Origin of the sequence: Kribbella sp. NPDC000426, from assembly GCF_040300265.1 — a bacterium.
Lineage (GTDB): Bacteria > Actinomycetota > Actinomycetes > Propionibacteriales > Kribbellaceae > Kribbella.
In genome coordinates this window covers 618,763-674,437 of record NZ_JBEPDK010000001.1, presented here as the reverse complement: position 1 = coordinate 674,437, position 55,675 = coordinate 618,763, and the positions used below count along the sequence as shown (strand labels likewise).

Below are 55,675 nucleotides of genomic sequence, written 5' to 3'. Positions count from 1 at the left end.
GCGGCCTTGCCGAGGCGTGAATGGCCGAGCGCGATCGCGCCGTCAATGGTCACGCCAGGGACGTCGGCGGCGATGTCGAGGCACCGTGACAGACCCCAGGCCCAGGCTGCGACTGCGCCCCACGGTTCGCCGGCGGGGAAGAGCGCGCGTACGCGACTTGCGTTGGGGTCGTCGGGCTCTATTTGCTGGTAGTCGACGGTGAGTACCGCGTACCCGGCGGCCATCACCTTCGCGTACGGCCAATCTTCGAGCGTCTCGTCGTTGCCGGCGAAGTTGAGCGCGACGACGACCGGGGCGGGGCGTGCGTCCGCAGGAATATGCAGGAGGGTGTTGAGCTCGAGATCGCCGAGTGGGCAGCTGATCGTCGCCCGATGCCGGAGCCGATCACCGGCGCCGCCGAAGACGCCCTCGTCGCGCGACTGCAGCACCACCTCACCCAGCCGTGCACCGGGAGGCGTCCGCCCGTAGATCACCCGCGCGAACTCTTCCACAAACTCGCCGCTGAGCGCCGGCAGATCCGGCAGCTCAGCATCCCGCCACGCCTCGGGGAGATCCGTCGTCATGAACCCATCCTTGCCGAAATGGCGTTGACCGGGACGTTGTGGAGTGTCAGGGTCCGGGGCGTGGATCGGGTTGCGAAGTTGCATGACGACGAGGTCGAGATCGACACGTCCCTAGTGGAGCGGCTTGTCGCCGAGCAGTTCCCGCAGTGGGCGGGGTTGCCGGCGCGCGTGGTGGAGGGCTCTGGGACCGACAACGTGACGTTCCGGCTGGGGGACGAGCTCTCGGCGCGACTGCCCCGGACCGAGTCGACCCAGGGGCAGGTGGAAAAGGACCTGCTGTGGATGCCGCGGCTGGCGCCGCACCTGCCCGTCGCGATCCCGGAGCCGCTGCAGCTTGGCGAGCCGGGACAGGGATATCCCTTCAGTTGGGGCGTCTACCGATGGCTGCCTGGCAGGCCGTTCGATGCCACGTCGGACGACGCGGTCGCGCTGGCACCGCAGGTGGCCGAGTTCGTGCGGTCGCTCCGGGAGGTCGACACCACCGGAGCGCCGGTGCCGTCGGACAACCCGTTCGACCGGGGTACGCCGTTGGCGCCGCGGGACGCGATGTTCCGCGAGGCACTCGACGAGCTCCGCGAGTACTTCGACACCGGCCTGCTGCTGGCAGCCTGGGAGGAGTCGCTGGCTGCGGACACCTGGGACGGCACGCCGGCCTGGATCCACGGCGATCTGATGTCCGGCAACGTTTTGGTTGCTGACGGCAAGCTTTCCGCCGTGATCGACTTCGGTACGGCGCGGGCCGCCGACCCCGCCGGTGACGTGCTGGCGGCGTGGTTCCTGTTCGAGGGTGAGTCCCGGCGGGCCTATCGCGCGGCGCTCGAGGTGGACGACGACACGTGGCTCCGGGCGCGCGGCTGGGCGCTCTCGCTGATCGCGATCCCGTACTACCGGCACCGGAACCCGGACGCCATCAGCGGCGGTCAGGAGTACATCGCCGACGTGCTCAGCGACTTCGCCGGGCGGTAGTCACCAGAGTTTGTCGATACTTCCGGGGTAGAGGGCGATGCGGGCGTTGTCGAAGGCGGCGGCCGCTTGCTGGGCGGCGGGGGTGAAGAACGCTGCCAGGGTGACTTTGTCGAAGCCTGGCTGGTCGCTGGGGAACGGGTCGTCGGGGGTGCCGCCGATGAGGGTTGTGCCGGGGAGGAGCTGGAAGCCGGCGCGCTCGTAGAACGGTTGTAGCGGGCGGTCGCAGGTGAAGAGGGCCAGGTCCAGGTCTGTCATTGCCGCGCGGGCGGCGGTGACGAGTCGGAGGCCGTAGCCGTGGCCGCGGAGGTCCGTGCGGGTGACGACGGTGCTGAGCCCGCCGGCGCGGAACGTGTTGCCGGCGTGGTCGAGGTCCTTGTGGAGGATGTCGAGGGCGGCCACGACGGTTCCGTCGTCGATGAGGAGAAACGACAGCGGGCGGAGGCTCGGGTCGTGAACCTGGGCATCGGCGGGCGAGTCGACCGGGGTGGCGGGCCAGGCTTCGTTCTGCAGCGTGTGGACCTGGCGGCGGAGGTCGGCGGGGACGGCCACCTCGGGGTAGGACTCGATGTGCATCAGGTGGACTTGAGGGTGTGAAGGCCCTGCCAGAGCAGGTCTTGCAGGGTGCGGGCTACCTTCTCGGGGCTGGGCGGGGTGGTCGAGCGGGTGCGCCAGATCGCCAGGCGTTCGGTGGCGCCTGAGATGCTCTGGGCAACGATCTGGACCTCGTCCTCGTCGACCGGGCGGCCTGCGGGGAGGTTCATCCGGACCATCGTGGCGATCAGTTCGATGAAGGCCGCACGTACCTCGTCGGTCGCTTCCGCGGCCGGGCCGGCGCTGAGCATGCCTTCGTCGACGAGGACCGACCAGGCCTGCGGGTGGTCGTCAAGGAACTGGAACCAGGCGACGAACCCGGCGTACAGCGCGTCCTCGGCGTCCGGCGCCGCCAGCACCGCATCGGACACCGTGTCCAGCAGTTGACCGCGGAGGCGGGCGAGGCAGGCGAGGAACAGGCCGTCCTTCGAACCGTAGTACTGGTAGATCAGCGGTTTCGAGACGCCGACCTGCGCGGCGACGTCGTCCATCGACGTGCCCTGGTACCCGCGCTCGCCGAAGATCCGCTCGGCCGCCTCGAGGATCTCCCGTTCCCGGGCGGCCCGGTCGCGGCGGCGCTTCGGGGCGGCAACGACCGGGTCAGCGGCCGGGTCAGTGGTCGAGGTCACTTGCGCAGTCTAACTGACTCCGAGTAACTTACTGGGAGTAAGTTCCAGCCGAGCGGGAGGCCAGGGATGACTGAGCAGCATCGGATCGTGGTGATCGGCACCGGGTTCGCCGGGATCGGAATGGCGGTCCGGCTGAAGCAGGCCGGGTACGACGACTTCGTCGTACTGGAGCGTGCCGAGGATGTCGGCGGGACCTGGCGTGACAACACGTATCCGGGCTGCCGGTGTGATGTGCCGTCGCATCTGTACTCGTTCTCGTTCGCGCCGAATCCGGACTGGTCGTCGACGTTCTCGCCGCAGCCCGAGATCGAGGACTATCTCCGCAAGGTCACCGACGCTTTCGGTGTCCGCCCGCACATCCGCTTCGGTCACGCGGTCGAGTCGGCGAACTGGGAGGACGGCCGCTGGCGGATCACGACCAGTGCGGGGGAGTTCACGGCCGACATCGTCCTGTCCGGGATGGGTCCGCTCGCTGAACCGTCGTACCCGAAACTGCCTGGGATCGAGGACTTCGAAGGCGAGGTCTTCCACTCCGCCCGCTGGAACCACGACCTGAACCTCAGCGGTCGCAAGGTCGCCGTGATCGGGACCGGCGCGTCGGCGATCCAGTTCGTGCCGGCGATCCAGCCCGAGGTCGAGGAGCTGCACCTTTTCCAGCGCACGCCGCCGTGGGTGATGCCGCGTCCGGACCGTAAGATCACCGCGGCCGAGAAAATGGTATACCGGCGGTTTCCCCTTGTGCAGAAGGCGATCCGGGCCGGAATCTACTGGGGCCGTGAGTCGATGGTGCTCGGGTTCGCCAAGCTGCCGGCGATCATGAAGCAGGCGCAGAAGGTCGCCGAGAAGCATCTCGCGCACCAGGTCCGCGACCCGCTGCTGCGCGCCAAGCTGACGCCGGACTTCACCCTCGGCTGCAAGCGCGTGCTGATCTCCGACGACTACTACCCGGCGGTCGCGCGGCCCAACGTCGAGGTGGTCACCGACGGGATCGCCGAGGTCACGCCGACCGGTATCGTCACCGACGACGGCGTGAAGCACGAGGTCGACACGATCATCTACGGCACCGGCTTCAAGGTGACCGACCTGCCGGTGATGGACATGGTGCACGGCCGCGACGGCGTCTCGCTGCGCGAGGCGTGGGCCGACGGTATGGAGGCCCACCTCGGTACGGCGATCGCCGGCTTCCCGAACTTCTTCATGCTGATCGGCCCGAACACCGGCCTCGGTCACAGCTCGATGGTGTTCATGATCGAGTCCCAGATCGCCTACATCCTGGATGCGCTGAAGACGATGGATGCCCGCGGCCTGCGGGAGGTCGAGGTACGGCGGGACGTGCAGCGCGCGTTCGTCGACGGGGTCCGGGCGTCGATGCGGAACACGATCTGGACCCGCGGCGGCTGCACGAGCTGGTACCTGGACTCGGAGGGCCGCAACACCACGCTCTGGCCGTCGTTCACGTTCCGGTTCCGGCGGCTGACCAGGCACTTCGACCCCGGCGAGTATCAGACCCTCGCTATGTGACATCGAGCGTGTTACATTCGATCGGTCGGATGCTGAGGTGGTCTGGAAGCGTGGGCTGATCGGAGGACGCGGTGCTGGAGTTGCTGCTCCCGCTCCACGGCATCGGCGGTCGAGGGGACCTGCCGGTGCCGATGTGGCTGGCGATCTACTCCGCCGGCGCCGCGGTCGCGGTCTCGTTCTTCGCGCTCGCGGCGTTCTGGTCGCGGCCCCGGTTCGAGCGGATCACCGGCCGGCCGCTCGGCGTTCTGACGCGGATCGTCGACAACCGTGCGACCCGGGTCGTGCTGAAGGTTGCCGGTGTCGCGGCGCTGGGGTTGCTGCTCGGCGCCGCGTGGATCGGCGATCCCGAGCCGTCGCGGAACCCGGCACCGACCTGGCTGTACGTGTGGATCTGGGTCGGCATCATCCCGCTCTCGCTGCTCTGCGGCCCGATCTGGCGGCTCGCGAATCCGTTGCGGACGATCGCAGGCCTGGTACGGCGTACGTCGTACCGGCGGCTGCCCGAGCGGATCGCCTACTGGCCGGCCGTGGCGGCACTGGCGGGCTTCCTCTGGCTGGAGTTGGTATACCCCGACGGGTCCGAGCCGCTCGTCGTGGCCGTTGCCATCAGCATCTACGCGATCGTGAATGTTGCTGCAGGCATCGTTTACGGCCCGGTTTGGTATACCACCGGCGACAGCTTCGAGGTGTACGCCGAAGTCCTCGCGCGCCTCAGTCCGATCGGACGCGGTGCCGACGGTCAGCTGGTGCTGCGGAACCCGTTGGCCGGCCTGGCGACGATGCCGCAACGCCCGGGGATCGTCGGCCTGCTGTGTCTGCTGCTCGGGTCGACGGCCTTCGACGGCATCTCGCGCTGGTCGGCGTGGACCCGGCGTACGGGCGAGCTGAGCCGTCCGCAACATCTCGTGGTCTACACGCTCGGGCTCATCGTCGCGGTCGCGATCGTGACCGGCCTGTTCCTGCTGGCCGCCCGGACGACCGGAGCGGCGCAGATCAGGCCCGGCGGGATCGGGGCGGCCGGATTGCCCGGCGCGTTCGCGCACTCACTCGTGCCGATCGCGATCGGGTACGCCGTCGCGCACTACTTCTCGTTCGCGATGTTCCAGGGGCAGGAGGGCTGGTTGCTCGCGACCGACCCGTTCGCGCGCGGATGGGACCTACTCGGGACGGGCGGGACGCGGATCGACTACGCGTTTCTGAGTACCAGTTTCATCGCGGGGGTCCAGATCGGTGCGATCGTGCTCGGACACGTACTCGGGGTCGTGTCCGCCCACGATCGCGCTGCCGACCTGTTCCGGCGCCGGCAGCTGCGGCGAGCGCAGTACCCGATGCTGGCTGCCATGGTCGCCTTCACGGCCGGCGGTATCGCGCTGGTGACGGCGTCATGATCGCGTTGCACATGGGTGGTATCCCCGAGACCGCCATGGTCCTCGGCCCGATCCTGCTGATCGTCGCCTTCATCCGCATCGCGCGCCGCAACGAGGCCAACCTGCCGGACGAGGACGACTGGGACGCCGATCTCGGCGACCTGCCGGAGCAGCAGCGCGACCCGGCCCATCGCACCTGAACAAAGTGAGGCCCGGAGAACCCCCTGCGGTTCGCCGGGCCTCGCCCCGTATTTCCCCGTGGTCTATGCGGCCAGAGCCGGTTCGTAGTACCCGCTGAGGCGGGCGGGGGATGCGAGCGTGACGAGCTTGGCGAGCTCGGAGCAGCCGGCGGTCAGCGCGGCCTCGAGCGTGGGCCACTGGTCGACGCACCAGTACGGGTCGTCGGGCTGACGGTCGTTGTCGTCGTCGATGTCGGCGCACCAGCCGCCGGAGCGGACGTGGTGGACGTGCAGTCGAAGCTTCATGGCGGTTCAGCTCTCGGGTTCAGCTCGGGTTCGGCTCTGGGTTCAGCTCTGGGTTCAGAACGGCAGCGGACGGCCGGACGGGGTCCGGAGGTCAAGGGTCTGAGTCTGGGTCTGGGTCTGGCGGCGAGTCGTGGTGCGTGGTCGCCGACGGATCTGGATCTGGCGCATCGCCGTTCTCCTGCCTGGTCTGTTCTGGTAGCTATACGGTCGCGCGTGAGTGGTGGTTCACACATGCGGAGGATTACCTATCTGTCTCCCGAGGAATCCCTGGTGCGCGGTAAGGGAGGATCTAGGGGTGGACGGTCTACTGAGGCGCTGGGGGCTTCAGGGATACGACGTGCGTGCGCTGACCGCGGGCACGAACAACGCCGGGTACTACGTCGGCGACGACTTCGTCCTAAGGATCCACCGCAACCCGGTCGCGCCGTACGAGCACGCCGTACTGCGGGCGCTCGGGGGACTGTCATTCGCCGTACCAGTGCCGGTGCCGGCCGACGACGGGTCGACGGTGGTCCGCGGCGAACTCCAGGGCGAGGTGGTGAGCGCGAGTCTGAGCCGGCGGATCCCGGGGGAGCACCCTGTCCGGGGCGATGCAGTCCGCGCGAGGGCCGCAGGCGCGGCGCTAGCCGAGTTGGACGACGTACTCGGGCGGCTGGATCCGGCTGGTCTGCCGCCCGGCGCGATGTGGGACGGCGACCTGACCACGATCCACCCTAGGGTGCCGAGCCTCGGTCCCCTGATCGACGGGATACCCGCGGATCGCCGGGCCGAGGTCGCCCGGATCCTGACCGGCATCCGGCCCCGTAAGGACCTCCCGCGGCAGATCATCCACGGCGACTTCGCGCCGACCAACGTCCTGATGGTCGGCGACCGGGTGACAGCGATCCTGGACTTCGAGACCTGCGGACCCGGCTACCGGGCGATGGATCTGGCCGTCGGCAGCTACTTCTTCGGCAACTTCGGGCAGCCGACCGCCGCGAGCGAGGCGTTCAGGCGCGGTTACCTCTCCAGGTATCCGTTGACCGACGCCGAACTGAATGCTCTACCGGACCTGGAGCTGATGCGAGAGGCAACGAGCCTCGTCCACTGGCACGGCCGCTACCTCGACGGCCTCACCACCGAGCAGGACATTGCTGACCGGGTGGAGCGGTTGCTGACGGTCGCGGCGCATACGGGAAGAATGGTTCCACCTGTGGGGTAGAAGGGTGGATTGATGAGCCTGAACATCAAGAACGAGCAGACGCACGAGCTCGTGCGAGAACTGGCACAGCTGACCGGTGAGTCCCAGACGGCGGCGGTCGACATTGCTGTCCGGGAACGGTTGACCCGCGTTCGGCGCCTTCGTGGAGCCGGGCTTGCGGACCGGCTGCTGGCAATCGGCGCTGACACCGCGCATCGGCTGCCGGACGGTCTGCGAACCGCCGACCACAGCGACCTGTTGTACGACGACGGGCTGCCCCGGTGATCCTCGACACCTCCGCATTGAACGCGATCCTGCGAGCCGAGCCCGATGCGGCTGACTTCGCCGAGGCGATCGAGGCGGCCGCCTCACGGCGCATGTCCGCTGCCAACTGTCTGGAAGCTGCAGTCGTTATCGACAGCGCCCGCGATCCAGTGGTGAGCCGTCGGTTCGATGAGCTGTGTGCTGCCGCAGAGATCCAGATCGAGCCGGTGACCGAGGCGCAGGCCAGGATCGCGCGGGACGCGTACCGCGACTCGGGAAAGGCAGTGGCCATCCGGCAGGGCTTACCTTCGGCGACTGCTTCGCCTATGCGTTGGCGAAGGACACCGGGGAACCATTGCTGTTCAAAGGCAAGGATTTCATCCACACCGACCTGGCTCCTGTGCTCCCCCTCTCAGCCGGTTGACGGGAGGGCCTTCGGGTCGAGGCCTAGTTCTTCGTAGGCGACTTGTTCGATCTCGCGGGCCATGGCTTCGCGGAAGGCCGCGACCAGGGCCTGGCCGGCCAGCGGGATGATGCCTTCGAGCGTTCGCTGGATCTCGGGCCAGCCGTCGGCGGGCATGCCGGCGTTGGTGAAGTCGCGCCAGACGGTGGAGCGGAAGAGTTCGACGTAGGTCTTGGCGACCGCGTCGGCCTGCGCGAACAGCTTGGGCAGCATCTCGAAGATCGCTTCCATCGGGACGCCGAGTTTGATCACCTCGAGGCCGGTGCGGAGGAGGTCCGAGTTCGGGATGCGGAGCCGGCCGTCCTCGAGCCGCTCCGCGATGCTGAGCTCGACCAGCCGCTCGATCACGGCCGGGTCGTACGGCACGCCGGCTCGGTCGGCGAGCTGCTCGGCGTCGAGCACCTCCGGCTCCGACGGCGTCCACGGATTGACGAGGGTCTCGAAGACGCCGAGCGCGAGCGCGCCGTCGGGCAGCTCGCCCAGCATCCGCTCGACCGCGGCCAGCGTGTAGCCCTTGTCGAGCAGCTCGCGGACCAGCGTCAGCCGGGCCACGTGATCGTTGCCGTAGTAGCCGGTCCGGCCGACCAGACGCGGCGGCGGGATCAGCCCGCGGCCGGCGTACGCGCGCACGTTGCGGACCGTCATCCCGACCTTGGCGGCCAGCTGGTCGACAGTGAGCTCCTCTTCCACCCTTGACAGTCTTCCAGACTCCACGTTACATAGTAGATGTAACATCAAGCATGGCGCATGTCTGATGTAAGGAGTCTCGATGGCGATCCCGCTGGCGACGACCGGTACGGCGAGCTTCGACCAGATCGCGATCGTCACCGGTGTCGTGGGTTTGGTATACCTCGCACTCGCCGTGCTGCTGTGGCGGGAACGGACCGGACGCGTCACGCTGGTAGGTAGGTTTGCGGACACCATCGGGAGACTGGACGGAGTCCCCCGATGGGCCGCGCTGACGCCGTACCTGCATGCGGTCTCGCTGCTCGCCTGCGCGTTCGGGGTGTGGTGGGACATCGCGATCCACATCGACCGCGGCCGTGACACCGGCCCGTTCGGTACGGCGGCGCACTACCCGATCTTCTTCGGGATCCTCGGCGTGATCATCTCGGGCGTGTTGCCGATCGCGCTCGCGGGCAAGCCGCTGCCGGCCCGCACGATCAAGCTGACCAGGGGCTGGCGGATTCCGTGCAGTGCCGCGCTGGTGACGGTCTGCGGCACGTTCGCGCTGGTCGGGTTCCCGCTCGACGACGTGTGGCACCGGCTGTTCGGTGAGGACGTCACGCTCTGGGGACCGACCCACCTGCTGATGATCGGCGGGGTGGTGTTCTCGATCTTCGCGCGGCTGCTGGCGATCGCCGAGGTCGAGCAGTTGGTCGGGCCGAACAAGCGCCGGCTGTTCCAGGAGATCGTGTCGGTCGGTGCCCTGCTGATCGCGTGGGACCTGTTCAGCACCGAGTTCAACTACGGCGTACCGCAGTTTCCCCTTGTTCTGCAGCCGATCCTGATCGTCTTCGGCGCGGCGCTGGGATTCACGATCCTGCGCGCGCGGCGCGGTCCCGGGACCACGTTCGCGGCGCTGGCGGTATACCTGATCATCCGCGGCGGGATCGCCTGGGCGGTCGCGGAGCCGCTGGGCCAGATCGTCGGGCACTTCCCGTTGCTGATCGTCGAGGCCGTGCTGGTCGAGCTGGTCGCATTTGCCTTCGGCAACAAGAATCGGTTCCGCCTCGGTGCGGTCGCCGGTGGATTGATCGGGACCGTCGGCGTGGTCGCGGAGTACGCCTGGAGTCAGGTCTGGATGCCGATCGCGTGGCCGTCGTCGATGCTGCCGTCCGCCCTCGGGTACGGCCTGATCGTCGGTGTCGGAGCCGGTCTGGTCGGGGCCTGGCTCGCGACCCGGTACGCCGAGGTCGCCGGCGAGGAGCGGGCCGTCGGAATCAAGCACATCCGGCCGGTCGCGGTCCGGCGTACGCATCAGCTCGGCGCGGTCGGGCTGGTTGCCGTGGTGGCGACGGTGTTCTTCTGTGTGCCGCGGTCGGCGGGTCCGGGCGTGTCGGGTGTGGTGTCGTTGGAGCGGGTGGCCACGGGGGCCGAGCCGACGGCGTACGTCACGATCACGATGTCGCCGGCGGACGCTGCCGATGGTGCGCGGTGGTTCGAGGCGCTCGCCTGGCAGGGCGGCGGTTTGGTATACCAGCCGATGGAGAAGGTTGCCGACGGCACGTACCGGTCGGCGGGCGCGGTACCGATGTACGGGAAGTGGAAGTCGATGGTCCGGCTGCACCAGGGGCAGCGGGACATGGTGGCGGCCTGGGTGTATGCGCCGGAGGACGCCGCGATCGAGAAACCTGCGGTCCAGGTGTCGAACGGGCAGACCGTCGAGTTCGTCAACGAGCAACAGATCCTGCGGCGCGAGGAGAAGACCGACGTGCCACGATGGATGTGGAACGCCGGTTACGCGCTGCTCGCGGTGGTCGGACTGCTCGAGATCATCGGGATCGCCTGGCTGGTCGGGCGCGGTGCCCGCGGCGGGCGGGCGCGGGCGGCTCATCTGGCTACCGGCGAACGGGAACGGGAGATTGCGTGACGATCCAGTTGGAGCGGTCCGGGGTCACTGCTCGCGACGGAGTACGGCTGAACGTCGAGGTCACAGGGCCGGCTGATGCGCCCGCGACGGTGCTGCTCGTGCACGGGTGGACCTGTTCGACGCGGTCGTGGCACAACCAGGTCGAGAAGCTGCCGGAGATCCTCGGCGCGGACGGCGTGCGGGTCGTCACCTACGACCACCGCGGGCATGGCCGGTCGGAGGCCGCGCCCGCCGGGTCGATGCGGCTCGATCAGCTCGCCGACGACTTGGTGACGGTGATGGACGAGGTCGTCGGGGACGGTCCGGTGGTGTACGCCGGGCACTCGATGGGCGGAATGACGTTGATGGCTGCCGCGGATCAGTACCCGGAGCTGTTCGGCTCACGCATCCGCGCGGCGGCCCTCGTCAGCACGACTTCGGGGCATCTCACCGAAGGCGCACTTGGTATACCACCACGCTTCGATCCAGCTGCGGCCCGAGTCGCTCCTCGCATCCTGAACGCGGTCGGCACCAGAGCCGACAAACGAGCCGCCCACCGAGCCGCAGCAGCCGCAGCGGCAGCAGCCGGAGAGGCGGCCGCCGCTGGAGCCGCAGCAGCGGCCCGGTTGGTGGCTGCTCGGCGTCGGGCTGCCGTGCTGGCCACCAGCTTGCAGGCGCCGGCTTTGCGGCGGGTGGTGTTCGGGAAGCATGCGGATGCGGCGGAGATCGAGTTGTTCCTGCAGGATCTGGCGATGGTGCCAGGCCCGTCGTACCTCGGGTTCTTCGAGACGATGATGGAGCACGATCGCGGTGACGCGCTGAAGGTGCTCGGCGAGCTGCCGGTGGAGATCATGCATGGGACGCGGGACCGGCTGTTGCCGCCGCGGCACGCGAACCGGATGGCGGAGCAACTTCCGAGCGCACGCCTGTGGATCTACCCCGGCGCCGGCCACATGCTGATGCAGGAACGGCCCCGCGACGTGACCCACCGCCTCGCGTCGCTGGCGCGCAAGGTGTCCGCCTGAGAGTCGTGTCACGGCCCGCGGCGGCGTACTCGCCTACGCTCGAGGAGTGAATCTCCTGTCCGACGTCGTAGTCGTGGACCTGACCCGTGCGCTCGCGGGACCGCACGCGGCGATGATGCTCGGGGACCTCGGCGCCCGCGTGATCAAGGTCGAGACCCCGGACGGCGGCGACGACAGCCGCGGCTGGGGTCCGCCGTTCGTCGAGGGCGAGTCGACGTACTACCTGTCGGCGAACCGGAACAAGGAGTCCGTGACCGCCGACCTCAAGTCGGCCGAGGGCAAGGAGTTCCTGACCAAGCTGGTCCGCAAGGCCGACGTCCTGATCGAGAACTTCCGCCCGGGCGTGCTCGACCGGCTCGGGTTCGACACCGAGCACCTGCACGAGCTCAACCCCGGCCTCGTGATCCTGTCGATCACCGGCTTCGGGCACGACGGGCCGGACGGCGGGCGCGCCGGGTACGACCAGATCGCGCAAGGCGAAGGCGGTCTGATGAGCATCACCGGCGCGGTCGAACCGACCAAGGTCGGCGCCCCGATCGCGGACCTGCTGGCCGGCATGTACGGCGCTTACGGCGCGCTCGCCGCACTGCACGAGCGATCGATCACCGGCAAGGGCCGCGTCGTACGGACGAGCCTGCTCGCGTCGGTGATCGGCGTCCACGCGTTCCACGGGACCAAGTGGACGGTCGCGCATCAGCTGCCCGAGCGGGTCGGCAACCATCACGCGCAGATCGCGCCGTACGGCATGTACCGCACCGCCGACACCAGCATCCAGGTCGCGGTGGGTAGCGAGGGTCAGTGGCGGACGTTCGCGCCGATCGTCGGGCTCGATCCGAACGATGAACGCTTCGCCGTCAACTCCCAACGAGTCGCACACCGAGACGAGCTGACGGCCGCGATCGAGTCGGCGTTCGCGCAAGATCCGGCCGATGTATGGCTGAAACGCCTTGCCGACAAGGGGATTCCGGCCGGAAAGGTCCGCGACTTCCAGCAGGTGTACGAGTGGGAGCAGACGCTGTCCCAGGGTCTGCTGATCGACGTCGATCACCCGACCCTCGGCACCATCCAGCTCCCCGGCCCGCCCCTCCGTTTCGACGACAACCCGTACGCCGGCGCCCGCGAAACCAACCTCCCGCCGCCGCGCCTGGGCGAGCACAATGAATCCGTCAGAGCCTGGCTGGAGTCTGAGTAGACGCCCGGACGACGAGTTCCGGGCGGATCAACGTCTTGCGGGGCCGCTCGGAGCTTGACCGGAGACGCTGCATCAGCAGCTCGACCGCGGTCGAGCCGACCTCGGCCGCGGGCAGTCGGATCGTGGTGAGCGGTGTCTGCAGGTACGCCGCATACGGGTGGTCGCCGTACCCGGTGATCGCGACATCACCCGGTACGTCGAGGCCGCGCTCGGCGAGCAGTCGCAGTACGCCGAGCGCGAAGTAGTCGTTCCCGGTGACGATGCCGTCGGGATGGCTGCCGCCCAACAGCGTCTGTGCGAAGCGGTACGCCTCCTCCGGCTGCCAGGGCAGCGCCAGCGAGTCGTAACGCTTCGTCGGCACCGCCCGGATCGACTCGTCGGACACCTCGAGACCGGCGTCCGCCATGGCGTGCCGGAAGCCGGTGACCCGATCCGCGGTGGTGGTGATCGGCAGGTCTTCCTCGAGGACGAGCAGCCGGCGCGCGCCGCCCGAGATCAGGTGGCTGGTCGCCTCGTACGCGCCGCGTTCGTTGTCCACGCCAACCATGTCGCAGTCGAGCTCGGGTACGTCGCGATTCACGAACACCAACGGGATCCCAGCGTCGCGGACCCGGCGCCAGTGGTCCCACTCGGCCTGGACCGGGACGACCACGGCGCCGTCGACCGCGGACCGCAGCAACGCCTCGGTGGCGCGCTGCTCGTTCTCCGCGCTCTCGTCGGTGACGAGCAGGAGCAACGAGTACCCCTGCGCGCGGGCCTTGAGCTCGATCGTGCTGATCAGCTGCGCGTAGAACGGGTTGGAGGGGTTGGTGATGACGAGGCCGAGCGTCATCGCCGAGCCGAGCACGAGCGAGCGGGCCAGCGTGTTCGGCACGTACCCGATCCGGGCTGCCTCGGCCTGCACGGCGGCGCGCGTCTTCGCGCTGACGCTGTCCTTGTCGCCGAGCGCGCGCGACACGGTGTTCACCGACAGCCCGAGAGCCGTCGCGATATCCCGCAACGTCGCGCGCCGCGCCTCCGTCATCCTGAACCCCCTCAAGCAGCTTAGGCCTTCACGGCCAGGTGGATGCGTACCTGGACCGAGCCCTCGACCTTAGCGCGCAGCCGCAGCCAATGGCCGAACCCGGTGACCGGCCAGCTGACCAGCTTTCCCGGCTCCGCCACATGCTCGACGTCGTCGAGGTCGCACCAGGTGATCCCGTCCGGGGAGACCTGGGTGATGTACGTCGCCGTACCGTCGCCGCCGACGTGCTGGACGAACCAGCGGGCCTCGCCGGCCCAGGCGACCTCGTACGGCTCGGTGGCGAAGCGGGTGTCGAAGGTGGTGTCGCGTTCGAGCACCGCCGTCATGGACTGTCGCATGGGCCTACCAATCAACCGAGATGAGGACGGAGTCGAGGAAGAGGAAGTTGCGCACCGAGCTGTGGGTGCGGACGGAGAAGTAGAAGTTCAGCAGGTTCTCCAGCGTCTCGTACCGTTCCTCGTACGGCGGGACCGGGACGTCGCGCATGTCCATCACGCGATCGTTGACCTGGAGCTCCACGTTTCGGCGCTTGTCGGTGTCGATCAGCCAGCGCAGGTAGTGCCAGTTCACCTTGGTCGGGACCTCGTTGTAGCAGAGCTCCTGCGGCTCGCCGAACGCCTGCCAGTCCTCCGGGTTCGGCGCGGTGAAGTCGGCGGCGTACTCCAGCTTCACCTTGCCCTCGAAGTGCTCGCGCGGCGTCGGCTCGGGGACGGTCGGTGCCATCCAGCGCCGGGTGAAGCGGTTGTCGAGATCGGTGTTCTGGTACCGCGCGACGGTGTGGTAGCGCAGGCCGCCGTCGCCGCAGAGGTCGGTCGCGACCGTGAACGCGCCGAACTGCGCCTCCGACGGATGCGTGTTGCCGTCCCACTGCACGTCGCCGAAGGTGTCCAGCTCCGAGCCGCCGCCGAGCGTGGCCTCGGACTTGAAGGCGAAGTACGTCTCGAGCTGGACGAGTCCGCGGCCGCTCATCGTCAGCCGGCGGATCGCGACCGCGGTGTGGCCCTTGTACGGGCGGGTGGCGAGCTTCAGCGCGTACGTGCCGCTGAGCGCTCCGTGCGTGCCGATGTCGAAGAAGTTGCAGGCCGACAGCTGCGGCGGCCGGAAGTCGCGCATGTGGTCGTCGACGGTGCTGAGGTCGCCGCGGCCGTTGTAGTTGCCGAGCAGTTCGGTCCAGCCGTGGGTCCCGCTGTCGAACTCGTCGAAGGCCAGGATCCGCGGCAGCGGCGAGAACTTCGACAGCCGAGGATCTGCGGACAAGAGGGCGGTGCGGAGATCGGAGGTCGTCACGCGATGAAAGTTAACGTTAACGGGAAATTGCCGTCAACGGGCTGTTCCGCGCTCTGCAACGGCGGTCTATTGACACGTAAATCACACGATCCTACGGTGCATTAACGCTACCGTTAACGTTCACGGAATCGAGCTGCATATGCAATCGCTGAGCCGTGCCCTCACCGTGCTGGCGGAACTGAACCGCGAGGATCGTGCGTACGGCGTGACCGAGCTCGCGGTCGCCGTCGGCCTGCACAAGAGCACCGTCCACCGGATCCTCGCGACGTTCTGCGAGCACGGCCTGGCCGACCGCGTCGACGACCACCGCTACACCGCCCGCGACGGTCTCGCCGCACTTCGCACCACCCACCGCCGGGCCGGCCCGGAGCACGCTCTGGCGGACCTCGGCGATCGCCTCGGCCGGCTCGTCGTACTCGCGAAGCCGCTGCCGAAGGCTGCCGGCATGGTGCTGCAGGTTGCCGCTGTCGCGGGCGGACCGCGGAGTGCGGAGCCGCGTGCCGGCGGCGCTGTGCGGAATGGGGAGGAGGGCGGGCTCTGCCCGCTGCCGGTGCGGCCCGGGCATGCTGTGTCGCTGCATCGCAGCGCGCTCGGGCGTGCCTACCTCTCGGCTCTGCCGCTGGAGGAGGTGGCCGGCGCGCCTGACCTGCTGGATGCGCTGCAGCGCATCCGGGTGACCGGGTTCGCGCACAACGCGCGGCCGGTCGCGTCGTTGCCGCGGATGGTCGCCGTACCTGTGCGTTCGAGTGATGGCTCGTGTGCGGGTGCGCTCGGTGCGGAGCTGATCCAGCCGGGGTCGGCGGACGAGGTACGGCGCGTGGTGTCGGTTCTGCGGAGCGGCGTCTGATGGGGGCGTACGTCGTCCGGCGGCTGTTCTTCTCGCTCTTCGTCCTGTGGGGCGCCGTCACGATCATCTTCGTCGTACTGCGGCTCGTCCCCGGCGATCCGGCGTACATCATGCTCGGGCCTGATGCGGACCAGGCGCAGGTGGCCGCGCTGCGGGCGCAGTTGGGCCTCGACCACTCGCTGATCCAGCAGTACGCGACGTACCTGGCGAACGTCGTGCACCTGGACTTCGGGCAGTCGTTCCGGCTGAACGCGGACTCGATGAGCCTTGTCCTGCAACGGGTTCCGGCCACGATCCAGCTGGCTTCGGCCGCGCTGCTGCTGTCGTTGCTGATCGGCCTGCCGCTCGGCGTGATGGCGGCGCTACGGGCGCACAGCTGGGTCGACCGGACGATCTCTGTGTTCTCGCTGATGGGCCAGTCGACGCCGTCGTTCTGGTTGGGGATCGTGCTGATCCTCGTGTTCGCCCGCGGACTGAAGGTGCTGCCGAGCGCCGGCTCGGGGACCTGGTCGCATCTGGTCCTGCCGACGATCACGCTCGCACTGCCGTTCCTCGCGATCCTGGTGCGCCTCACGCGCAGCGGGCTGCTCGAGGTGGTGCACGAGGGGTACGTGCAGACCGCCCGGGCGAAAGGGCTCGGCGAGGGCGTCGTCGTCCTCGTGCATGCGCTGCGGAACGCGCTGATCCCGATCGTGACCGTGGTCGGGCTGCAGTTCGGGGCGCTGCTCGGCGGCACGGTGATCGTCGAGACCGTGTTCGCCTGGCCCGGGGTCGGGCGGTTGCTGATCGACTCGATCGGGCGCCGCGACTACGGCGTCGTCCAGGCCTCGATCTTGCTGGTGGCAACGATCTTCGTGGTGATCAATCTGCTCGTGGACCTGCTCTACGGCTTCCTGGACCCGCGGGTCCGTCTGGCTGGTGACTGACGATGACTGCTGAGATCTCGCTTGCCGAACCCCGGGTCGCGGTACGACGCCGTACCAGGGCCGGATCGGCGCGGATCCGGTTCGGGCTGGCGGTGATCGCGGTGTACGTCGTGGCCGCGGTGATCGGGCCGTGGCTGGTCCGGTACAACCCGGTCGACACCCGCACCGCGGACCGGCTGAAGCCGCCGTTCACCCGGCTGTCCGACGGGTCGTACGCGATCTTCGGCACCGACCAGGTCGGTCAGGACCTGTTCGCGCAGATGTTGCAGGGGGCAAGGATCTCGATCGCGGTCGGGCTGGCGACGCTGGTGCTGGCCGGGACCATCGGGGTGACGATCGGGCTTGCGGCCGGGTACTTCGGCGGCTGGCTGGACGGCGTACTGATGCGGCTCGCGGACATCCAGTTGGCGTTCCCTTCGATCTTGCTGGCGATCTTCATCGCGGCGCTGCTGGGTCCGTCGGTGGTCAACGTCGTGATCGTGCTGGCGGTGGCGAACTGGGTGACGTTCGCCCGGGTCGCACGCGGGCAGGCGCTGGCGACGCGGCGACGGGAGTTCGTGGACGCGTCGCGGACGTTGGGCGCGGGGACCTGGCGGTTGATCACGCGGTGCGTGCTGCCGGCCTGTGTGGCGCCCGTACTCGTGGTCGCGACGGTCGAGATCGGGCACGTGATCCTGGCCGAGGCGTCGTTGAGCTTTCTCGGTCTCGGTACGCCGGCTTCGACCCCCAGTTGGGGCGTGACGATCGCGAACGGGCGGAACTATCTCGCCGACGCGTGGTGGATCTCGACCATTCCGGGCATCGCGCTGGCGTTCCTGGTGATCTCGCTCGGCGTGCTGGGCGACGCGCTCCGGGACCGGTACGACCCGCGGCTGAGGAGTCTGTAATGGGTTTGCTGAGTGTGCGCGACCTCCGCGTCGAGTTCAGCACTTCTGGTGGAGTGGTGACCGCTGTCGACGGGGCGTCGTTCGACGTCGGCGCCGGTGAAACCGTTGCGCTGCTCGGGGAATCGGGCAGCGGCAAGAGCGTGACCGCGCAAGCTGTGATGGGCATCGTGCCGAAGCCGGCCGGTCGGGTGCGCGGCGGGACGATCATCTACGACGGCCGCGATCTGCTGGCACCCGGTGTCGCGAAGGGCATGCGGGGGCGGGAGATTGCGATGGTCTTCCAGGATCCGTTGAGCTCGCTCAACCCGGTGTTCCGGGTGGGTGCGCAGATCGGGGAGATGTTCCGCCGGCATCGCGGAGCGTCGCGGCGGGAGGCCCGCGCGGCCGCGCTGGAGCTGATGAAACGGGTCGGGATCCCGGCCGCGTCGAAGCGGCTGGACGACTACCCGCACCAGTTCTCCGGCGGGATGCGGCAACGGGTGATGATCGCGATGGCGCTCGCGCTGTCGCCACGGTTGCTGATCGCGGACGAGCCGACGACTGCGCTCGACGTCACCGTCCAGGCCCAGATCATGGACCTGCTCCGACGGCTGCGGGACGAGGACGGGATGTCGCTCGTCCTCATCACCCACGATCTCGGCGTCGTCGCCGATGCGGCCGACCGGGTCGTCCTCATGTACGCCGGGCGCGTGGTCGAGACCGGCCCCCTCCGCGAGGTCTACGAACACAGCGCCCACCCGTACACGTCCGGCCTGATGGCCTCGGTCCCGATCCTCGACGCACCTCGCACCCGCCTCACCCCCATCCAAGGCTCCCCACCCGACCTCCTCTCCCTCCCCACCGGCTGCTCCTTCCACCCCCGCTGCCCACACGCTGACTCGTTGTGCACCACGGACGAGCCCACTCTCCTTCAGGTGTCCACTCGCCCAGCCGGACACCTGACCGCCTGTCACCACCCCGAAGGAGTGCTGAGTCATGTCTGAACCGCTCCTCTCGGTCCGTGATCTGCAGACGTCGTTTCCGTTGCGGTCGTCCGTGCTTCGACGGACTGTCGGAGAGATCCAAGCGGTGGCCGGCGTCTCGTTCGACGTACCGGCTGGTGGGACGCTCGGGCTGGTGGGGGAGTCCGGGTCGGGGAAGTCGACCGTCGCGCGGACGATCGTGGGGCTGGAGAAGGCCCGGGCCGGGAGCATCACCTTCGACGGGGAAGAGCTGACTTCGTTGCCCAAGGCATCTATGCGGCGGGTGCGGCGGCAGCTGCAGATGATCTTCCAGGATCCGTATGCGTCGCTGAATCCGCGTGCGACCGTCGAGCAGATCGTCGCCGAGGCGTGGGAGATCCACCCGGACGTCGTACCGCGGAACCGGCATCGTGCCGAGGTCCGCGAGCTGCTCGAGCGGGTCGGGCTCAACCCGGATCACGCGCAGCGGTATCCGCATCAGTTCTCCGGTGGGCAGCGGCAGCGGATCGGGATCGCGCGGGCGCTCGCGCTGAAACCGAAGCTGGTGATCTGTGACGAGGCGGTCTCGGCGCTCGACGTGTCCGTGCAGGCGCAGGTGCTGAACCTGCTGGACGATCTGCGGCGCGACCTCGGGCTCGCGTACCTGTTCATCGCGCACGACCTGTCCGTCGTACGGCACATCTCGGACCGGATCGCGGTGATGTACCTCGGGCGGATCGTCGAGACCGCGTCCCAGGACGAGCTGTTCGCGCGGCGGCTGCACCCGTACACGCAGGCGCTGTTGTCCGCAGTACCGGATCCGAAGCCGTGGGACAAACCTGCGCGCGAGCAGATCATCATCGGCGGCGACGTGCCGTCACCCGCGGATCCGCCGTCCGGCTGCCGCTTCCGTACCCGCTGCTGGAAGGCCGAGGACCGCTGCGCACACGACGATCCCGAGCTGACGACCCGCCTCGACCTGCACCCGGCCGCGTGCCACTTCGCCACCGAACTGACCGGAGCCGCCCGATGACCGAGCTCGTCCTCCTCCGCCATGGCGAGTCGATCTGGAACGCCGAAGACCGCTACCAGGGCCAGCAAGGCACCGGCCTCAGCCCGCTCGGCCGCCAGCAGGCCAAGGAAGCTGCCAACTATCTGCAGTCCTTGGAGATCGACGCGATCGTCGCGAGCGATCTCCAACGGGTGACCGAGACGTTGCAGCCGTACGTCGACAGCCGTGACCACCTCCCCGTCCGCATCGACAAGCGGTGGCGTGAGATCGACGTCGGGACGTGGGGCGGACGGACGTTCGCGGACGTGTACGCCGACGAGCCGGATGTCGTGAACGCCTTCAAACGTGGAGAAGACGTGGCACGCGGAGGCGGCGAGACCTTCAAGCAACTGCGAGCCCGCGTGTGGGAGGCAGTCCGTGAGATCGCCGGCGCATCGGACGACCGGTTGGCCGCAAGCGCCGGCACAGACACCGGCGCGAGGACGAGTCCCGCCGGGCGGCGGGTGCTGGTGGTGACGCACGGCGGGCCGATTCGGGTGGCTGCTGCGGAGGCGCTGCGGTTGCCGCCTGGTGGCGAAGTACTGCTCGATCCGCCCGCGAACTGTTCGCTCACCACCCTCCACCTCGACGGACTCACGTCGTACAACGCGCCTACCTGGATGGACCGATGACTTTCACCTTCGTGGCGATGACCTACAACCTGTGGGCGGACTTCCACCTCGACCAGCGACGGGACGCGATCGAGAGCCTGTTCACGATTCGCCCGCCGGACTTGCTCGCCGTACAGGAGCTGCGGCCGGTCACGCGCAAGCTCCTGGACGACGTACTGCCTGAGCACGACCGCATCGACGGCACCGCCGGTTGGGAGACGCAGAGCAACCTGTGGTGGCGGCGGGACTTGTTCACCTGTCTCGAACACGGCGCGGAGGACGTCGGCATCCTGTCGCCGGACGCCAAGCTCTTCTGGGTCAAGCTTCGGACCACTACCGGCACCGATCTGATCTTCAGTACGGCGCACCTCACCTGGCCCGGCCATCCGAACGAACGCATTGACCACGTCAACCGCCGGATCGCGCAGGCCCGCGCGATCGGGGAAGCACTCGAACGCCTGGCAGGCAAGGGAGCCTGTCTGTTCACCGTCGACATCAACGACATCGGCCCACCGCAATGGGAGCTCGGCAACGCCGGGTTCCTGGACAGTTTCACGGCCCTCGGCCGGCACTCACCGGTGACCCACCCGGTCGTGCCGACGGTCGCCACCGGTCCGATCGGGACCCGGTTGTCGCCGCTCGCCTCACCACCCAAGGCGATCGACTGGATCTTCGCCCGCGGCCCGCTCGCCGCCCGGTCCAGTGAGGTCGTCGACTTCTTCCACGACGGCCGCGCCCCCTCCGACCACCACCCGGTCGTCGCCACCTACACGCTGCACCCCTGAGGAGACCCCTGTGTTGAGGAAGCGATTCACGGCGGCCGTCGCGGTCGTCGCACTGGCGGCGCTGAGCGCCTGCTCGCCCGCGAGCGAACCGAGCAGCAGTGGCGGTGACCAGGTCCTGCGGTACGCGCCGGCCATGTTCCCGGTGTCGCTGGACACCTACAAGTACGCCGGTGAGGAGAGCGTCCAGACCACGATCCAGCAGATCATGGAACCGCTGGTCCGGGTCGACGACGGCAAGATCGTTCCGGTACTGGCGACCTCGTGGCAGAACCCCGACCCGAACACGTGGATCTTCAAGCTCCGCTCCGGCGTGAAGTTCTCCGACGGTACGCCGTTCAGCGCGAAGGACGTGGTCGCGTCGTACCAGCGGCACCAGAAGCTCGACGGTCCGCTCGTGCCGCTGTACTCGACGGTGACGTCGTTCACCGCGACCGACGACCAGACCGTGACGGTGAAGACCAGCAAGCCGCTCGGCACGTTGCTCAGTTCGTTGACGCTGCTGTTCATCGGGCCGGCGGACAAGCTCAACACCGACGGGTTCTTCAACAAGCCGATCGGGACCGGGCCGTTCACGGTCACGTCGTTCCAGCCGGACGAGAAGCTCGAGCTGGCCGCGAACCCGACGTACTGGGACGGGGCGCCGAAGCTGACCAAGCTCGAGTTCGTCAACATCCCCGAGGTGGCCGGGCGGATCACCGCGCTGGAGAACGGCGAGGTCGACGTACTGACGCAGATCCCGCCGGACCAGGTCGGATCGGTCAAGGGCAGCGACGCGATCAGCTACTCCACCACGCCGAGCTGGACGTACTACTTCGACTGGTTCAACTCCAACCGGAAGCCGTTCAACGACAAGCGGGTCCGGCAGGCGATGTGGCACGCGCTCAACCTGGACGGGACGGTCAAGGACCTGTTCGGTGACCTCGCGTCGGTCGCGCAGGCACCGTTGGCCCAGGGCGTGATCGGTGCGCCGAAGCTGTCGCCGTACAGCTACGACCCGGCGAAGGCGAAGCAGTTGCTGGCCGAGGCCGGGTACCCGAACGGGTTCACCACCTCGATGCAGTGGCCGCTCGAGGGTGGGCCGAACATCCGTGCGCTGGCGCAGGCGATGATCTCGGACTGGGCCAAGATCGGCGTCACGGTCAAGCCGCTGGAGAAGGAACGGGCCCAGTGGCTGGAGGACTTCGGCAAGCTCAATTGGGATATGAACCTGCAGACCAACGTCACCGGCACCGGCGACGCGGACTACACACTGGCCCGGCTGTACGTCTGCTCCGCCAAACGGAATGGCTACTGCAACCCGGCGCTGGACAAGCTGCTGCTCGACGCCCGCTCCACCGTCGACCAGTCGCAACGCCCGCAGCTCTACCAGCAGGCCGGCCAGATCCTGTGGGACGACGCCGTCGGGATCTTCCCCGCCGACCTCGCCTCCAACGCTGCTGTCCGCTCCCGGGTGCAGAACTTCGTGATGCCGCCGAGCGGTCGCCCGCTGTTCGCGAAAGTGAGCGTGTCAGGCAGTTAGCGGGCCGCCCGGACCCCTGTCGTGGACTTTACGTACGTAACCTCGGGGCATTACCAGTGGCGTGAGAGGATCACCCGCGTGACTGCCTTGCCGAGTGTTTCGTACTCCATCACCGTTCGCCTCGAGGTGCCCGCGGGTGGCTCGACGGTGAGCAAGCTGACGACCGCGGTCGAGCAGGCCGGGGGTCTGGTCACCGCGCTCGACGTGACGGCCTCCGGCCACGAGCGGCTGCGCATCGACGTGACCTGTGCCGCGGCCGACACCGAGCACGCCGGCCGGCTGGTCGAGGCGATGCGGGCCGTGCCGGGCGTCGAGATCGGCCGGGTCTCGGACCGGACGTTCCTGATGCACCTCGGCGGCAAGATCTCGATGGAGGCCAAGCACCCGATCCGCAACCGTGACGACCTGTCGATGATCTACACGCCGGGTGTCGCGCGGGTCTGCCTGGCGATCGCGGCCAACCCCGACGACGCGCGCCGGTTGACGATCAAGCGCAACAGCGTCGCGGTCGTCACCGACGGTTCCGCGGTCCTGGGGCTCGGCAACATCGGCCCGAAGGCCGCGCTGCCGGTGATGGAGGGCAAGGCCGCGCTGTTCAAGCGGTTCGCCGGGATCGACGCCTGGCCGCTGTGCCTGGACACCCAGGACCCGGATGCGATCGTCCAGATCGTGAAGGCGATCGCGCCCGGGTTCGCCGGCATCAACCTGGAGGACATCTCCGCGCCGCGCTGCTTCGAGATCGAGGCGCGACTGCGCGAGGAGCTCGACATCCCGGTCTTCCACGACGACCAGCACGGTACGGCGGTCGTCGTACTGGCTGCTCTGTACAACGCGTTGCGCGTGGTCGGCAAGGACATCACGAACGTGCGCGTGGTGCTGTCCGGCGCCGGCGCGGCCGGTACGGCGATCCTCAAGCTGCTGCTCGCGGCGGGCGTGAAGGACACCTGCGTCGCCGATATCGACGGCGTCATCCACACCGAGCGCGACGGCCTGTCGCCGGAGCTGCGCTGGATCGCGGAGAACACCAACGCGGCGAAGTACAGCGGTGATCTGAAGGGTGCACTGGCCGGCGCCGACGTGTTCATCGGGGTCTCGGCGCCGAACGTGATCACCGGCGCGGACGTTGCGACGATGAACGAGGACTCGATCGTGTTCGCGCTGGCGAACCCGGTGCCCGAGGTCGACCCGGCCGAGGCCGGTGAGCACGCGGCGGTCGTCGCGACCGGCCGCAGCGACTACCCGAACCAGATCAACAACGTGCTGGTGTTCCCGGGCGTGTTCCGCGGTCTGCTCGACGCGCAGTCGTCGAAGGTCTCGGTCGACATGGAGCTGGCGGCCGCGAAGGCGCTCGCCGGCGTCGTCACGGACGAGGAGCTGAACGCGACGTACATCGTGCCGAGCGTCTTCCACCCGGAGGTGCACACGCGCGTCGCCCACGCCGTCCGCGACGCGGCCGGCGGCAAGGCCCCGGCGCACGAGAACTATCCGGACGACACTCCGGCGTGACCGTGCAGGTAGCGGACGAGACGAAGACGCGACGGACGGTCTGGCTCTGGCGGATCGCGTTCGTCGCTGCGGTGGCCCTGCAGCTGTACGGCGTCTACTCGCCGCGGGAGGCGGGTCCGCACGTCGGGATCCCGCAGATCGACAAGATCGCGCACTGCTTCCTGTTCGCGGCGGTGGCGTTCACCGGGCTGAAGGTCGGCGTACCGGCGCGATGGTTGCTCGGAGCACTGGCCGCGAACGCGATCGTCAGCGAACTGGTGCAGCACTGGCTGCTGCCGCAGCGCGACGGCGACCCGCTGGACGCGCTGGCCGACCTGGCCGGAGTCGCACTCGGTGCTTGGCTGGGGTTCAGAGCGAGCCGTCGTACGCCATGATGGAGGTATGACGGTCTCGACCCTGACCGGATCGCTGCTGGTGGCGACCCCGTTGCTCGACGAACCGCCCTTTCGCCGGTCGGTGATCCTGTTGCTGGACCACGACGACGACGGTGCACTGGGGGTGGTGGTGAACCGTGCCGCCGACCTCGCGGTGAACCAGGTGCTGCCGGACTGGTCGACCGCCGTCGACGAGCCCGGTGTGCTGTTCATGGGCGGGCCGGTCGGGACCGACAGCGCGCTCGCGGTCGCCGAGGTGGTCGAGTCCGCGGACCCGCCCGGCTGGCGCGAGTGCTTCGGCCGGATCGGGCTGGTCGACCTCGACGTACCCCCGGTGCTGCTCGAGGGCGCGATCACCCGGATGCGGATCTTCGCCGGGTACGCCGGCTGGTCCAGCGGTCAGCTCGAGGGCGAGATCGCCGAGGGCGCCTGGTACGTCGTCGAGTCGGTCACCGAGGACGTGTTCGGCCACGAGCCGGACACGCTGTGGCGCCGGGTGCTGCGCCGCCAGAACGACCAGATGGCCTACCTGGCGACGTACCCCGACGACCCGTCGATGAACTAGCCGCCGGGCCGACCGATGAGCTGACCTGTGACTTGACCTGTGACTCGACGCGGCCTACTCGCCGTCGTCGCCGCCCTTGTCGTCGCCCGGGTTCAGCGAGTCCCAGATCTCCTTGCACTCCGGGCAGACCGGGAAGCGCTCCGGGTCGCGGCTCGGCACCCACACCTTGCCGCACAGGGCCACCACCGGGGTGCCCATCACCATCGCCTCGGTCAGCTTGTCCTTCGGCACGTAGTGCGAGAACCGCTCGTGGTCGCCGGGCTCGGCCGGCGCCGGCTGGGTCCGCTCGTCGACAACCGTCTCCGCGCCGGGGGTCAGCTGAGTACTCATACCCCCGAGTGTAGGACGTCCCGCCAGGCGATCCGGGAACTTTATCCACAGACTGCCCGTACCCCGACATGCCGTACGACGGTTGTCACGTCCGTCGGGTAACGTTCCTGCACGGCCGACAGTCGACTATCGGGGGAGTATGCCGTCCGTGGATTCGCATCTGCCCGCTGCGCCAGCCGTCCTTCCCCCGGCGTATCCGGAGCGTGCGGCGTGGGGTACCGCGAGCAAGCTGCGTGCGTGGCAGTCCGAGGCGCTGAAGCTGTATCTCGACGCCAACCCGCGGGACTTCCTCGCGGTGGCGACGCCGGGCGCCGGTAAGACCACGTTCGCGCTGACCGTGGCCGCCGAGCTGCTGCACCGGCGGGTGATCGAGCGGATCACCGTGGTCACGCCGACCGAGCACCTCAAGGTCCAGTGGGCCGAGGCGGCGGACCGGGCCGGGATCGCGATCGACCCTGCGTTCGCCGGGCGGCGCGGCAAGACCAACAAGGACTTCCAGGGCGTCGCGGTGACGTATGCCGGGGTCGCGGTCAACCCGCTGGCGTTCCGGGTTCGCACCGAGCGGTTCAAGACTCTGGTGATCCTCGACGAGGTGCACCACGGCGGTGACGCGCTCAGCTGGGGCGAGGGTGTCCGGGAGGCGTTCGAGCCCGCGGCACGCCGCCTCTGCCTGACCGGTACGCCGTTCCGCAGCGACGACAACCCGATCCCGTTCGTCACCTACGAGACGGCGCACGACGGGGTCGCCCGCAGCAAGGCGGACTACACCTACGGGTACGGTCATGCGCTGCGCGATCACGTCGTCCGCCCGGTGATCTTCATGTCGTACTCCGGCGAGATGCGCTGGCGGACCAAGGCCGGTGACGAGGTCGCTGCGCGACTGGGCGAGCCGCTGACCAAGGACCTGACCGCGCAGGCGTTGCGGACCGCACTGGACCCGACCGGCGAGTGGATGCCGGCCGTCCTGGCCGCCGCGGACAAGCGGCTGACCGAGGTGCGGCGGCACATGCCGGACGCCGGTGCGCTGGTGATCTCGGGCGACCAGAACACGGCCCGTGCGTACGCGAAGACGCTGCGGGAGTTGACCGGCGAGGCGCCGACCGTCGTGCTGTCCGACGAGAAGGCGGCGAGCAAGAAGATCCAGAAGTTCTCCGAGGGCGAATCGCGCTGGATGGTCGCCGTGCGGATGGTGTCCGAAGGTGTCGACGTGCCGCGGCTGGCGGTCGGCGTCTACGCGACGCCGACCTCGACGCCGCTGTTCTTCGCGCAGGCGGTCGGCCGGTTCGTGCGGGCGCGGAAGCGGGGTGAGACGGCGTCGGTGTTCGTGCCGTCGGTGACCCGGCTGCTCGGGTTCGCGGCCGAGATGGAGGTCGAGCGCGACCACGTCCTGGGCCGGAAGAACAGCAACGAGGACGGGGACATCTTCGCGCTCGAGGACGACCTGCTGAAGCAGGCGAACCAGACCGAGGGCGCCAGCGACGACCTCGAGGGGACCTTCGAGGCGCTCGGGTCGGACGCGAGCTTCGACCGGGTGGTGTTCGACGGCGGCGACTACGGGACCGGCGGTGACCAGGCGTCGGACGAGGAGCTGGACTTCCTCGGTCTGCCCGGTCTGCTGGAGCCGGACCAGGTGCGCGAGCTCCTGCACAAGCGCCAGCAGAAGTCGCTGGCGGCGCAGAAACGTGGTCAACGCGGCTCCGGTGTGCCGGAGCGTGAGGACCCGACGCCCGTCGAGCTCGCCACCCACGAGCAGATCGCCCTGCTGCGCCGCGAGCTGAACGGCTTGGTCGCCGCCTGGCACCACCGCACCGGCCAGCCCCACGGCGTCATCCACAACGACCTGAGACGCAAACTCGGCGGCCCCGCGGCCGCCCACGCCTCCTCCATCCAGCTGAAGGAACGGATCGAACTGATCCGCGACTGGGCCACCCAACGCCGAGCCTGACCCGGCCAGAACCGAGCTGAACCGGCCAGCGCCGAGGCGGAGCCGGCCAGCGCCGAGGCGGAGCCGGCCGGGATCGCGAGCGTCGGTCCCCGAGGCCCCGCACGCCTTCCGGGTGCGGGGCCTCAGCTCGGGTTACTCCGGGCGGTAGACCCGGACGTAGTCGAGTTGCATCGACTGCTCGGTGACGGTCGGCGGGATCTTGCCGTAGACGAACAGGTCGAGGATCAGCGCGTCGCCGGTGCCGGAGTACGCGCCCTGGCGGCAGACTTCCTTGCCGTCGACATACCAAACCGTATGGTCTGGTCCGACCTGCTCGGCGATCGTGTGCCAGTCGGCGGTGAGGTCGGTCGGCGACTGGTACGTGCAGGCGCCGCCGGGGGACTGGTGGTTGGTGAGGTACAGCGCGTTGTGGTTGTCGCTGTAGAACTCGTACGTATCCTGCTCGTTCGACCCGTTGCCGTTCCACGTCCAGGTCGACGGCCAGAAACCCTTGTCCGCCGGGAGTTTCAGCCGCGTCTCGATGTAGTCGCCGGGCTGTACGGCGAACGACTGTGCCGGCTCGTGCCCGCAGGCCTGCCCGGTCGTGATCAGCGCGCCGGACCACTCATACCCGGGCGCCGGGTTGTTCTTCCGGGCCGTCATCGTCAGCTTCCCGTCGCCGACCGACAGCGCGTCCCAGGTATGCCACTCGAGCTGCTGGTTGCCCTTGTTGCCGAGGCATTGGTCGGCTTCCGCGTTCGAGTGGATCGCCCACTTCGTCCGGTCGATCGCCGAACCGTCGAACTCGTCGGCGAACACCAGCTTCCCCGGCGCGGCCTCGGCCGCGCGGATCGGTACGGCGAGCAGGCCGAGCACCACCAGAGCAGTAAGTAACTTACGCATCAGCTGGACCTCTCCGTCGGAAACCAACGGATCAAACAGTCGCTTGATCAGGATCGGGTTGTCAACTCCTGCATCCCGATCACGTCCAGCAGCCGGATCGCCTGGTCGGACTCCGATCCGGGCTCGGCCGTGTACAGCACGACCCGCTGATCGCGCTCGGGGACCACGAGGACCTCGCAGATCACGTCGATCCGGCCGACCTGCGGATGGAAGATCGTCTGGCACAGCGACTGCTGCCGCCCGACCTCGTGCCTGGCCCAGATCCCTGCGAACTCCGGACTGCCGTCGAGCAGGTCGCGCACCAGCCGCGCGAGCTCCGGATCGTCCGGGTACGTCGAGGTCGCGGCCCGCAGATCGGCCGCGACCTCGCGGGCGAACTCCCGCGTCGCCTCCTCGCCGAACAGCCGGGCCTGCCGATCGGTCAGGAACCGCAGCCGCAGCAGGTTCCGTTCCCGCGGCGGCAACGCGGAGAAGTCCGTGATCAACGCCGCGGCCAACGGGTTCCACGCGAGGACGTCGTACTTCGCGTCCAGCACCAGCCCTGGTACGTCGAGCCGCGCGAGCATCCGCAGTACGCCGGAACGTACGTCGGCCGGCGGTCCCGGCGGCGGACCGGGCTGCTCACCGGCCAGCCGGAACAGGTGAGCGCGCTCGTCGTCGGACAGTCGCAGCGCGCGGGCCAGCCCGGTCAGGACAGGGCGTGACGGACGCGGGCCGCGACCCTGCTCGAGGCGGGTGTAGTAGTCCGTCGACATGGTCGCGAGGCTCGCCACCTCCTCCCGCCGCAGACCCGGCGTACGGCGGCGTAGGCCCGCGGGCAGGCCCACATCGGCCGGTTGCAGCGCTTCCCGGCGTACCCGAAGGAACTCGGCCAGTCCGTTCCGATCCACGATCCCAGGATCGCAGTCGTGGCTCACGCCTAACCAGGGACTGCCGATCCCAGGGTCGGCCCGCTCTGCCTGGACAGCCCGATCCGCCGGAGCGTGGATTGCATGAACACCAACAAGATCGCGCTCGTCACGGGCGCCAACAAGGGCATCGGCAAGGAGATCGCGCGGCAGCTCGGGCAGGCCGGGTTCACCGTGCTGCTCGGGTCACGCGACGTCGCGCGCGGCGAGCTCGCGGTCAAGGAACTGGTTGCCGAGGGCCTCGATGCGGTCGGGATCCAGCTGGAGGTCACGGACGAGGCGTCCGTACGGGCCGCGGCCGAGCGGGTCGAGGCGTCGTACGGGCGATTGGATGTGCTGATCAACAACGCCGCGATCATCCCGAAGCGCGACGACGCCGTGTCGCAGATCGCGTCCGACGTACTGCGCGAGGCGTTCGAGACGAACGTGTTGGGGCTGGTCGGGGTCACCCAAGCGTTCCTGCCGCTGCTGCACAAGGCGGAAGCGGCACGGGTCGTGAACCTGTCGACGTCGCTGGCGTCGTTCGAGCAGGTCGGGGATCCGGAATCGCGAATGTCGACCGTGCTCACGCTCGGCTACAACTCGTCGAAGGCCGCCGTGAACATGGTCACGGTCATGCTCGCCAACGAACTCCGTGGCACCGGCATCCTCGTGAACGCCGCCGACCCCGGCAACTGCGCCACCGACATGGGTGGCTGGACCGCGGCCCGTACGCCGGCGCAGGGTGCCGCGGTCGCGGTCGGACTGGCGACGCTGGGCACCGACGGTCCGACCGGTCACGTGTACGCCGAAGAGGGCCGACTGGCCTGGTAGGACCCGGAGTTAGACGATGGCCCCGGACCAGGCCAGCGCCTGCTTGAGGAGCTGACCGCGGCCGCCCTCGAGGTCGTTCAGGAGGCTCGGCGCCAGGGCTTCCTCGGGGGTGAGCCAGGTCAGCTCGAGGGCATCCTGGCGCGGGTTGCACTCGCCGGTCACGGGTACGACGTACACGAGGGCGACGGCGTGCTGCCGCGGGTCGTGCAGCGGGGTCACGCCGGGGAACGGGAAGTACTCCGCGACAGTGACCGGGACGAGCGTCGCGGGCAAGCGGGGGAACGCGGCCGGGCCGAGGTCCTTCTCGATGTTGCGCTGCAGCGCGTCACGGATCGACTCGTTGTGCATCACCCGGCCGGAGACCAGCGTGCGGATGATCTCGCCGGTCGCGGCCGAGGTCCGCAGCAGGACCCCGATGTGCTCGATCTGGCCGAGGGCGTCGACCCGGGCCGGCACGGCCTCGACGTACAGGATCGGGACCCGCGTACGGGTCTCGGCGAGCGCGAACTCGGACAGCCACCCAGGATTCGGATCAGGCGTTTGCAACGACGTCATAGGCACATCTTTGCTTACGGGTTGCAAGCGGACCGGCACTGGGATGGAAGAAGGAAGGAAAGAAGAAGGGATGGGGAGGCTTACGGTCTGAAAGCGGATCTGTACTGGGATGGGCTCAGTCCGAATGTTGAGCGGAATCTTCTTGTCGCGTGGCTCGGGTCGTGCCAGCCGACCAGCGCGCCGACGGTCGCGACCGGCAGTTCGGTTTCGATCAGGAGGCCGGCGGCGCGCTCGGCGCGGATGCGGTTCAGGTACGCGATCGGGGACATGCCGACCGACTTCCCGAAGAGACGGATCAGGTAGCCGGGAGCAAGGTTGACGCGGGCTCCGAGCTCCTCGAGCGTCCAAGGCTCAGCAAGGTCGGACTCCAGTAGGCGCATCGCGTGCTGGACGGCGGGGTGAGCGGGCGCGCGGGTGCCGGGTCCGCCTGGCACCAGGGCGCCGGAGAGGAGCCCGAAGACGTCCGGTCCGAGGTAGGCGTTGCGGACGACCAAGCCGGCGCAGTCGACGTACCCGTGCCACTCACCAGGCCGCAGTACGACGACCGAGTCCGGCGCCAACTCGACCTCCCCGGCCGCCGACACATGCACGCCCCGCCCGGCGACCACCACCGCGATCTCGAAGAAGGCATGGCTGTGGACCGCGACGTCCGCGACCAGCTCGAGCCGCTCGCCCGCGACCGGAAGCCGCGGATCCGGGAAGACCTCGCTGCTCAGCACGTTGTGCACGACCACCCTCCAGGAGGTCAAGATCAGTCAAGTCCTGGTCAACCACTGCCTGTCCGCGACACCGACGAGAGGCCAGGCTGGAAACACCTTCCAGTCAACGGAATCCAGGAGCGTCGCGATGACCACGACCGAGCCTACGACACCGCTCACCCTCGACGAAGAGACGATTTCCGCCTATCGCCGCGACGGCGTCGTGCGGATCAAGAACATCATCAGCCGGGACGAAGCGGCCCGGTTCCGCGACGCCGCGGTGGCCGCGACCGCGAACGCCGACGACCTGTTCAAGGAGTCGAAGATCTTCAACCAGTACGTCAACGTCTGGCGCGACGACGACGTACTGCGGGAGCTCACCCTCGACCCGCGCCTGGCCGCGGCGGCGACCGCGCTGGCCGGCGTACCGCTGCGGATCTGGCACGACCAGCTGCTGATCAAGCCGCCGCACAACGGCGCCGCGACCGAGTTCCACCAGGACGCGCCGTACTGGCCGCATGGCGGTTCCCGGGCCTCGCTGTCGGCGTGGATCGCGCTGGTCGACGTACCGGTCGAGCGCGGGTGCATGACGTTCATCCCCGGTTCGCAGGACCACCAGAACCTGCGCAGCCAGGACCTGTCCGACCGCGACGACCTGTTCCGCGCCTCGCCCGATCTGCGCTGGGAGAAGCGGCTGACGATTCCGCTCCAGGCCGGCGACTGCACCTTCCACAACGCCTACCTCGCGCACTCGGCGACGCCGAACCTCACCGACGACCCGCGGATCGCGCACGTCAACATCTACTTCGACGCCGAGGCCACCTACACCGGCGCCGGCCACGTGGTCACCGACGGCCTCGGCCTCACCGTCGGCGCACCGCTCGACCACGACATGTTCCCGACTGTTTAATGTTTCACGTCGTGACATAAGTTGTCGTTGTGCGTCTGCTCACCGACATCCGTCCGTTGCGTGAGTCAGCCGATTTCCGGCGGTTGTGGATCGGTTCGACGGTGTCGCAGCTCGGTCAGCAGATGACCGCGGTGACGGTGTCGATCCAGGTGTACGCGATCACGCATTCGACGTTCTCGGTCGGTCTCGTCGGGTTGTTCTCGCTGGTCCCGCTGGTCGTCTTCGGGCTGTACGGCGGGGCGATGGCGGACGCGATCGACCGGCGGATCCTGTCGCTGGTCTCGTCGGCCGGGTTGTGGCTGCTGTCGATGGTCCTGGTGCTGCAGTCGCATCTCGACTGGGGCAAGGTGTGGGTCCTGTACGCCGTCGTGGCCTGTCAGTCGGCGTGCTTCGCGGTCAACAACCCGGCGCGGTCCGCGATCATCCCGCGGCTGATCCGCCCCGAGTTGCTGCCGGCCGCGAACACGCTCAGCCAGGCCGCGTTCAATCTGGGCTTCACCGCCGGGCCGTTGCTCGGTGCGGCGGTGATCGCCTGGCACGGGTTTGCGGCCGCGTACCTGGTCGATGTCATCACGTTCACCGCGGCGCTCTACGCGCTGTTCCGGCTGCCGGCGGTGCCGCCGACCGGCGCGATCCGGCGGGCCGGGCTGCGGTCGGTGCTCGAGGGCTTCACGTTCCTGCGGGCCGCGCCGGCCCTGCTCGCGACCTTCCTCGCGGACATCCTCGCGATGGTGTTCGCGCAACCGCGGGCGCTGTTCCCAGCGGTCGCCGGCGCGTTCTTCGGTGGCGGCGTACGGACGGTCGGGCTGTTGCAGGCCGCGCCGGCGATCGGGGCACTGATCGGCGTGATCTTCTCCGGCTGGGTGACCCGGGTACGCCGTCAGGGTGTCGCGATCGTGCTGGCGATCACGGCGTACGCCGCGGCGGTCGGGCTGTTCGGGTTGTCGCGGACGATTTGGCTCGGGGTGGCGCTGCTTGCGATGTCGGGTGCGGCCGACATGGTGAGTTCGGCGTACCGGAACACCGTGCTGCAGTCGGCCGCTCCCGACGCGATGCGTGGGCGGCTGCAAGGGGTCTTCATCGTGGTCGTGGCCGGCGGGCCGCGGCTCGGTGACTTCGTCGCCGGTACGACGGCGTCGCTGACCAGCCCCACGATCGCACTGCTCGGCGGCGCCGCGGTCTGCGTCACCGGCCTGCTGATCCTGCTAGCCCGGAACCGCCCGTTCCGGGTCTACGACTCGCAGACCCGCGCGCTCAGCTGATCCGCCGCTCAGCCGCCGGTCGCGAGCTTCTTCAGGACCGTGAACCAGGAGTCCATGTCCGGGTTGATCTCGGTCATCGGCTTGTCGCCGACGGTCACCATCTTGCGATCGCCCAACGGCTTCTTCAGCTTGAACGGCGTCAGCGAGGCGTTGCTGTCCGGCGGGCACGGGCTGTCGACGTCGACGAACACCAGCACCTTGTCGTCCTGCTCGTCCACCCGCAGATCGCCGGCACACGACAGGCCGGTCCCGATCACCATGTCGTACTCGTCGTACTTCGGGGCGTTCTGGATCCACTTCAGGTAGTGCGGCTTCTTGCCCTTGATCAGCTGGTAGTACTGCACGGGCTGCGGATTCTTCTCCGAGCTGGGGCCCTTGCCGTCGCCGAGGAACGTGCCGAACACCATGTCGACGCAGGGGTCCTTCATGTCCGGGCCGTCGGTCGCGCCGAAAGCCTTCGCGGCCTTGTAACAGCCGACCGCCTCACGGTTGAACGAGATGTTGAAACCGACCAGGATCAGCGCGCCGACGACCAGCGCGATCGCCAGCATCCGGCGGCTCCGCAGCTGCTGCGGGCCGAGTACGCCGGCCGCCCGCCGGGCCTCCTCGGGAGTCGCGTCGGCCGGGATCGGAGCGGTGCGGAACAGGGCCATGATCGAGCTCGTCCACTGCGGATTGATCAGGGTCGGAACGGCATAGACCAGGATCAGCACCACGGCCACGAGGACGGCGGGGAGCAGCGACCAGTAATTTCGCACGGCAGCAAGATACGGGGCCATCGGTCCGCGCCCGAATAACGGATACCCTTGCAACGTGCCCGCCGAGACCTCGCAGACGCTGGACCGGGGACTGACAGTCCTCGAGTTGCTGGCGGACGCTCCGGACGGTCTGTCGATCACCGAACTGGCCGCCGCGCTCGGGGTCAGCCGGACGGTCGTCTATCGCCTGGTGAACACGCTCGAGCTGCATCGGCTCGTGCGTCGGGACAGCGAGGGACGAGCCCGGCTCGGTCTCGCCGTACTGCACTACAGCCGGCGCGTGCAGCCGACGCTGCGCGACGCCGCCCTTCCGGTACTGCGTTCGCTCGCCGAGGACACCGGCGCGACCGCACACCTGACCGTCGCCGACGGTGAGGAGGCGCTCGCGATCGCGGTCATCGAGCCCAGCTGGACCGACTTCCACGTCTCGTACCGGATGGGTTCGCGGCACGCGCTGGACCAGGGCGCAGCCGGCAAAGCGATCCTGGCCGGCCGCCGCAAACCCGACCCCGCCGGCCGCCCCTTCGTCGTCACCTCAGGCGAACTCCAAGCAGGCGCCCAAGGCGTCTCCTCCCCGGTCCTCGGCGTCCCGGGCGTAGAAGCCTCGATCGGCGTGGTCGTCCTCGGCAAACTCGACCGAGACTTCGTCGGCCCCCGAGTAGCCCGAGCCGCAGTAGAAGTAGCCAAACGCCTCGCCTAGTTCTTGGTGGCTGCTTCCACCAGCGGGAGCACCCGGTGGGGGATCTGCTCGGCTAGAGCGATGACGGTGGAGGCTCGTTGGATGCTTCGGACGATGACTACCTGGTCGATCACGCGTTGCAGGTCTGCGTTGGAGCGGGCGACGATGCGGCACCACAGGTCCTCGGCGCCGGTGATCGTGTGGACCTCGAGTACCTCGGGGATACGCGCCAGCGCCTCCGCGACCGTCGTATGACCTGAACCCTGCTCGATCTGCAACGTCGCGAACGCCGTCACCGGGTAGCCGATCGCGGTCGTGTCGATGTCCGGGCCCCACCCGCGCACCACGCCGTCACGCTGCAACCGGTCCAGCCGCGCCTGCACGGTGCCCCGCGCGACCCCGAGCCGCCGCGACGCCTCGAGCACTCCGACCCGCGGCTCGGCCGCGAACAACCGCAGGATCCGGCCGTCCAGCTCGTCCACCGACACCTGGCACCTCCGGGGGATGGTCAGCCTGACCAAATAGTCCAGCGAAGTCGCCAGCATACTGTGCAACCTGACCAGCAGAATAACAAACTGTTGCACAATCTGTCGCCATCCCGCGAGGCTCGGTGCACGTACCCGACCCGGGAGGACCCCGATGACCAGCACCGACCTCACCCCCGCAGAGCTCGACGCCGATCTCGACCTCGACCAGCTCAAGCAGCTCGTCGGCCTGGTGCCGTACGACGAGAGCACCGACCCGTTCCCGGTCACCGCGATGGACGCGGTGGTGTTCGTGGTCGGCAACGCCACCCAGACCGCGAAGTGGTACCAGCTCGCGTTCGGGATGGACCTGGTCGCGTACTCCGGCCCCGAGACCGGCAGCAAGGACAGCAAGTACTACGTGCTCAAGTCCGGCTCCGGCCGCTTCGTCATCTCCGGCGGCGTGAGCCCGAAGAGCCCGCTGCTCGAGCACCACCGCAAGCACGGCGACGGCGTCTCCGACCTCGCCCTCGAGGTCCCGGACGTGGACAAGTGCATCGAGCACGCCCGCAAGGTCGGCGCCGTCGTACTCGAGGAGCCGAACGACGTCACCGACGAGCACGGCACGATCCGGCGCGCGGCGATCGCGGCGTACGGCGACACCCGGCACACGCTGATCGACCGGAGCCGGTACGACGGCCCGTACCTGCCCGGCTTCGTTGCCGCGACCACCCAGGTCACCCGTCCGGAGGGGCACCCGAAGCGGCTGTTCCAGGCGGTCGACCACGTCGTCGGCAACGTCGAGCTCGGCAAGATGGACGAGTGGGTTGCCTTCTACAACAAAGTCATGGGCTTCGTGAACATGGCCGAGTTCATCGGCGACGACATCGCCACCGACTACTCGGCGCTGATGAGCAAGGTCGTCGCCAACGGCAACCACCGGGTGAAGTTCCCGCTGAACGAGCCGGCGGTGGCGAAGAAGAAGTCGCAGATCGACGAGTTCCTCGAGTTCTACGACGGCGCCGGCGCGCAGCACATCGCGCTCGCCACCAACGACATCCTGCGCACGGTCGACATCATGCGGGCCAACGGCGTCGAGTTCCTCAACACGCCCGACTCGTACTACGAGGACCCGGAGCTGCGGTCCCGGATCGGCAACGTCCGCGTGCCGATCGAGGAGCTGCAGTCCCGCGGCATCCTGGTCGACCGGGACGAGGACGGCTACCTGCTGCAGATCTTCACTGCCCCGATCGGGGACCGCCCGACGGTCTTCTACGAGCTGATCGAGCGGCACGGCTCGCTCGGCTTCGGCAAGGGCAACTTCAAGGCGCTGTTCGAGGCGATCGAGCGCGAACAAGAGCGACGCGGCAACCTCTGACCGCGCGACAGCGGCAGTTAACCGCGTTACCGGACGCCGAGAACCTTGCCGGATGCAACTGAACACGGCGTGTCGCCGTCCGATTACCGGAATGACTGTTGGGGCAAGCTCCGTTCGCGTAGTGTGCCTTCCTGAGTGGGCGTCGGGGCGTGCACTCAGGAAGGGTTTCGTCATGAAGACACTGGGCATTCTGCTCAGCACCGCAGGACTGGCCGGAGTCGGCGTGCTCACCTTCGCCGCCGCAGCGCCGGCCCAGGCGGCCGAAGCGGCCACCTGTTCAGGTGCGAGATCCATCGCGTCGGCGCCGATGCTGCGCGACCACAAACCACCTAGTTGGGGCACCGTCCGGCTGGTCCGCGACAACTGCTCGCAGTACTGGGCCGAGATCAGCATGGCGTCGCCGGTGGTGGCCAATGCGAAGGCCAACGCCTTCGTGGTGCAGTACGGCGGCGGCAACAACGGCCGGGTGCTCAGCTGCGACAGCAGCGGCGGCAACGGCTCGGTGATCGCGGGGCAGCGCACCTGCCGGACGCCGAAGATCAAGGGCGGCAGCGGCATCACGTTCGCCGCGATCGGCCGGGAGTACCACAACTACGGCGGCGGCTACGAGGAGATCTCGGAGAACGCCACCAAACGCACCCGCTGACGTAGGTCCTGATCCGGACACTGGGACTACTGCACGGTACCGCGCAGTAGTTATTAGGCTCGACGGTATGAGTGAGGTTGTCGAGCAGTTGCGTGCGGCCCTGCCGCCCGAGGCGTTGGTCACCGATCCGGACCGGATGGAGAGTTACCGGTACGACCGGGCGATGTTCTGCCCGGCCGGAATGCCGCTTGCCGTCGTACTGGCGCGGGAGACCGCCCACGTCCAGGCGGCGGTGCAGATCGCGGCCGCGGCCGGCGTGCCGATCGTGCCGCAGGGCGCGCGGTCCGGGCTGTCCGGCGCGGCCAACGCGTTGGACGGGTGCATCGTCATCTCGCTGGAGAAGATGGACAAGATCCTGGCCATCGAGCCGGTCGATCGGTACGTCGTCACCCAGCCGGGCGTCTACAACGCCGTACTCTCGCGCGCCGTGGCCGAGCACGGCCTGTTCTACCCGCCGGACCCGTCCAGCTGGGAGTTCTGCTCGATCGGCGGCAACCTGTCCACGAACTCGGGCGGCCTGTGCTGCGTCAAGTACGGCGTGACCACGGACTACGTGCTGGGGCTGGAGGTCGTGCTCGCGGACGGACGCATCCTGCGGACCGGCCGGAAGACGGTCAAGGGCGTCGCCGGGTACGACCTCGCCAAGCTGATCGTCGGCAGCGAAGGCACGCTCGGCGTCATCACCGAGGCGACCCTCGCGCTGCGGCCGCAGGCGGCCAAGCCGAAGACGATGGCGGCGCTGTTCGGCTCCGGCGTCGAGGCCGGTAACGCGATCCTCGAGATCATTCGCAGCGGTGTGTCGCTGAGCCTGCTGGAGATCATGGACCGCACGACGATCCAGGCCGTCAACAAGTACAAGCGGATGGACCTGCCCGAAGAGGCGGCCGCGATGCTGATCGCGCAGTCCGACGCGGGCGGCGAGGCAGGCGCCGCCGACGTCGCCACGGTCGCCAAGCTCTGTCGCGACAACGGCGCGCTCGAGTGCATCGAGGCCGAGGACGACGCCGAGGGCGAGCTGCTCCTCGAAGGCCGTCGCGTCGCGCTGACGGCCCTGGAGGAACTCGGTACGACGATGATCGACGACGTCGCCGTACCGCGGTCGCGGCTGGCGGAGTTCATCGGCCGGCTCGAGCAGCTGTCGGCCGAGCTGGACATCACGATCGGCGTCCTCGGGCACGCCGGCGACGGCAACATGCACCCGACCGTGGTGTTCGACCAGACCGACCCGGACCAGGCCGAGCGGGCGCAGCAGGCGTTCGACCGGGTGATGGAGATCGGGCTCGAGCTCGGCGGCACGATCACCGGCGAACACGGCGTCGGCGTACTCAAGCGCGCCTGGCTGGCCGAGGAAGTAGGGCCGGTCTCACTCGACGTGCATCGGGCGATCAAGAAGGCGCTGGACCCGCAGAACCTGCTGAATCCGGGCAAGATCGTTGCCGAGTGAGGCTGTGATCCAACCGCAATAGAACTGTCGAGGCCATTCGACGTCCATGGCCGTCGAATGTGACGTCCGGCCGACACTATGGAAGGTACTTAGCTGAATTCGCGGGGGGACTGGATGCAGGGTAGGAGGCGCCCGATGGGTCTGTGGCGCCGTACCGTGCTGCCTGCCGTCGCGGCTGTGGTCGCGACCGCGGCGCTGTCCGCCTGTGCGAACGGCGGCGGACTGCGGGTCGAGGGCCCGGAGTCCCCGCCGCCGTCGAGCCCGACGCCGTCAGTTGCCTTCGGCACCACTCAGCCGCACCCGGAGAAGACCCCCGAGGTGGCCGTCGACCTGGCCAAAGTCAGGGTCAGACTGCTCGCCGATCGGCACCTGTCCAGCTACGCGCGGACAGTTCTTTCGAATTGCACCGTGATTTCGCGTTGCCTCAGCAGGGGTAAGACCGTTGATGTATTGCACAGCGGTACACCTCAGCAGATCGTCCTGATCCATACCCTGGAGAAGTTCGTCTTCGGTATCTTCCTGATCGCGATCGAGCCATCCGGCCCGCGACCGATCTGGAACCTGAACGTCGAGCAACCGACCGTGAACGCCAGCCCCGAAGGGGACCTGGTGGTCGAGTCGAAGATCTTTACGATCAACGACCCGGTCTGCTGCCCGTCGGGCCGACGGGTCGAGGTCTACCGTTGGAACGGTCGGCAGATGATCAAGGTGAGCTCGACGGACCAGTAGGGAGACTGAAGTTCGGTGGTACCGGAAGAACCGGCAGCGCGCATTCTCATGGTCGAGGACGACGCGGTGATCCGTGAGGCGACCCAACTGACCCTCGAACGGCACGGCTACGACGTCACCACGGCCGAGGACGGCCTGGAGGCGATCGAGCGATTCGAGAAGATCCACCCGGACGTCGTGATGCTCGACATCATGCTGCCCGGGCTGGACGGCATCTCGGTCTGCCGACGGGTCCGGGAGACCAGCACGGTCCCGATCGTGATGGTCTCTGCCCGCGGTGACGCGCTCGACGTCGTACTCGGTCTGGAAGCAGGCGCCGACGACTATGTGACCAAACCCTTCGACACCCAGGTGCTGGTGGCGCGGCTGCGGGCGGTGATGCGGCGTGCGGTGTCCGATCCGGAGCGCCCGGCACCGGCGGCCGGTTCCGGCGTCGAGTCGTTCGGCGACCTCGAGCTCGATCGGGAAGCGCTGGAGGTACGGCGCGGCGGCGCGACCGTGCAGCTGACGCCGACCGAGCTCAAGCTGCTGATCGAGTTCGCCAACAACCCCGGCGTGGTGCTGAGTCGATCGACCCTGCTGCAACGGGTCTGGGACTACGAGTGGGGCGGCGACGGCCGGCTGGTCGACGTACACCTGCAGCGGCTGCGGACCAAGATCGGTGCCGACCGCATCGAAACCGTCCGCGGCTTCGGGTACAAACTCAGGGCTTAGTGGATGGGACTGCGCGGCAAGCTCGGTCTCATCTTCCTGCTGGTCTCCGCGCTCGCGATCCTCGTGCTGTGCGTCGCGGTCTACACCCAGGCCCAGTCGGCCCGGCTGGACCGCACGCGCAGTTTCGCGGACGAGCGGATCCAGCTCGCGGCGCAGAGCTACGACACCAACGACGTACCGGTGTTCGGGGCGAAGGTCGACGATCCGGAGCTGCCGCCGCAGCTGCGCGACGCCGTGCTCGAGGGCAAGCGGGCCACGTTCAAGACCGGGTCGCCGCACGCGAAGATGTGGGCGGCGGTCGCGGTCAAGGACGGCAAGATCCTCTCGATCGAGCAGGACTACGAGACCAGCGACGACTCGATGAAGGCGCTGCAGCAGGCGTTGCTGCTCGGCGGCATCGGCACGGTCGCGCTGGTCGCCCTGGTCAGCGTGATCCTGGCCGGCAGCCTGTCCAAGCGGATCGTTGCCGTGGCGGGGACGGCGCGGCGGATCGCGGCCGGCGATCTGGACGCGTCGGCGGCAGGGGCCGTTGGCAAGGGCAAGGATGAGGTCCAGTCGCTGGCGACCGCGATCGACACCATGGCCAGCTCGTTGCGGGGCCAGCTCGAGGCGGAGCGCCGGTTCACCGCGGACGTCGCCCATGACCTTCGTACGCCGGTGACCGGGCTGACGACCGCGGCCGAGCTGCTGCCGCCGGGGCGGCCGAGTGAGCTGGTCCGCGACCGGGCCAAGGTACTGCGGCGTCTCGTCGAGGACCTGCTCGAGATCGCGCGGTTCGACTCGGGTGTCGAACAGGCCGACCTGGAACTGGTCGGTCTCGGCGCGTTCGTCGGATCGGCCGTTGCGCGGTTGCGGATGCAGCAGGCGCTGGCGCCGGACAGCGTGATGGTGCACCTGCTCGGGCCGGACCAGACCGTGTCGACCGACTCACGCCGGATCGAGCGGATCCTGGCCAACCTGATCGTCAACGGACTACGGCACGGGAAGCCGCCGGTCGAGGTGACGGTCAGCGGCCGGACCGTGGAGGTGGTTGACCATGGCAACGGTTATCCGGAGGAGTTGATTGCCGAGGGCCCGCGTCGGTTCCGGTCCGGGATGGCCGAACGCGGTGTCGGGCACGGTCTCGGTCTGACGATTGCCGCCGGTCACGCGAAGGTTCTGGGCGCCGAGCTCACCTTCGGCGAGGCGCCGGGCGGCGGTGCGCTGGCGCGGCTCGTCCTGCCCGCGGAACCTGAGACGCAGTCGTAACACAACTCTTCAACCTTTCCTTGCCCCATCGCGTCTTCTCCTCCGTAACACCAACAAAACGAGGGGAAACCAGAACATCATGCGTACTCAGTTCATTCGCCGTTCCGCTGCCGTCGTCGCCGGTCTCGCACTGGCCGGTGGGGGTCTCGGCATCGCCGGCGCCCTGCAGGCCAACGCCGCCACGACGCACACCACGCTGGTCAGTGCGTCGGTCGCCGCGAAGTCGATCACGATCAAGTCGGACAAGACCACCGCGAAGGCGTGGGCCAAGGTCTCGTTCACCGGCAAGACCAGCGGCATCGCGAAGAACACCGTCGTCCAGGTCCAGCGCCTCGAGAACGGCAAGTGGGTCAACTTCCCGGCCACCACCAAGGTGACCAGCAAGTCCACCTACTCGGTCTGGGTCCAGAGCGGCCGCGTCGGCGTCAACAAGTTCCGCGTAGTAGCAGCGAACACCGCCTCCGCGGCAACCTCGGTAACCATCACCAAGTAACGCACCCGCGCCACTCCCCACAGGGGCGGGGAGTGGCGCGCTTGCGTGCACGGGGCGGACCACGACGCGCGCGCCAGGCGGGGGCTGGCGCGGCGCGTGGGTTGGTGCGGCGCGTGCACGGTGCAGGGCTTGGTGCCGCGTGTGCACGTGCGGGGACTGGTAGTGCGTGTGTGCCCGGTCAGGGCTGGCGCGACGTCTGCACGGGGCGGGCGCTGGTACGGCGATGTGCACGGGCGAGGTCTAATACGGCGTGTGCGCGGGGCGGGCGTTGGTACGGCGTGTGCCGGGCGGGGCTGGCGCGGCCGTGTGCCGGGCGAGGGCTGCTAGGGCGTCCCACGCGAGGTGGGGATTGGTACGGCGTGCGCGCGGGGTGAAGCAACTGGTACGAGGTTTGCAGGGGCAGGGCTGGCGCAGCGTCCCACGCGGCGGGCCTTGGTACGGCGCGTGCAACGGGCGGGACAGGTTCGGCGTCTGCACGGGCGAGGTTGGTACGGCGTGTGCGCGGCGGGGGTAGTACGCCGTCCGACGCGGCGGGGCTGGTACGGCGTTGGCACGGGGGCGGGCGCTGGTACGGCGATGTGCACCAGCTCGGACAGGTGCGGCGTGTGCAAGAGCGGGGATAGGTACGGCGGCTGCGCGAGGCAGGGGCTGGCACGGGGTGTGGGGTCGAGTGGGGGCCGGTACGGCGTGTGTGCGCCTGCGAGGGCTGGTACGGCGTCGGCACAGAGCAGGGTTGGCGCAGCGTCCCACGCGGCGGGGGTGGTACGGCGTTTGTACGGGGCGGGGGCTAGTACGGCGTGTGGGTCGGGCGAAGGTTTGTTGCCGCACGTGCACGGGCAGGGCTGGCGCAGGGTCCCACGCGGCGGGGAGCAGGGGGCCGCGGGGAGGGGGTACGGCGCGTGCACCGGTTGGGGGCTTGTGCGGCGTCTGCTCGGCGCGGGGATTGGTACGGCGTGGGCGCCGAGCGAGGGCTGGTATGGCGCGCGAATGCGGCTGCGGCTGGTGCGGCGTGTGCATGGGCGGCGGCTGGTACGGCGTCTGGCCCGGGGCCGACTGATGTGGCGTCCACCGGCTAGGAGTCGCGCGGTGTCGCTAGGGGCGGCGAGTGGCGCAGTGTCCGAGGTGGCGGGGGATGGCGGAAGTTCTCGGCGAGGGCGGGAATGGCGCGGCACCACCCCGAGGAGTGGGAGTGGTGCCGGCCTCGTATCCCTTGGAGGGAGCGGTAAGGCGATGGGGACTGTGCATAAGCAATAGCCTGTGCACAGTCCCCATTTGGTATTGCTAGTGGGTTCCGTAGACGTTTAGTTCGGCGGCGGAGCCGAAGACGGCGCCGTTTAGGGAGCTGGTGCCTACTAGTTTCACGTAGCGGCCGGGCTTGGGGGTGAAGTCGAGGCGTTGGACCGCCGTGGAGTTGGGGAACTCGCCTGTGGCGACCGGTGTGCCCCAGTCCTGGCCGTCGGTGCTGACGTAGAGCTCGTAGCCCTTGAACATCCCGTTGGTCCCGCTCTGGCGGGGCAGGTAGCTGAACCCGTTCACGGTGTACGTCGACCCGAGGTCGAGCGTGATGTGGTGCGGGAAGCCAGCTGGCGTGGGGACCTCCGACCAGGCGGAATGCCAAATGGTACTGGGGTTTCCGTCGATCGCCATCGTCGCGGCGCCGCCGGTGGCGACGTCCTCGCTGTCCACGTCGGTCACCTTGATCCGCGACTGCGGCACGATCCCCGGCGGCAGCACGGTCGCCTCCGCGGTGATTGTTGCCTGACCACCCGTTGCCGTCAGCACGTACTTTCCTTCTGGTGTACCAGCCGGCGGAGTGACGTCCCACGTGGTCGTCGCCGTCGCACCCGCAGCCACGCTGGCATGCGTCGCCGGCGTGCTCGCCGTGACCGTCCAGCCGTCCGGAGCCGTGAGCCCGAGTGTGATGTTGCTGGCGGCAACGACATCGTTGTTGGTGAAGGTCGTGGTCACGGTGTTCGCCTCACCGGAGACGAGACCGCTGACGCCGGACACCGCGACGGAGGTGCAGTCCGCCGGCTCAGACGTCGTACCGAGATCGGTGACGGCGAAGTTGTCCATGACGAAGTCGGTCTGGTCACCACCGTCGGACAGTTTGCGCAGACCGACCCAGTAGTCGCCGCCGCAACCGGCCACGAACTCCTGGTCGTACGTCGCCTTCGTGCGCTGCTCGCCGATCGGGGTCGCCTTGACCTCGACCGAGTCCGGACGATCGACGCCCTGGACCCACGCGTACTGACCGGCGCGACCGCTCTCGTAGTCGAAGCTGACCTTGTACTTGTGCCCTGGCTGGAAGTTCACCGTCGATGGCGTGGTTCGGTATACCAAACCTGCGTTCTCCTCGTGCGACTTCAGCGACCAGTCGCCGTCGAGCACATCGTCCACCAGCTTCCCGTTCCAGCCGGCCTGCGTGTACGGCGCGTGCTTCTTCGCCAGCACGGTCCGCGGGTCGGTCACCCCGCCTGCGTCGCCCTTCACGAATGGTCCCCAGCCCTGGTCGACGTTCTCGAAGTCGTCGACCAGCCCGGCCGCGGGCCGCGTGGTCTGAACCACCCGCACATCGTCCAGTCGTACTCGCGCTGTCCCGGCGGCTGCACCGATCGTCAGGTCAGCCGTGCTTCCCTTCGCATCGAACACGACCCGGGTGCGCTGGTAATACCCGTCGTGTTTGTCGTCGGAGGCAACCATGTTCTGGGCAGTCGACCTGACCACGGTGTTGCGTACACCGTCCACGGAGATCGTCGTCGGCCGCGACTTGCCCGGCTCGACCTCGATCCACGCCGACGCGCTATAGGTCCGGCCGCGGGTCAGCCCGGTGATGCGCTGGCTGACCGACGACTTGCCCTTGCCGAGCGACGCGACGTGCTGTCCGTTGGCCAGAGTGTCGATGGTCGCGCCACCGATCCCGTTCCACACCCCAAGGTTGCCGGCGTTGAAACCGGGATCCTTGACGTAACTGCTCTCGCCCCAGTTCGCCGGGCGCGGAGCCGGTGCGGCGACCGGGTAGAGGACGTACGGCTTGCCGGCGACCGCATCGAGCGTGACGGTGCCGTGGCTGACCGGGACAGTGGTCGGCTTCGTCCGGCCGGTGTCACTCAGTTGGTAGGCGGTGAAGCTGCGAGCACCGGAGAACGTCGACGGGACCTGCCAGGTGGTGCGGCCGCCGGCCGGGTTGTAGTGGTACAGCTTCTTGTTGTTGTCCCACGGGAGCAGGTACTTGTCCCCGTCGAGCACCTTCGCGTTGCCGACGTACACGGCTCGCTTGCCGTTCTCGACCGCGCCGCGGACACCGCCGGTGAACGTGATGTCGTTAGCGTTCCAGTCGAGGATCTTCTGCTGCTGCAGGAACTTCGCGGGCAGGTTGCGCTGCCAGATGTTGGTGTAGAACGCGTTCCAGTCGGTCTCGCCGGTCCAGCCCTCGAACTCGACGATCGCGGACTGGCCGAGGATCGGGTCGTTGTTCCAGACATCCTTCTCGTGGTTGCGGACGAACCGGATGATCTGCGAGTTCAGGCCCTTGTTCGTCGGGCCGCCATAATCGAGGTCGTTGGCCCAGTGCGACCACAGCGACGTACGTTCATGCCGGTCGGCCCACTCGGTCGCGATCTGCCAGCCCTGGTCGGACAGTTGCCGGGTCAGGCCGTCGGCGAGCCAGCCGGACTGGTAGTACACGTCGATGTACAGCTCCTGCAGGTTCTTGTCCGTCTCGTCACGCAGCTGCTGGAACCGCTTGACGATGTTGCCGGAGGCAAGATCCGGGCGCTGCTTGATGTAGTAGCTCTGGTTCAGCCAGTTCCAGCCCTTGGCGGTCTTGTCGACCAGGTCCTCGCTGAACGCGTTGGCCTCCGGGTAGGACTCGGTCGCGTTCACGTGGACGCCGAACGCCGCGTTCCACGACTTGCCCTGCTTGAGCAGGGTGTTCAGGTCGGTGAGCCCGCCGGCGCGGATGTTGTAGTTGCCGCCGTAGTCCGGGTGACCCGAGTCATGCCCTTCCGACGCGTACCCCTTGAGGATCGCCATCTGCCCGAGCCCGTCGGTCGACAGCGAGATGCGCTTGACGTCGTCGAGCGTCCGCAGGAACGGGTGCGTGGCCTGGCTGGCGAAGTTGAACGGGATGTGGGTGATCACGCGGTCCTTGACCTGGTCGCCGCCGTTCGGCTCGACCATGATCGTGCGGAACGCGACCGCGCCGTCCTCCCAGTCGACGGTCTTGTCGTGGTTCGCGTCCGGCGTCACGACGACCTTGGCCCACGGGAGCGGCTCGGTGTACGGCGAGGTGTCGGCGCGGTACGTCCACTGACCGCTCCAGACACCGACGCGGGTACTGCCGTCCGCGCCCTTCCGGGCCTGGTGCCAGAACCGAGCGCCGTCGTCGACCGACTGGCCCGACGGCTTGTCGTATGTCGAGTTGGACTCGATCCCGGCTGCCAGGCCGCTCGTGTTGACGAACGCGTACGCCGCTCCGGTCGGGGACGCCTCGGCCGGCGTCGTCGCGGTGACCGGGGTGATCTTGTCGGCGGTGCGCGTCGAGTCCGGGTCGAGAGTGGTGAACGCGGTGGTCGCGCCGGCGTCGGTGCTCGCGACCGAGACCAGGTCCTGGTTCGGGATGTCGATCGTGTGTACGCGACTCGTGTCGGTGTCGCGGACCGCGTCGATGGCGAACTTCGTCACCCGCCCGGTCAGGCTCAGACTGGCGTCGAGTTGGACGTCGGGCAGTGCGTCGAAGGCGAGCGTGTACGACGCGCGTCCGTCGCGGACCGTCGGCGCCTGTGTCAGGTGCGCGGTCCGGGCGGTGCCGTCGATCGTGATCGTCGAGATCGCGTCCGGCTGGCCGCCGAGGGCCTGGCCGGAGGCGTTGTCGACGTACTTGATCACCCGGGGGAAGTCCGCCCCGACGGTGACCGTCAATTCGCTCGACCGCAGGGTCAGGTCGCCGGCGGCGTGCGCACCTGAAGGCACGCTCAGCACACCGGCAGCCAACGCTACAGCCAGCACTCCACACCCCACTGAACGTTTCATGTCGGAAAAGTTCGCACGTAACCGCTAACTCGTCAAGAGAAACGAACACTAATGAACAAGTTCAGGCAGAAATGATGCGGCCGGTTACCTCGCCGAGGCCTAGGCGGGGGCCGGTGGGGGTGGTTGCCCAGGCGGTGATGGTTACCTCGTCGCCGTCCTCGAGGAAGGTGTGTTGTTTGCCGGCCAGGACGAGGGGTTCGCGGCCGCCCCACGTCAGTTCAATGAAGGAGCCTCGCTGGTTTTGGGCGGGGCCGCTGACGGTGCCGGATGCGTACAGGTCGCCGGTGCGGACGGTGGCGCCGTTGACGGTCATGTGGGCGAGCATCTGGGCAGGCGACCAGTAGATGTTGCGGTAGGGCGGGGTGCTGACGAGGTGGCCGTTCAACCTGACTTCGAAGGTGATGTCGTAGTTCACCAACTGCTTGCCGGCCAGATACGGGAGGACCGGCGGATCCTGGGCCGGCAGCGGTACGGCGGACGCCGCGAGCGCGTCGAGGGAGACGACCCACGGGGAGATCGAGGTGGCGAACGACTTGCCGAGGAACGGGCCGAGCGGCACGTACTCCCACGCCTGCAGGTCGCGCGCGGACCAGTCGTTCACGAGCACCACGCCGTACACGTGGTCCTCGAAATCGTCAACGGAGACAGGCTTTCCGAGCGTCGACGGCGTACCGACGACGTATCCGAGCTCGACCTCGATATCCAGCCGTTGTGACGGCCCGAACGTCGGAACCGTTGCGTCCGGCGCCTTCCGCTGACCGCTCGGCCGGACGATATCGGTGCCGCTGGCAACAATCGTGCCGGCGCGACCGTGGTACCCGACCGGAAGGTGTTTCCAGTTCGGCAGCAGCGGCTCGGAATCCGGGCGGAACAGCCGGCCGAGGTTCGTCGCGTGCTGCTCGGAGGCGTAGAAGTCGACGTAGTCCGCGACCTCGAACGGCAACTGCATCGTGACCGCGGACTGCGGGATCAGATGCGGCTCGACAGTGTCTCGATCACCCAGGTTGCGGACCAGATCCAGCAGCCATTCCCGAGTCGCCCGCCAGGCCGGCCGCCCCAGAGCGAGAAACGCGTTCAACGTCGGCTCGGCGAACAGCTGCGCGCCGTCGAGCATCTGCGCCGACGCGACCGGCGCAAGGTCGATGATCTGGTCCCCGATCGCGGCCCCGACCCGCGGCTCCTCGTCCCCGTGCCGGAACACGCCGAGCGGCAGGTTGTCCGGCCCGAACGGCGAACCGTCCGGGATCTCGATCCAGCTCATCAGCCCTCCATCAAACCCAGTGTCGTCAGGTCCTGGCGCGGTTCGTCGATGCTGCACGACCCGAACGACGTGAACCATCGCCGAGTGCTCGCGGCCTGATCATCAGTCAGCTCGCGGGCTCGAGCGGCAAGCATCTGGCCGTCCCGCTCGCTCAGAACCGAGACGACCTCGTCGTGCGCGGCCCCGTCCAGCGACGCGCGGGTCGCCAGCAGCACGTTGAGGAAGCCGTGATGCTCGAAGCCCGAGTCCTCGGCGGTATGGCGGACCGCGTTGTGCAGGCCCGCTGTGCACTTGAACGGGACCTCCCGGTCGAGGCAGGCCGTGATGAACGCGGCGACCTGGTCGGCCGACGGGAACAGGGCGGCGTCCATCCCGCCGGTGCGCAGTTTGGCGGCGTACCCGGCGTCGGCGACGACGTCGAGCGCGCGCTCCCACGCTCCGTCCAGGCCGAGCTCGACGTACGCCGTCTCCTCGTCGAGGCAGTCGTCACACGCCCGGACGACCCGCAGGGCGTTGCGGGACAGGTCGTCCTCGTCCCGCAGCCGGACCTCGACCGCGGTCACCTCGACGTCCTTCGAGCGGTCGCCCCATCGGATCACCGGCTCGATCCCGCCGGCGCCCCCGGAAATCACCACCGAGACGCGCAGCGGCCCGTCGCCGGAGCGGGCGGCCTCGGCGGCAACCTTCATCAGGTCCTCGTCGGTGCAGACGAACGGGCCGAGCAGCTCGGCGTACGGCGCGGCCAGGTGGGCGCGGTGGGCCGCGACGGCCTCGGCCATCGGCAGGTTCCCCGGCGGGAACATGGCAGCGTCGTCGACCAGGTGCCGGAACAAGGCGGGGACGGTTGACATGGCCCAGAGCCTAACGGATGCTTTCGGTAAGCGGACGCACGCGTTCGATTATCGGATACTCTGGAGCAATTCTGATGGCGTTCTACCGGCAGGTCGGGGAAGTTCCGCCGAAGCGGCATACCCAGTTCCGGAAACCGGACGGCGGGCTGTACTACGAGGAGCTGATGGGGGAGGAGGGGTTCTCATCGGACTCGTCGCTGCTGTACCACGCCGGCGTGCCGTCCGCGATCGTCGATTCGCAGGTCTGGGACCTCCCGGGCCTCGCGACCGTCGCCAACCACCCGCTGACCCCGCGGCACCTCAAGCTGCACGACCTCTTCACGGACACGTCGAAGACGAACGCCGTGGAGGACCGGCGGCTGGTGCTGGGCAACGGTGACGTCCGGATCTCGTACGTCGTCGCCGAGCAGCCCTCGCCGTACTACCGGAACGCGATCGGCGACGAGTGCGTGTACGTCGAGAAGGGTTCGGCGACCGTGGAGACGGTGTTCGGCGTACTGAATGCGGTCCAGGGCGACTACGTGATCATCCCGCGCGCGACCACGCACCGTTGGCTGCCTGGTCCCGACGGCGTGCACGCGTATGCGATCGAGGCCAACTCGCACATCGCGCCGCCGAAGCGCTACCTGTCCCGGTTCGGCCAGTTCCTCGAGCACTCGCCGTACTGCGAACGCGACCTGCACCCGACCAGCGAACCGCTCGTGGTCGAGGGCACCGATGTCGAGGTGCTGGTGAAGCACCGCGGCCAGGGCGTCGGCGGGATCGTCGGCAGCCGGATGACGTACGCGACGCACCCGTTCGACGTGGTCGGGTGGGACGGCTGCCTGTACCCGTACACGTTCAACGTGAGCGACTTCGAGCCGATCACCGGGCGGGTGCACCAGCCGCCGCCCGTGCACCAGGTGTTCGAGGGCTACAACTTCGTCGTCTGCAACTTCGTGCCGCGGAAGGTCGACTACCACCCGCTGTCCGTACCGGTGCCGTACTACCACTCGAACGTCGACTCCGACGAGGTGATGTTCTACTGCGGCGGCGACTACGAGGCGCGCAAGGGCTCCGGGATCGGGCTGGGCTCGATCTCGCTGCACCCCGGCGGGTACGCGCACGGTCCGCAGCCGTCGGCGATCGAGGCCTCGCTCGGAGCCGAGCGGTTCGAGGAACTGGCGGTCATGGTCGACACCTTCCGCCCGCTCGAACTGGGTGAGGGCGGTCAGGCGGTCGACGACGGCGTCTACGCCTGGACCTGGGCGGGTCGCCGCAAGAGCTGAGCGCGCGGCAGACACGCCCGTGTGGGATTCTGTCCCGTGTGAGTGAGGACGGGGACACGTCGCAACAGGTCGTTGATCAGGTTTCACCGGAGCCGGAGCTGGACTCGGAGCTGGACTCGGAGTCAGCCGATTCGCCGGAGGTGGAAGTGCAGGTGCCGCCGCAGGATCCGGGGGCGCCGTTCGTCGTGGGCATCGATCGGGACGCGGTGGTACGTCGGCGCGAGGTCGTGCGGACCGTGGAGCGCCGCGGCGCCTGGATCACGCTGGCGATCGGCGTGGTCGGCATCGCGGCCGCGCTCTACGCCGTGCTGGCCTTCCGTGGTTCGGGGATGTGGCCGTTCGCGATCCTGTTGATCCTGGCAATGATCCCGCTGGTCCTCAGCACGGTGATGGTGTACCGGCTGCAGGCCGAGCGGCAGCACTGGTACGCCTCCAACGAGCTGCAGCCGGTCGCGATGCGGATGTCGCTCAAAGGGCTCGAGCTCGCGTGCGACGGAGCGGCGTACCCGGTCGTCCTGCAGTGGCAGACCGTCCGTGGGTTCCGGCAGCAGAAGCTGCTGGGTCAGTACGTGCTGGACCTCGACCTGGTGCCTGGCGTGAGCGCGACCACGGCCGGTGTCCGCGGTCTCGACCAGGCGCCCGTGCGCAGCGTCGTCAAGCCCAACCCGCTCCTACGCCCCACCGGCCTGTTCCTGGTGAAGGCGCTGGACCAACCGGTCCACATCATCGACGAGGCCATGAAGCACTTCTCCGGCGGTACGGCGCAGGTCCGCCGCTAGCTAGCAGGGCAGCGAGCGGTACGTGTAGCCGAGCTTCGTCAGCTTGGTGAGCGCGCTGTCGAGCGCGGCGACGGTCTGCGAGCGGTTGCCGCCGCCGTCGTGCATCAGGATGATCGCGCCGGGGCGGGCGCCGGACATGATCGCGTGTTCGATATGGGCGACGCCGGGCTTCTCCCAGTCCTCGGTGTCGACGTCCCAGAGCACCTCGCGCTGGTGGTACGCCGCCGCGATGGCGTGCACCTTGTCGTTCGTAGCGCCCTCCGGCGGCCGCAGGCACTTCGACTTGATGCCTTGACCGACCTCCTGCCGGATCTTGGCGTCCGGGAGGTGGGTCAGCGTCTTGTGGTCGTACGTGTGGTTTCCGACGTGGTGCCCGGCGGCGCGCTCGGCCGTGACCAGCTCCGGGAACTGCGCCACCTGGATCCCGATGACGAAGAACGTCGCCTGCGCGTGGTGCTTCCGCAGTACCTGCAGGACCCGCGGCGTCCACTCGTGCTGCGGGCCGTCGTCGAACGTCAGGTACAGGACCTTGCCGTGGCTGGTCAGGTTCCAGTCGTCGACAGGCGGCTTGGGCGCCGGCGGCTTGGCGGGCGGCGGGCTGGGTTTCGCCGACGACGACGTGCCCCGCTTGGACGTGGTCGACGTACTCAGGAGTCCGTGACTCGACGGCTGAGTCGCGGGTTTCGCGGACGTGGTCGAGTGCTTGGACGGAGTGGCGGCTTGGGCTAGGACGGCACCGCAGAGCAGGGCGGCGACCAACGGCAGGAGTTTGCCGGGCGGCTTGGTCATGCACGGCATTCTCTCGCGTCGGGTGGTTCATCGGGGCACCGGGTCGCCCTTAAGGTGGCCCTCAGGCCGGAGATCCCGGCGGCAGACCAGTGAGGCGGCTGATGACCGACAGCGGTGAGCGTACGACGATGACCAGACGAACCCTGATCGGTGGAGCATCTGCCCTGGCCGCGGCCGGCTTCACGGCCGTTCCGGCGTATGCCGGCGGAACCGGCTCCGGGCATGGCCGGACGGTCCGGTTGAGCGTGATGGGCACGACCGACCTGCACGGCAACGTCTTCAACTGGGACTACTACAAGAACGCCGAGTACGACGACACCGCGCACAACGACATCGGCCTGGCGAAGATCTCGACCCTGGTCACCGCGGTCCGGGACCGCATCGCCGCGGACCGGCACGCGCCGCGCCCGCTGCTGCTCGACGCCGGCGACACCATCCAGGGCACCCCGTTGGCGTACTACTTCGCCAAGATCGAGCCCATCACCGGCGGTCACACCCACCCGATGGCCGCCGCGATGAACCGGATCGGGTACGACGCGGCCGCGCTCGGCAACCACGAGTTCAACTACGGGATCGAGATCCTCCGCAAGTTCCAGCGGCAGCTGCGGTTCCCGCTGCTGGGCGCGAACGCCCAGGACTGGACGACGGGGCTGCCCGCGTTCCCGCCGTACGTGCTGAAGCGGGTGCAGGTGCCGGGCGAGAAGCCGATCACCGTCGGCATCCTCGGCCTGACCAACCCGGGCATCGCGATCTGGGACAAGGCGAACGTCGAGAACAAGCTGAAGTTCGGCGGCATCGTCGAGCTGGCCAAGATCTGGGTGCCGCGGGTCCGCAAGGCCGGCGCCGACATCGTGATCGCGTCCGTGCACTCGGGCATGGACCTGTCCTCGTCGTACGGCGACGCGCTGCCGTATCCGGAGAACGCGTCCGTGCTGATGGCCGAGACCGTGCCCGGGATCGACGCCGTACTCGTCGGCCACGCGCACCTGGAGATCCCCGAGCGCCTCGTCACGAACAAGACCAGCGGCGAGCAGGTCGTGCTGACCGAGCCGCTGAAGTGGGGCATGCGGCTGTCGCTGATCGACCTCGACCTGCAGAAGGTCCGTGGGCAGTGGAAGGTCGTCGGTCGCCACAGCCAGGTGCTGAACGCGAACACCGTCGACGCCGACCCGCACGTCGTCGGGCTGCTGCAGAAGGACCACGACAAGGTCGTCGAGTACGTGAACTCGAAGATCGGCACCTGCACCGAGGCGATGTCCGCCGCCACGGCGCCGTGGGAGGACACCGCCGCACTCGACTTCGTCAACTTCATCCAGGCGGATGCTGTCTCGAAGGCGCTGGTCGGTACGCCGCAGGAGTCGCTGCCGGTGCTGGCGATCGCGGCGCCGTTCAACCGGGCGGCCGCGATCCCGGCGGGTGATGTGTCGATCCGCGATGTTGCCGGGCTGTACGTCTTCGACAACACGCTGCTCGCGGTGACCATGTCGGGCGCGGACATCAAGGACTATCTGGAGTTCTCGGCGCAGTACTACAAGCAGGTGACCGGGGCCGGGCCGTTCCCGTCCGACCAGGTGACCAACGCGCCGACCCCGACCGCGCCGACCGGGACGCCGGACTACAACTACGACGTCCTCGGCGGGCTGACCAAGCCGCTGACCTACAAGATCGACATCGCGAAGGCCGTCGGGGCGCGCATCACGGACCTCGCGTACGACGGGGTGGCGGTGGCGGCCGACCAGCAATTCGTTGTCGCAGTCAACAACTACCGGCAGTCCGGTGGCGGCAACTTCCCGCACGTCTCCACGGCACCGGTGGTCTACAACCGCCAGGTGGAGATCCGCCAGCTGATGATCGACTACGTGACCGCCACCGGCGAGGTGGACCCGGCGACCTTCCACACCGTCGACTGGTCCCTCACCTCGAACGGCACCCCGGTCGTGGTCACCGGCTGACAGTTTCCTTGTCCGTGCTGTGCCAGTCCGGGTGGCCTGGCATCGGCGGAGTGGTCGGGCTGTAGAGCCAGTTGTCGAAGTACTGCGTGAGGTTGCGGCCGCTGACCTGGTTCGCGACGGCGATGTAGTCCTGCGTCGTCGCGTTCCGGTCGCGGTAGCGGTCGAAGAAGGTCTGTTCGATCCGGCGGAACGTCTGCTCGCCGACGATCGTGCTCAGGCCGGTGAGCATCAGCTGACCGGGTACGTCGGTGTCGAACAGCAGCCCGATCGGGTTGTCGATCCGCCCCATCGGGCCGGACTCGTCGCGGTTGTGCTGGTCGGCCGCGTACAGGTCCTTGAGCTCGGCATTCAGGTCGATGAAGCCGCGCGCTGCGGCGTACTTGCGTTCGTAGTAGCGGGCGTGGCCTTCGCTGAGCCACATGTCGTCCCAGCTGCGGACGGCGACCGCGTCACCGAAGTACTGGTGGGTCATCTCGTGGACGAGCGTCGGCGCTTCGTCCTTCGGCGGTAGCGACAGACCGGCGCCGAACGTCGACAGGGTGGCGGTCTCGAGCGCGACACCGTCGTAAGGGCTCGCCAGCCCGAGGACGCCGTACTGCTCGAACGGGAACGGTCGGCCGATCTGGGCCTGGAGCCACGCCAACTGGGCCGGTGTCTCCCGGGCGGTGGCCTCCATGCCATCGGTCAGCGGATGGCCTTGCAACGACAGCTTGGTGAGGTAGCTCCGGACCGGCAGTCCGTTCGGCCCTGTCTGGCGGAGCTCGCGAAACTTCCCGACGGCAATCTGTACGACGTCGGTCGGGATCGGGTGCGCGGTTTGGTATACCCAAGTGGTGTCGGCGCCGATCCGGTACTTCGTGACCAGGTGCCCGCCGGCCACACCCATCCGGTCGTTCGGCGCAGTGATCCGGACCGTGAACCGGGCCTTGTCGCTCGGGTGATCGTTCGACGGGAACGCGAGATGCGCGCGGTCCGGCTGACTCATCAGCCCGAACCCGTCCGCGGTGTTGTTCCAGAACTCGAGCGGGTACGGCGTACCGGCGGGCCAGTGCACGCTCGCCGGCGGCGGGTTCAGCGACCGGTCGGCCGTGTAGACGACGCGCACGGTGAACGGGAGGTGGTTGTGAATCGCCCGCGCCGGCGTGATCGTCAGCTTCTCGCCTGCCTGCTGGTACTTCGCCGGCCGCCCGTTCACCGTGACCGACGAGATCGCCTGGCCGACCGAGTCGAGCCCGAACCGCGACAGGTCCTGGGTCGCGACCGCCCGCATCGTGACGGCGCCGGGCATCTTCGTGGTCCCGGTTTGGTATACCAAGCTCACGTCGTAGCTCTGTGCGTCGTACCCGCCGTTGCCCAGTCCCGGAAAGAGCCGGTCGCCGAGGTCCTCGGCACCGGGCGTCGCCGCGGACGCGCGGCTGGCCCCGAGCGGGAGCAGGATGATGGTTGCCGCGAGCAAACTACCGAGCCGTCGTCTGGTCGCCATGTACCCCAGACTTCCTGAGAACGTCCCGGCGTACATCGGTCGTCGAGGTCAAACTCGCGTAGTACCAAAGTGGTAGACCGTCGTCGGTTCGTCGAAGGCTCTACGGTGGTGGCATGCGGCTCGCGTGGTGGGACGGCAAGGTCCGGACCCTCGTCTTCGACGTTCTGTTCGCCGCGGCGGTCGTCGCCGGCACGCTGCTCGACATCACGAACAACGGCACGCTGCGCTGGTACGGCGCCGTCTTCCTCGGGGTGCTGTTCT

57 protein-coding genes (2 of these 57 running past the window's edge) are annotated in these 55,675 nt (G+C 68.5%); 37 read left to right on the top strand and 20 right to left on the bottom strand.

What is annotated here, in order from left to right:
- Window positions 1-563, bottom strand: partial view of a glucuronyl esterase domain-containing protein gene (locus ABT313_RS03290; protein ID WP_350848129.1) — the 5' portion only. It extends 394 nt beyond the left edge of the window; only the first 563 of its 957 coding nucleotides appear in the window; it begins with the start codon at window positions 561-563; its stop codon lies beyond the left edge, outside the window.
- A 60-nt stretch (window positions 564-623) separates the two neighbouring features.
- On the opposite strand from ABT313_RS03290, the gene ABT313_RS03285 reads away from it, so the two are divergent.
- Window positions 624-1,529 (top strand): aminoglycoside phosphotransferase family protein, encoded by a 906-nt coding sequence (locus ABT313_RS03285; protein WP_350848127.1) that lies wholly within the window; start codon window positions 624-626, stop codon window positions 1,527-1,529.
- Here the strand turns inward: ABT313_RS03285 and ABT313_RS03280 are convergent, their stop codons facing one another.
- Together ABT313_RS03280 and ABT313_RS03275 are read right to left on the bottom strand one after the other, a co-directional pair.
- Complete coding sequence (locus ABT313_RS03280) at window positions 1,530-2,102, bottom strand: GNAT family N-acetyltransferase (RefSeq protein ID WP_350848125.1); 573 nt, start codon at window positions 2,100-2,102, stop codon at window positions 1,530-1,532.
- On the bottom strand, window positions 2,102-2,749 hold the full coding sequence (locus tag ABT313_RS03275) for a TetR/AcrR family transcriptional regulator (RefSeq protein WP_350848123.1): 648 nt from the start codon (window positions 2,747-2,749) through the stop codon (window positions 2,102-2,104). The genes ABT313_RS03280 and ABT313_RS03275 overlap by 1 nt, the downstream gene beginning before the upstream one ends.
- Before the next feature lie 66 nt (window positions 2,750-2,815).
- Here ABT313_RS03275 and ABT313_RS03270 point away from each other — a divergent pair, with 66 nt between their 5' ends.
- The 3 genes from ABT313_RS03270 to ABT313_RS03260 all read left to right on the top strand — a co-directional run bounded on the left by ABT313_RS03270 (window position 2,816) and on the right by ABT313_RS03260 (window position 5,837).
- Entirely contained in the window at window positions 2,816-4,270 is a 1,455-nt protein-coding gene (locus ABT313_RS03270; protein ID WP_350848121.1) for a flavin-containing monooxygenase, read from the top strand.
- 71 nt (window positions 4,271-4,341) lie between these two features.
- Complete coding sequence (locus ABT313_RS03265; protein ID WP_350848119.1) at window positions 4,342-5,658, top strand: hypothetical protein; 1,317 nt, start codon at window positions 4,342-4,344, stop codon at window positions 5,656-5,658.
- Window positions 5,655-5,837: a hypothetical protein gene (locus tag ABT313_RS03260; protein ID WP_350848117.1), complete on the top strand. Its 183-nt coding sequence runs from the start codon at window positions 5,655-5,657 to the stop codon at window positions 5,835-5,837. Before ABT313_RS03265 ends, ABT313_RS03260 begins: the two co-directional genes overlap by 4 nt.
- Before the next feature lie 63 nt (window positions 5,838-5,900).
- Here the strand turns inward: ABT313_RS03260 and ABT313_RS03255 are convergent, their stop codons facing one another.
- Complete coding sequence (locus tag ABT313_RS03255; RefSeq protein WP_350848115.1) at window positions 5,901-6,122, bottom strand: hypothetical protein; 222 nt, start codon at window positions 6,120-6,122, stop codon at window positions 5,901-5,903.
- A 295-nt stretch (window positions 6,123-6,417) separates the two neighbouring features.
- Between ABT313_RS03255 and ABT313_RS03250 the strand changes: the two genes are divergently transcribed.
- Genes ABT313_RS03250 through ABT313_RS03240 form a run of 3 tightly spaced genes read left to right on the top strand, consistent with a single transcriptional unit; the run spans window position 6,418 to window position 8,027 of the window.
- Window positions 6,418-7,323, top strand: a complete 906-nt coding sequence (locus ABT313_RS03250) for a phosphotransferase enzyme family protein (protein WP_350848113.1) — start codon at window positions 6,418-6,420, stop codon at window positions 7,321-7,323.
- 12 nt (window positions 7,324-7,335) lie between these two features.
- Window positions 7,336-7,587 carry a type II toxin-antitoxin system VapB family antitoxin gene (locus ABT313_RS03245; RefSeq protein ID WP_350848111.1) on the top strand — a complete coding sequence of 84 codons (252 nt, stop codon included), beginning with the start codon at window positions 7,336-7,338 and terminating at the stop codon, window positions 7,585-7,587.
- Window positions 7,584-8,027 carry a PIN domain-containing protein gene (locus tag ABT313_RS03240; RefSeq protein WP_350848109.1) on the top strand — a complete coding sequence of 148 codons (444 nt, stop codon included), beginning with the start codon at window positions 7,584-7,586 and terminating at the stop codon, window positions 8,025-8,027. The genes ABT313_RS03245 and ABT313_RS03240 overlap by 4 nt, the downstream gene beginning before the upstream one ends.
- Here ABT313_RS03240 and ABT313_RS03235 read toward each other — a convergent pair.
- Window positions 7,979-8,719, bottom strand: coding sequence for a MerR family transcriptional regulator (locus tag ABT313_RS03235; protein WP_350848107.1), 741 nt, complete (start codon window positions 8,717-8,719; stop codon window positions 7,979-7,981). The two genes, ABT313_RS03240 and ABT313_RS03235, sit on opposite strands and share 49 nt — an antisense overlap.
- 79 nt (window positions 8,720-8,798) lie before the next feature.
- On the opposite strand from ABT313_RS03235, the gene ABT313_RS03230 reads away from it, so the two are divergent.
- From ABT313_RS03230 to ABT313_RS03220, 3 genes are read left to right on the top strand one after another with little or no spacing between them, the layout of a single operon-like run.
- Window positions 8,799-10,622, top strand: coding sequence for a hypothetical protein (locus ABT313_RS03230; RefSeq protein ID WP_350848105.1), 1,824 nt, complete (start codon window positions 8,799-8,801; stop codon window positions 10,620-10,622).
- Complete coding sequence (locus ABT313_RS03225; RefSeq protein ID WP_350848103.1) at window positions 10,619-11,626, top strand: alpha/beta fold hydrolase; 1,008 nt, start codon at window positions 10,619-10,621, stop codon at window positions 11,624-11,626. The genes ABT313_RS03230 and ABT313_RS03225 overlap by 4 nt, the downstream gene beginning before the upstream one ends.
- A 46-nt stretch (window positions 11,627-11,672) precedes the next feature.
- Entirely contained in the window at window positions 11,673-12,818 is a 1,146-nt protein-coding gene (locus tag ABT313_RS03220; protein WP_350848102.1) for a CaiB/BaiF CoA transferase family protein, read from the top strand.
- Here ABT313_RS03220 and ABT313_RS03215 read toward each other — a convergent pair.
- From ABT313_RS03215 to ABT313_RS03205, 3 genes are read right to left on the bottom strand one after another with little or no spacing between them, the layout of a single operon-like run.
- Window positions 12,793-13,842 (bottom strand): LacI family DNA-binding transcriptional regulator, encoded by a 1,050-nt coding sequence (locus tag ABT313_RS03215; protein WP_350848100.1) that lies wholly within the window; start codon window positions 13,840-13,842, stop codon window positions 12,793-12,795. The genes ABT313_RS03220 and ABT313_RS03215 overlap by 26 nt on opposite strands.
- Before the next feature lie 20 nt (window positions 13,843-13,862).
- Window positions 13,863-14,180, bottom strand: a complete 318-nt coding sequence (locus ABT313_RS03210; RefSeq protein ID WP_350848098.1) for a hypothetical protein — start codon at window positions 14,178-14,180, stop codon at window positions 13,863-13,865.
- A gap of 4 nt (window positions 14,181-14,184) precedes the next feature.
- Window positions 14,185-15,129, bottom strand: coding sequence for a DUF6772 family protein (locus tag ABT313_RS03205; RefSeq protein ID WP_350848096.1), 945 nt, complete (start codon window positions 15,127-15,129; stop codon window positions 14,185-14,187).
- 139 nt (window positions 15,130-15,268) lie between these two features.
- Here ABT313_RS03205 and ABT313_RS03200 point away from each other — a divergent pair, with 139 nt between their 5' ends.
- The 11 genes from ABT313_RS03200 (at window position 15,269) to ABT313_RS03150 (ending at window position 25,141) form a co-directional block, all read left to right on the top strand.
- Window positions 15,269-15,976: a helix-turn-helix domain-containing protein gene (locus ABT313_RS03200; protein ID WP_350848094.1), complete on the top strand. Its 708-nt coding sequence runs from the start codon at window positions 15,269-15,271 to the stop codon at window positions 15,974-15,976.
- Complete coding sequence (nikB, locus tag ABT313_RS03195) at window positions 15,976-16,902, top strand: nickel ABC transporter permease (protein WP_350848093.1); 927 nt, start codon at window positions 15,976-15,978, stop codon at window positions 16,900-16,902. The genes ABT313_RS03200 and nikB overlap by 1 nt, the downstream gene beginning before the upstream one ends.
- A 2-nt stretch (window positions 16,903-16,904) precedes the next feature.
- Window positions 16,905-17,789 (top strand): ABC transporter permease, encoded by an 885-nt coding sequence (locus tag ABT313_RS03190; RefSeq protein ID WP_350848091.1) that lies wholly within the window; start codon window positions 16,905-16,907, stop codon window positions 17,787-17,789.
- Window positions 17,789-18,772, top strand: a complete 984-nt coding sequence (locus ABT313_RS03185) for an ABC transporter ATP-binding protein (protein WP_350848090.1) — start codon at window positions 17,789-17,791, stop codon at window positions 18,770-18,772. Before ABT313_RS03190 ends, ABT313_RS03185 begins: the two co-directional genes overlap by 1 nt.
- Window positions 18,765-19,763 (top strand): ABC transporter ATP-binding protein, encoded by a 999-nt coding sequence (locus ABT313_RS03180; protein ID WP_350848088.1) that lies wholly within the window; start codon window positions 18,765-18,767, stop codon window positions 19,761-19,763. The genes ABT313_RS03185 and ABT313_RS03180 overlap by 8 nt, the downstream gene beginning before the upstream one ends.
- Window positions 19,760-20,413, top strand: coding sequence for a histidine phosphatase family protein (locus ABT313_RS03175; RefSeq protein ID WP_350848086.1), 654 nt, complete (start codon window positions 19,760-19,762; stop codon window positions 20,411-20,413). The genes ABT313_RS03180 and ABT313_RS03175 overlap by 4 nt, the downstream gene beginning before the upstream one ends.
- On the top strand, window positions 20,410-21,177 hold the full coding sequence (locus ABT313_RS03170; RefSeq protein ID WP_350848084.1) for an exonuclease/endonuclease/phosphatase family protein: 768 nt from the start codon (window positions 20,410-20,412) through the stop codon (window positions 21,175-21,177). The genes ABT313_RS03175 and ABT313_RS03170 overlap by 4 nt, the downstream gene beginning before the upstream one ends.
- Window positions 21,178-21,187: 10 nt before the next feature.
- Window positions 21,188-22,696 (top strand): ABC transporter substrate-binding protein, encoded by a 1,509-nt coding sequence (locus ABT313_RS03165; RefSeq protein ID WP_350848081.1) that lies wholly within the window; start codon window positions 21,188-21,190, stop codon window positions 22,694-22,696.
- Between the two features lie 78 nt (window positions 22,697-22,774).
- Window positions 22,775-24,202 (top strand): NAD-dependent malic enzyme, encoded by a 1,428-nt coding sequence (locus ABT313_RS03160; RefSeq protein ID WP_350848080.1) that lies wholly within the window; start codon window positions 22,775-22,777, stop codon window positions 24,200-24,202.
- On the top strand, window positions 24,199-24,576 hold the full coding sequence (locus ABT313_RS03155) for a VanZ family protein (RefSeq protein WP_350848078.1): 378 nt from the start codon (window positions 24,199-24,201) through the stop codon (window positions 24,574-24,576). Before ABT313_RS03160 ends, ABT313_RS03155 begins: the two co-directional genes overlap by 4 nt.
- 7 nt (window positions 24,577-24,583) lie before the next feature.
- Complete coding sequence (locus ABT313_RS03150) at window positions 24,584-25,141, top strand: YqgE/AlgH family protein (RefSeq protein ID WP_350848076.1); 558 nt, start codon at window positions 24,584-24,586, stop codon at window positions 25,139-25,141.
- A 54-nt stretch (window positions 25,142-25,195) separates the two neighbouring features.
- Here the strand turns inward: ABT313_RS03150 and ABT313_RS03145 are convergent, their stop codons facing one another.
- Window positions 25,196-25,471: a DUF3039 domain-containing protein gene (locus ABT313_RS03145; protein WP_350848074.1), complete on the bottom strand. Its 276-nt coding sequence runs from the start codon at window positions 25,469-25,471 to the stop codon at window positions 25,196-25,198.
- A gap of 148 nt (window positions 25,472-25,619) precedes the next feature.
- Between ABT313_RS03145 and ABT313_RS03140 the strand changes: the two genes are divergently transcribed.
- Window positions 25,620-27,416 carry a DEAD/DEAH box helicase gene (locus tag ABT313_RS03140; protein ID WP_350848073.1) on the top strand — a complete coding sequence of 599 codons (1,797 nt, stop codon included), beginning with the start codon at window positions 25,620-25,622 and terminating at the stop codon, window positions 27,414-27,416.
- A 132-nt stretch (window positions 27,417-27,548) separates the two neighbouring features.
- On the opposite strand, the gene ABT313_RS03135 is transcribed toward ABT313_RS03140, so the two are convergent.
- Both ABT313_RS03135 and ABT313_RS03130 read right to left on the bottom strand, forming a co-directional pair.
- Window positions 27,549-28,298 carry a glycoside hydrolase family 16 protein gene (locus ABT313_RS03135; protein ID WP_350848071.1) on the bottom strand — a complete coding sequence of 250 codons (750 nt, stop codon included), beginning with the start codon at window positions 28,296-28,298 and terminating at the stop codon, window positions 27,549-27,551.
- Window positions 28,299-28,345: 47 nt separating this feature from the next.
- Window positions 28,346-29,188 carry a helix-turn-helix transcriptional regulator gene (locus ABT313_RS03130; RefSeq protein WP_350848069.1) on the bottom strand — a complete coding sequence of 281 codons (843 nt, stop codon included), beginning with the start codon at window positions 29,186-29,188 and terminating at the stop codon, window positions 28,346-28,348.
- A gap of 102 nt (window positions 29,189-29,290) precedes the next feature.
- Between ABT313_RS03130 and ABT313_RS03125 the strand changes: the two genes are divergently transcribed.
- Window positions 29,291-30,019, top strand: coding sequence for an SDR family oxidoreductase (locus tag ABT313_RS03125; RefSeq protein ID WP_350848067.1), 729 nt, complete (start codon window positions 29,291-29,293; stop codon window positions 30,017-30,019).
- A gap of 9 nt (window positions 30,020-30,028) precedes the next feature.
- Here ABT313_RS03125 and ABT313_RS03120 read toward each other — a convergent pair whose 3' ends face one another.
- Entirely contained in the window at window positions 30,029-30,574 is a 546-nt protein-coding gene (locus ABT313_RS03120) for an NUDIX hydrolase family protein (protein WP_350848065.1), read from the bottom strand.
- Window positions 30,575-30,654: 80 nt separating this feature from the next.
- The gene (locus ABT313_RS03115; RefSeq protein ID WP_350848064.1) at window positions 30,655-31,323 is read right to left on the bottom strand and encodes a helix-turn-helix domain-containing protein; all 669 of its coding nucleotides are present in this window, start codon (window positions 31,321-31,323) and stop codon (window positions 30,655-30,657) included.
- Window positions 31,324-31,420: 97 nt separating this feature from the next.
- Here ABT313_RS03115 and ABT313_RS03110 point away from each other — a divergent pair, with 97 nt between their 5' ends.
- The gene (locus tag ABT313_RS03110; protein WP_350848063.1) at window positions 31,421-32,182 is read left to right on the top strand and encodes a phytanoyl-CoA dioxygenase family protein; all 762 of its coding nucleotides are present in this window, start codon (window positions 31,421-31,423) and stop codon (window positions 32,180-32,182) included.
- 29 nt (window positions 32,183-32,211) lie between these two features.
- Window positions 32,212-33,444, top strand: coding sequence for an MFS transporter (locus tag ABT313_RS03105; RefSeq protein ID WP_350848061.1), 1,233 nt, complete (start codon window positions 32,212-32,214; stop codon window positions 33,442-33,444).
- Window positions 33,445-33,452: 8 nt separating this feature from the next.
- On the opposite strand, the gene ABT313_RS03100 is transcribed toward ABT313_RS03105, so the two are convergent.
- On the bottom strand, window positions 33,453-34,202 hold the full coding sequence (locus ABT313_RS03100) for a hypothetical protein (protein WP_350848060.1): 750 nt from the start codon (window positions 34,200-34,202) through the stop codon (window positions 33,453-33,455).
- Window positions 34,203-34,257: 55 nt separating this feature from the next.
- Between ABT313_RS03100 and ABT313_RS03095 the strand changes: the two genes are divergently transcribed.
- Window positions 34,258-34,902, top strand: a complete 645-nt coding sequence (locus ABT313_RS03095) for an IclR family transcriptional regulator (protein WP_130444922.1) — start codon at window positions 34,258-34,260, stop codon at window positions 34,900-34,902.
- On the opposite strand, the gene ABT313_RS03090 is transcribed toward ABT313_RS03095, so the two are convergent.
- Window positions 34,899-35,426 (bottom strand): Lrp/AsnC family transcriptional regulator, encoded by a 528-nt coding sequence (locus tag ABT313_RS03090; RefSeq protein WP_350848058.1) that lies wholly within the window; start codon window positions 35,424-35,426, stop codon window positions 34,899-34,901. The two genes, ABT313_RS03095 and ABT313_RS03090, sit on opposite strands and share 4 nt — an antisense overlap.
- A 94-nt stretch (window positions 35,427-35,520) precedes the next feature.
- Between ABT313_RS03090 and hppD the strand changes: the two genes are divergently transcribed.
- The 7 genes from hppD (at window position 35,521) to ABT313_RS03055 (ending at window position 41,997) form a co-directional block, all read left to right on the top strand.
- On the top strand, window positions 35,521-36,723 hold the full coding sequence (gene hppD / locus ABT313_RS03085) for a 4-hydroxyphenylpyruvate dioxygenase (protein WP_350848056.1): 1,203 nt from the start codon (window positions 35,521-35,523) through the stop codon (window positions 36,721-36,723).
- 172 nt (window positions 36,724-36,895) lie between these two features.
- Window positions 36,896-37,369: a hypothetical protein gene (locus ABT313_RS03080; protein ID WP_137253222.1), complete on the top strand. Its 474-nt coding sequence runs from the start codon at window positions 36,896-36,898 to the stop codon at window positions 37,367-37,369.
- A gap of 67 nt (window positions 37,370-37,436) precedes the next feature.
- Window positions 37,437-38,813, top strand: coding sequence for an FAD-binding oxidoreductase (locus ABT313_RS03075; RefSeq protein WP_350848054.1), 1,377 nt, complete (start codon window positions 37,437-37,439; stop codon window positions 38,811-38,813).
- A gap of 135 nt (window positions 38,814-38,948) precedes the next feature.
- A complete protein-coding gene (locus ABT313_RS03070; protein WP_350848053.1) occupies window positions 38,949-39,542 on the top strand; it encodes a hypothetical protein in 594 nt (197 codons plus the stop codon).
- Window positions 39,543-39,557: 15 nt separating this feature from the next.
- A complete protein-coding gene (gene cseB / locus ABT313_RS03065) occupies window positions 39,558-40,256 on the top strand; it encodes a two-component system response regulator CseB (RefSeq protein WP_130444928.1) in 699 nt (232 codons plus the stop codon).
- 3 nt (window positions 40,257-40,259) lie between these two features.
- Complete coding sequence (locus ABT313_RS03060) at window positions 40,260-41,504, top strand: HAMP domain-containing sensor histidine kinase (protein WP_350848051.1); 1,245 nt, start codon at window positions 40,260-40,262, stop codon at window positions 41,502-41,504.
- A 79-nt stretch (window positions 41,505-41,583) separates the two neighbouring features.
- Window positions 41,584-41,997 carry a hypothetical protein gene (locus ABT313_RS03055; RefSeq protein WP_350848049.1) on the top strand — a complete coding sequence of 138 codons (414 nt, stop codon included), beginning with the start codon at window positions 41,584-41,586 and terminating at the stop codon, window positions 41,995-41,997.
- A 1,281-nt stretch (window positions 41,998-43,278) separates the two neighbouring features.
- Here the strand turns inward: ABT313_RS03055 and ABT313_RS03050 are convergent.
- The 3 genes from ABT313_RS03050 to ABT313_RS03040 all read right to left on the bottom strand — a co-directional run bounded on the left by ABT313_RS03050 (window position 43,279) and on the right by ABT313_RS03040 (window position 49,143).
- Complete coding sequence (locus tag ABT313_RS03050; protein WP_350848048.1) at window positions 43,279-47,031, bottom strand: endo-alpha-N-acetylgalactosaminidase family protein; 3,753 nt, start codon at window positions 47,029-47,031, stop codon at window positions 43,279-43,281.
- 61 nt (window positions 47,032-47,092) lie between these two features.
- Window positions 47,093-48,292, bottom strand: a complete 1,200-nt coding sequence (gene fahA / locus ABT313_RS03045; protein WP_350848047.1) for a fumarylacetoacetase — start codon at window positions 48,290-48,292, stop codon at window positions 47,093-47,095.
- The gene (locus ABT313_RS03040) at window positions 48,292-49,143 is read right to left on the bottom strand and encodes a hypothetical protein (RefSeq protein WP_350848045.1); all 852 of its coding nucleotides are present in this window, start codon (window positions 49,141-49,143) and stop codon (window positions 48,292-48,294) included. The genes fahA and ABT313_RS03040 overlap by 1 nt, the downstream gene beginning before the upstream one ends.
- Before the next feature lie 74 nt (window positions 49,144-49,217).
- Here ABT313_RS03040 and ABT313_RS03035 point away from each other — a divergent pair, with 74 nt between their 5' ends.
- Together ABT313_RS03035 and ABT313_RS03030 are read left to right on the top strand one after the other, a co-directional pair.
- Window positions 49,218-50,411, top strand: coding sequence for a homogentisate 1,2-dioxygenase (locus ABT313_RS03035; RefSeq protein WP_350848043.1), 1,194 nt, complete (start codon window positions 49,218-49,220; stop codon window positions 50,409-50,411).
- Window positions 50,412-50,449: 38 nt separating this feature from the next.
- Window positions 50,450-51,190: a hypothetical protein gene (locus tag ABT313_RS03030; protein WP_350848041.1), complete on the top strand. Its 741-nt coding sequence runs from the start codon at window positions 50,450-50,452 to the stop codon at window positions 51,188-51,190.
- Here the strand turns inward: ABT313_RS03030 and ABT313_RS03025 are convergent, their stop codons facing one another.
- A complete protein-coding gene (locus tag ABT313_RS03025) occupies window positions 51,191-51,979 on the bottom strand; it encodes a polysaccharide deacetylase family protein (protein ID WP_350848039.1) in 789 nt (262 codons plus the stop codon).
- Window positions 51,980-52,107: 128 nt separating this feature from the next.
- Between ABT313_RS03025 and ABT313_RS03020 the strand changes: the two genes are divergently transcribed.
- Window positions 52,108-53,931 (top strand): bifunctional metallophosphatase/5'-nucleotidase, encoded by a 1,824-nt coding sequence (locus ABT313_RS03020; protein WP_350848037.1) that lies wholly within the window; start codon window positions 52,108-52,110, stop codon window positions 53,929-53,931.
- Here ABT313_RS03020 and ABT313_RS03015 read toward each other — a convergent pair.
- A complete protein-coding gene (locus ABT313_RS03015; protein ID WP_350848035.1) occupies window positions 53,921-55,414 on the bottom strand; it encodes a M1 family metallopeptidase in 1,494 nt (497 codons plus the stop codon). The two genes, ABT313_RS03020 and ABT313_RS03015, sit on opposite strands and share 11 nt — an antisense overlap.
- Window positions 55,415-55,527: 113 nt before the next feature.
- On the opposite strand from ABT313_RS03015, the gene ABT313_RS03010 reads away from it, so the two are divergent.
- Window positions 55,528-55,675, top strand: the 5' portion of a protein-coding gene (locus ABT313_RS03010) for a histidine kinase (RefSeq protein WP_350848030.1). 965 nt of this gene lie beyond the right edge of the window; only the first 148 of its 1,113 coding nucleotides appear in the window; the start codon lies at window positions 55,528-55,530; its stop codon lies beyond the right edge, outside the window.

What these genes read in the sequence shown, in the direction of transcription:
- ABT313_RS03280 (WP_350848125.1), bottom strand. Translation starts at nt 2,102, where the DNA reads ATGCACATCGAGTCCTACCCCGAGGTGGCCGTCCCCGCCGACCTCCGC.
- ABT313_RS03270 (WP_350848121.1), top strand. Translation starts at nt 2,816, where the DNA reads ATGACTGAGCAGCATCGGATCGTGGTGATCGGCACCGGGTTCGCCGGG.
- ABT313_RS03260 (WP_350848117.1), top strand. Translation starts at nt 5,655, where the DNA reads ATGATCGCGTTGCACATGGGTGGTATCCCCGAGACCGCCATGGTCCTC.
- ABT313_RS03255 (WP_350848115.1), bottom strand. Translation starts at nt 6,122, where the DNA reads ATGAAGCTTCGACTGCACGTCCACCACGTCCGCTCCGGCGGCTGGTGC.
- ABT313_RS03245 (WP_350848111.1), top strand. Translation starts at nt 7,336, where the DNA reads ATGAGCCTGAACATCAAGAACGAGCAGACGCACGAGCTCGTGCGAGAA.
- ABT313_RS03230 (WP_350848105.1), top strand. Translation starts at nt 8,799, where the DNA reads ATGGCGATCCCGCTGGCGACGACCGGTACGGCGAGCTTCGACCAGATC.
- ABT313_RS03215 (WP_350848100.1), bottom strand. Translation starts at nt 13,842, where the DNA reads ATGACGGAGGCGCGGCGCGCGACGTTGCGGGATATCGCGACGGCTCTC.
- ABT313_RS03210 (WP_350848098.1), bottom strand. Translation starts at nt 14,180, where the DNA reads ATGCGACAGTCCATGACGGCGGTGCTCGAACGCGACACCACCTTCGAC.
- ABT313_RS03200 (WP_350848094.1), top strand. Translation starts at nt 15,269, where the DNA reads ATGCAATCGCTGAGCCGTGCCCTCACCGTGCTGGCGGAACTGAACCGC.
- nikB (WP_350848093.1), top strand. Translation starts at nt 15,976, where the DNA reads ATGGGGGCGTACGTCGTCCGGCGGCTGTTCTTCTCGCTCTTCGTCCTG.
- ABT313_RS03190 (WP_350848091.1), top strand. Translation starts at nt 16,905, where the DNA reads ATGACTGCTGAGATCTCGCTTGCCGAACCCCGGGTCGCGGTACGACGC.
- ABT313_RS03185 (WP_350848090.1), top strand. Translation starts at nt 17,789, where the DNA reads ATGGGTTTGCTGAGTGTGCGCGACCTCCGCGTCGAGTTCAGCACTTCT.
- ABT313_RS03180 (WP_350848088.1), top strand. Translation starts at nt 18,765, where the DNA reads ATGTCTGAACCGCTCCTCTCGGTCCGTGATCTGCAGACGTCGTTTCCG.
- ABT313_RS03175 (WP_350848086.1), top strand. Translation starts at nt 19,760, where the DNA reads ATGACCGAGCTCGTCCTCCTCCGCCATGGCGAGTCGATCTGGAACGCC.
- ABT313_RS03170 (WP_350848084.1), top strand. Translation starts at nt 20,410, where the DNA reads ATGACTTTCACCTTCGTGGCGATGACCTACAACCTGTGGGCGGACTTC.
- ABT313_RS03150 (WP_350848076.1), top strand. Translation starts at nt 24,584, where the DNA reads ATGACGGTCTCGACCCTGACCGGATCGCTGCTGGTGGCGACCCCGTTG.
- ABT313_RS03145 (WP_350848074.1), bottom strand. Translation starts at nt 25,471, where the DNA reads ATGAGTACTCAGCTGACCCCCGGCGCGGAGACGGTTGTCGACGAGCGG.
- ABT313_RS03135 (WP_350848071.1), bottom strand. Translation starts at nt 28,298, where the DNA reads ATGCGTAAGTTACTTACTGCTCTGGTGGTGCTCGGCCTGCTCGCCGTA.
- ABT313_RS03125 (WP_350848067.1), top strand. Translation starts at nt 29,291, where the DNA reads ATGAACACCAACAAGATCGCGCTCGTCACGGGCGCCAACAAGGGCATC.
- ABT313_RS03120 (WP_350848065.1), bottom strand. Translation starts at nt 30,574, where the DNA reads ATGACGTCGTTGCAAACGCCTGATCCGAATCCTGGGTGGCTGTCCGAG.
- ABT313_RS03110 (WP_350848063.1), top strand. Translation starts at nt 31,421, where the DNA reads ATGACCACGACCGAGCCTACGACACCGCTCACCCTCGACGAAGAGACG.
- ABT313_RS03090 (WP_350848058.1), bottom strand. Translation starts at nt 35,426, where the DNA reads ATGCTGGCGACTTCGCTGGACTATTTGGTCAGGCTGACCATCCCCCGG.
- hppD (WP_350848056.1), top strand. Translation starts at nt 35,521, where the DNA reads ATGACCAGCACCGACCTCACCCCCGCAGAGCTCGACGCCGATCTCGAC.
- ABT313_RS03080 (WP_137253222.1), top strand. Translation starts at nt 36,896, where the DNA reads ATGAAGACACTGGGCATTCTGCTCAGCACCGCAGGACTGGCCGGAGTC.
- ABT313_RS03075 (WP_350848054.1), top strand. Translation starts at nt 37,437, where the DNA reads ATGAGTGAGGTTGTCGAGCAGTTGCGTGCGGCCCTGCCGCCCGAGGCG.
- ABT313_RS03070 (WP_350848053.1), top strand. Translation starts at nt 38,949, where the DNA reads ATGGGTCTGTGGCGCCGTACCGTGCTGCCTGCCGTCGCGGCTGTGGTC.
- ABT313_RS03060 (WP_350848051.1), top strand. Translation starts at nt 40,260, where the DNA reads ATGGGACTGCGCGGCAAGCTCGGTCTCATCTTCCTGCTGGTCTCCGCG.
- ABT313_RS03055 (WP_350848049.1), top strand. Translation starts at nt 41,584, where the DNA reads ATGCGTACTCAGTTCATTCGCCGTTCCGCTGCCGTCGTCGCCGGTCTC.
- ABT313_RS03050 (WP_350848048.1), bottom strand. Translation starts at nt 47,031, where the DNA reads ATGAAACGTTCAGTGGGGTGTGGAGTGCTGGCTGTAGCGTTGGCTGCC.
- fahA (WP_350848047.1), bottom strand. Translation starts at nt 48,292, where the DNA reads ATGAGCTGGATCGAGATCCCGGACGGTTCGCCGTTCGGGCCGGACAAC.
- ABT313_RS03040 (WP_350848045.1), bottom strand. Translation starts at nt 49,143, where the DNA reads ATGTCAACCGTCCCCGCCTTGTTCCGGCACCTGGTCGACGACGCTGCC.
- ABT313_RS03035 (WP_350848043.1), top strand. Translation starts at nt 49,218, where the DNA reads ATGGCGTTCTACCGGCAGGTCGGGGAAGTTCCGCCGAAGCGGCATACC.
- ABT313_RS03025 (WP_350848039.1), bottom strand. Translation starts at nt 51,979, where the DNA reads ATGACCAAGCCGCCCGGCAAACTCCTGCCGTTGGTCGCCGCCCTGCTC.
- ABT313_RS03020 (WP_350848037.1), top strand. Translation starts at nt 52,108, where the DNA reads ATGACCAGACGAACCCTGATCGGTGGAGCATCTGCCCTGGCCGCGGCC.
- ABT313_RS03015 (WP_350848035.1), bottom strand. Translation starts at nt 55,414, where the DNA reads ATGGCGACCAGACGACGGCTCGGTAGTTTGCTCGCGGCAACCATCATC.